General features: G+C 55.6%; 55 protein-coding genes and 1 tRNA gene (2 of these 56 running past the window's edge). 37 read left to right on the top strand and 19 right to left on the bottom strand.

Translation table 11 applies throughout. The annotated features are described in order from the left end of the window. The 14 genes from MWU55_RS11770 to MWU55_RS11705 form a co-directional block, all read left to right on the top strand. A protein-coding gene (locus MWU55_RS11770; RefSeq protein ID WP_246936369.1) for a polysaccharide biosynthesis/export family protein crosses the window boundary here: on the top strand, positions 1 to 834 show its 3' portion. 396 nt of this gene lie to the left of the window's left edge; the window shows 834 of its 1,230 coding nt (coding positions 397–1,230); its start codon lies beyond the left edge, outside the window; it ends in the stop codon at positions 832 to 834. A 17-nt stretch (positions 835 to 851) separates the two neighbouring features. Further along, on the top strand, positions 852 to 2,024 hold the full coding sequence (locus tag MWU55_RS11765) for a glycosyltransferase family 4 protein (protein WP_246936368.1): 1,173 nt from the start codon (positions 852 to 854) through the stop codon (positions 2,022 to 2,024). 4 nt (positions 2,025 to 2,028) lie between these two features. Then, positions 2,029 to 2,877, top strand: a complete 849-nt coding sequence (locus MWU55_RS11760; protein WP_246936367.1) for a sulfotransferase — start codon at positions 2,029 to 2,031, stop codon at positions 2,875 to 2,877. A gap of 743 nt (positions 2,878 to 3,620) precedes the next feature. Further along, positions 3,621 to 5,630, top strand: a complete 2,010-nt coding sequence (locus MWU55_RS16620) for a nucleoside-diphosphate sugar epimerase/dehydratase (RefSeq protein WP_246936366.1) — start codon at positions 3,621 to 3,623, stop codon at positions 5,628 to 5,630. Positions 5,631 to 5,635: 5 nt separating this feature from the next. Next, positions 5,636 to 6,865 carry a glycosyltransferase family 4 protein gene (locus MWU55_RS11750; protein ID WP_246936365.1) on the top strand — a complete coding sequence of 410 codons (1,230 nt, stop codon included), beginning with the start codon at positions 5,636 to 5,638 and terminating at the stop codon, positions 6,863 to 6,865. Continuing rightward, a complete protein-coding gene (locus MWU55_RS11745) occupies positions 6,862 to 7,302 on the top strand; it encodes a GtrA family protein (RefSeq protein WP_246936364.1) in 441 nt (146 codons plus the stop codon). Before MWU55_RS11750 ends, MWU55_RS11745 begins: the two co-directional genes overlap by 4 nt. After that, positions 7,299 to 8,948 (top strand): glycosyltransferase family 39 protein, encoded by a 1,650-nt coding sequence (locus MWU55_RS11740; RefSeq protein ID WP_246936363.1) that lies wholly within the window; start codon positions 7,299 to 7,301, stop codon positions 8,946 to 8,948. The genes MWU55_RS11745 and MWU55_RS11740 overlap by 4 nt, the downstream gene beginning before the upstream one ends. 116 nt (positions 8,949 to 9,064) lie before the next feature. Further along, on the top strand, positions 9,065 to 9,871 hold the full coding sequence (rfbF, locus tag MWU55_RS11735) for a glucose-1-phosphate cytidylyltransferase (RefSeq protein ID WP_246936362.1): 807 nt from the start codon (positions 9,065 to 9,067) through the stop codon (positions 9,869 to 9,871). A gap of 8 nt (positions 9,872 to 9,879) precedes the next feature. Then, positions 9,880 to 11,016, top strand: a complete 1,137-nt coding sequence (gene rfbG, locus MWU55_RS11730) for a CDP-glucose 4,6-dehydratase (RefSeq protein WP_246936361.1) — start codon at positions 9,880 to 9,882, stop codon at positions 11,014 to 11,016. Between the two features lie 22 nt (positions 11,017 to 11,038). Continuing rightward, positions 11,039 to 12,244: a DegT/DnrJ/EryC1/StrS family aminotransferase gene (locus tag MWU55_RS11725; RefSeq protein ID WP_246936360.1), complete on the top strand. Its 1,206-nt coding sequence runs from the start codon at positions 11,039 to 11,041 to the stop codon at positions 12,242 to 12,244. Then, positions 12,241 to 13,344 carry an acyltransferase gene (locus MWU55_RS11720; protein WP_246936359.1) on the top strand — a complete coding sequence of 368 codons (1,104 nt, stop codon included), beginning with the start codon at positions 12,241 to 12,243 and terminating at the stop codon, positions 13,342 to 13,344. Before MWU55_RS11725 ends, MWU55_RS11720 begins: the two co-directional genes overlap by 4 nt. Then, positions 13,341 to 14,309 carry an NAD(P)-dependent oxidoreductase gene (locus tag MWU55_RS11715; protein ID WP_246936358.1) on the top strand — a complete coding sequence of 323 codons (969 nt, stop codon included), beginning with the start codon at positions 13,341 to 13,343 and terminating at the stop codon, positions 14,307 to 14,309. The genes MWU55_RS11720 and MWU55_RS11715 overlap by 4 nt, the downstream gene beginning before the upstream one ends. Then, entirely contained in the window at positions 14,306 to 15,313 is a 1,008-nt protein-coding gene (locus MWU55_RS11710; protein ID WP_246936357.1) for a glycosyltransferase family 2 protein, read from the top strand. Before MWU55_RS11715 ends, MWU55_RS11710 begins: the two co-directional genes overlap by 4 nt. A gap of 3 nt (positions 15,314 to 15,316) precedes the next feature. Beyond that, positions 15,317 to 16,390 carry a glycosyltransferase family 4 protein gene (locus MWU55_RS11705; protein ID WP_246936356.1) on the top strand — a complete coding sequence of 358 codons (1,074 nt, stop codon included), beginning with the start codon at positions 15,317 to 15,319 and terminating at the stop codon, positions 16,388 to 16,390. On the opposite strand, the gene MWU55_RS11700 is transcribed toward MWU55_RS11705, so the two are convergent. The 6 genes from MWU55_RS11700 to MWU55_RS11675 form a co-directional block, all read right to left on the bottom strand. Next, positions 16,387 to 17,475 carry a biotin/lipoyl-containing protein gene (locus MWU55_RS11700; RefSeq protein WP_246936355.1) on the bottom strand — a complete coding sequence of 363 codons (1,089 nt, stop codon included), beginning with the start codon at positions 17,473 to 17,475 and terminating at the stop codon, positions 16,387 to 16,389. The two genes, MWU55_RS11705 and MWU55_RS11700, sit on opposite strands and share 4 nt — an antisense overlap. 10 nt (positions 17,476 to 17,485) lie before the next feature. Further along, positions 17,486 to 18,415: a transketolase C-terminal domain-containing protein gene (locus MWU55_RS11695; RefSeq protein ID WP_246936354.1), complete on the bottom strand. Its 930-nt coding sequence runs from the start codon at positions 18,413 to 18,415 to the stop codon at positions 17,486 to 17,488. Beyond that, positions 18,403 to 19,329: a thiamine pyrophosphate-dependent dehydrogenase E1 component subunit alpha gene (locus tag MWU55_RS11690; RefSeq protein WP_246936353.1), complete on the bottom strand. Its 927-nt coding sequence runs from the start codon at positions 19,327 to 19,329 to the stop codon at positions 18,403 to 18,405. The genes MWU55_RS11695 and MWU55_RS11690 overlap by 13 nt, the downstream gene beginning before the upstream one ends. A gap of 87 nt (positions 19,330 to 19,416) precedes the next feature. After that, complete coding sequence (locus tag MWU55_RS11685; RefSeq protein ID WP_246936352.1) at positions 19,417 to 20,373, bottom strand: sulfotransferase; 957 nt, start codon at positions 20,371 to 20,373, stop codon at positions 19,417 to 19,419. A 309-nt stretch (positions 20,374 to 20,682) separates the two neighbouring features. After that, positions 20,683 to 22,938, bottom strand: coding sequence for an adenosylcobalamin-dependent ribonucleoside-diphosphate reductase (locus tag MWU55_RS11680; protein WP_246936351.1), 2,256 nt, complete (start codon positions 22,936 to 22,938; stop codon positions 20,683 to 20,685). A 45-nt stretch (positions 22,939 to 22,983) separates the two neighbouring features. Continuing rightward, positions 22,984 to 23,083 (bottom strand) — tRNA-OTHER (locus MWU55_RS11675). 153 nt (positions 23,084 to 23,236) lie between these two features. On the opposite strand from MWU55_RS11675, the gene MWU55_RS11670 reads away from it, so the two are divergent. The 14 genes from MWU55_RS11670 (at position 23,237) to MWU55_RS11605 (ending at position 34,761) form a co-directional block, all read left to right on the top strand. Next, the gene (locus MWU55_RS11670) at positions 23,237 to 23,671 is read left to right on the top strand and encodes a DUF1489 domain-containing protein (protein ID WP_246936350.1); all 435 of its coding nucleotides are present in this window, start codon (positions 23,237 to 23,239) and stop codon (positions 23,669 to 23,671) included. Between the two features lie 227 nt (positions 23,672 to 23,898). Then, positions 23,899 to 24,771, top strand: a complete 873-nt coding sequence (locus MWU55_RS11665; RefSeq protein ID WP_246936349.1) for a branched-chain amino acid aminotransferase — start codon at positions 23,899 to 23,901, stop codon at positions 24,769 to 24,771. 67 nt (positions 24,772 to 24,838) lie between these two features. Beyond that, complete coding sequence (locus tag MWU55_RS11660) at positions 24,839 to 25,294, top strand: universal stress protein (protein ID WP_246936348.1); 456 nt, start codon at positions 24,839 to 24,841, stop codon at positions 25,292 to 25,294. After that, on the top strand, positions 25,291 to 25,722 hold the full coding sequence (locus MWU55_RS11655) for a hypothetical protein (protein ID WP_246936347.1): 432 nt from the start codon (positions 25,291 to 25,293) through the stop codon (positions 25,720 to 25,722). Before MWU55_RS11660 ends, MWU55_RS11655 begins: the two co-directional genes overlap by 4 nt. A 50-nt stretch (positions 25,723 to 25,772) precedes the next feature. Beyond that, a complete protein-coding gene (locus MWU55_RS11650) occupies positions 25,773 to 26,336 on the top strand; it encodes a NifU family protein (protein WP_246936346.1) in 564 nt (187 codons plus the stop codon). Continuing rightward, a complete protein-coding gene (gene tsaB / locus MWU55_RS11645) occupies positions 26,326 to 26,934 on the top strand; it encodes a tRNA (adenosine(37)-N6)-threonylcarbamoyltransferase complex dimerization subunit type 1 TsaB (protein ID WP_246936345.1) in 609 nt (202 codons plus the stop codon). Before MWU55_RS11650 ends, tsaB begins: the two co-directional genes overlap by 11 nt. 6 nt (positions 26,935 to 26,940) lie before the next feature. Further along, positions 26,941 to 27,363: a ribosomal protein S18-alanine N-acetyltransferase gene (gene rimI / locus MWU55_RS11640; RefSeq protein ID WP_246936344.1), complete on the top strand. Its 423-nt coding sequence runs from the start codon at positions 26,941 to 26,943 to the stop codon at positions 27,361 to 27,363. A gap of 180 nt (positions 27,364 to 27,543) precedes the next feature. Next, the gene (locus tag MWU55_RS11635; RefSeq protein ID WP_246936343.1) at positions 27,544 to 28,539 is read left to right on the top strand and encodes a BMP family ABC transporter substrate-binding protein; all 996 of its coding nucleotides are present in this window, start codon (positions 27,544 to 27,546) and stop codon (positions 28,537 to 28,539) included. Positions 28,540 to 28,546: 7 nt separating this feature from the next. Then, positions 28,547 to 30,115, top strand: a complete 1,569-nt coding sequence (locus tag MWU55_RS11630) for an ABC transporter ATP-binding protein (protein WP_246936342.1) — start codon at positions 28,547 to 28,549, stop codon at positions 30,113 to 30,115. Next, entirely contained in the window at positions 30,115 to 31,221 is a 1,107-nt protein-coding gene (locus tag MWU55_RS11625) for an ABC transporter permease (RefSeq protein WP_246936341.1), read from the top strand. The genes MWU55_RS11630 and MWU55_RS11625 overlap by 1 nt, the downstream gene beginning before the upstream one ends. A gap of 1 nt (position 31,222) precedes the next feature. Further along, positions 31,223 to 32,230, top strand: a complete 1,008-nt coding sequence (locus MWU55_RS11620; RefSeq protein ID WP_246936340.1) for an ABC transporter permease — start codon at positions 31,223 to 31,225, stop codon at positions 32,228 to 32,230. Next, positions 32,214 to 33,026 (top strand): purine-nucleoside phosphorylase, encoded by an 813-nt coding sequence (locus MWU55_RS11615; protein ID WP_246936339.1) that lies wholly within the window; start codon positions 32,214 to 32,216, stop codon positions 33,024 to 33,026. Before MWU55_RS11620 ends, MWU55_RS11615 begins: the two co-directional genes overlap by 17 nt. Before the next feature lie 53 nt (positions 33,027 to 33,079). Next, a complete protein-coding gene (locus tag MWU55_RS11610; protein ID WP_246936338.1) occupies positions 33,080 to 33,994 on the top strand; it encodes a sulfite exporter TauE/SafE family protein in 915 nt (304 codons plus the stop codon). Next, positions 33,994 to 34,761 (top strand): TIGR02186 family protein, encoded by a 768-nt coding sequence (locus tag MWU55_RS11605; RefSeq protein WP_246936337.1) that lies wholly within the window; start codon positions 33,994 to 33,996, stop codon positions 34,759 to 34,761. Before MWU55_RS11610 ends, MWU55_RS11605 begins: the two co-directional genes overlap by 1 nt. 63 nt (positions 34,762 to 34,824) lie before the next feature. On the opposite strand, the gene MWU55_RS11600 is transcribed toward MWU55_RS11605, so the two are convergent. From MWU55_RS11600 to MWU55_RS11570, 7 genes are all read right to left on the bottom strand, one after another. Beyond that, the gene (locus MWU55_RS11600; protein ID WP_246936336.1) at positions 34,825 to 35,553 is read right to left on the bottom strand and encodes an SDR family oxidoreductase; all 729 of its coding nucleotides are present in this window, start codon (positions 35,551 to 35,553) and stop codon (positions 34,825 to 34,827) included. Next, positions 35,546 to 37,084 (bottom strand): AAA family ATPase, encoded by a 1,539-nt coding sequence (locus MWU55_RS11595; RefSeq protein ID WP_246936335.1) that lies wholly within the window; start codon positions 37,082 to 37,084, stop codon positions 35,546 to 35,548. The genes MWU55_RS11600 and MWU55_RS11595 overlap by 8 nt, the downstream gene beginning before the upstream one ends. Positions 37,085 to 37,162: 78 nt before the next feature. Continuing rightward, positions 37,163 to 37,813 carry an acyl-homoserine-lactone synthase gene (locus MWU55_RS11590; RefSeq protein ID WP_246936334.1) on the bottom strand — a complete coding sequence of 217 codons (651 nt, stop codon included), beginning with the start codon at positions 37,811 to 37,813 and terminating at the stop codon, positions 37,163 to 37,165. 89 nt (positions 37,814 to 37,902) lie between these two features. Continuing rightward, positions 37,903 to 38,616 carry a LuxR family transcriptional regulator gene (locus MWU55_RS11585; RefSeq protein WP_246936333.1) on the bottom strand — a complete coding sequence of 238 codons (714 nt, stop codon included), beginning with the start codon at positions 38,614 to 38,616 and terminating at the stop codon, positions 37,903 to 37,905. Further along, on the bottom strand, positions 38,561 to 38,776 hold the full coding sequence (locus tag MWU55_RS11580; protein WP_246936332.1) for a hypothetical protein: 216 nt from the start codon (positions 38,774 to 38,776) through the stop codon (positions 38,561 to 38,563). The genes MWU55_RS11585 and MWU55_RS11580 overlap by 56 nt, the downstream gene beginning before the upstream one ends. A 233-nt stretch (positions 38,777 to 39,009) precedes the next feature. Further along, positions 39,010 to 40,299 (bottom strand): crotonyl-CoA carboxylase/reductase, encoded by a 1,290-nt coding sequence (ccrA, locus tag MWU55_RS11575; RefSeq protein WP_246936331.1) that lies wholly within the window; start codon positions 40,297 to 40,299, stop codon positions 39,010 to 39,012. A 147-nt stretch (positions 40,300 to 40,446) separates the two neighbouring features. Then, a complete protein-coding gene (locus MWU55_RS11570) occupies positions 40,447 to 41,892 on the bottom strand; it encodes a 1-acyl-sn-glycerol-3-phosphate acyltransferase (protein ID WP_246936330.1) in 1,446 nt (481 codons plus the stop codon). Between the two features lie 214 nt (positions 41,893 to 42,106). Between MWU55_RS11570 and MWU55_RS11565 the strand changes: the two genes are divergently transcribed. Together MWU55_RS11565 and MWU55_RS11560 are read left to right on the top strand one after the other, a co-directional pair. After that, on the top strand, positions 42,107 to 44,071 hold the full coding sequence (locus MWU55_RS11565; RefSeq protein WP_246936329.1) for a protein meaA: 1,965 nt from the start codon (positions 42,107 to 42,109) through the stop codon (positions 44,069 to 44,071). A 130-nt stretch (positions 44,072 to 44,201) separates the two neighbouring features. After that, positions 44,202 to 44,834, top strand: a complete 633-nt coding sequence (locus MWU55_RS11560) for a CAP domain-containing protein (RefSeq protein ID WP_246936328.1) — start codon at positions 44,202 to 44,204, stop codon at positions 44,832 to 44,834. 63 nt (positions 44,835 to 44,897) lie between these two features. Here MWU55_RS11560 and MWU55_RS11555 read toward each other — a convergent pair whose 3' ends face one another. Beyond that, a complete protein-coding gene (locus tag MWU55_RS11555) occupies positions 44,898 to 45,422 on the bottom strand; it encodes a DUF4329 domain-containing protein (protein ID WP_246936327.1) in 525 nt (174 codons plus the stop codon). A 46-nt stretch (positions 45,423 to 45,468) separates the two neighbouring features. Between MWU55_RS11555 and deoD the strand changes: the two genes are divergently transcribed. Further along, a complete protein-coding gene (gene deoD, locus MWU55_RS11550) occupies positions 45,469 to 46,173 on the top strand; it encodes a purine-nucleoside phosphorylase (protein ID WP_246936326.1) in 705 nt (234 codons plus the stop codon). 52 nt (positions 46,174 to 46,225) lie between these two features. On the opposite strand, the gene creD is transcribed toward deoD, so the two are convergent. Next, complete coding sequence (gene creD, locus MWU55_RS11545) at positions 46,226 to 47,659, bottom strand: cell envelope integrity protein CreD (protein ID WP_246936325.1); 1,434 nt, start codon at positions 47,657 to 47,659, stop codon at positions 46,226 to 46,228. Positions 47,660 to 47,728: 69 nt separating this feature from the next. After that, positions 47,729 to 48,592, bottom strand: a complete 864-nt coding sequence (locus MWU55_RS11540; protein WP_246936324.1) for a DUF1989 domain-containing protein — start codon at positions 48,590 to 48,592, stop codon at positions 47,729 to 47,731. A gap of 118 nt (positions 48,593 to 48,710) precedes the next feature. On the opposite strand from MWU55_RS11540, the gene MWU55_RS11535 reads away from it, so the two are divergent. Both MWU55_RS11535 and MWU55_RS11530 read left to right on the top strand, forming a co-directional pair. Next, positions 48,711 to 49,235: a DUF2478 domain-containing protein gene (locus MWU55_RS11535; RefSeq protein ID WP_246936323.1), complete on the top strand. Its 525-nt coding sequence runs from the start codon at positions 48,711 to 48,713 to the stop codon at positions 49,233 to 49,235. A 26-nt stretch (positions 49,236 to 49,261) separates the two neighbouring features. Then, positions 49,262 to 50,479, top strand: a complete 1,218-nt coding sequence (locus MWU55_RS11530; RefSeq protein WP_246936322.1) for an FAD-binding oxidoreductase — start codon at positions 49,262 to 49,264, stop codon at positions 50,477 to 50,479. Here MWU55_RS11530 and trpA read toward each other — a convergent pair whose 3' ends face one another. Beyond that, a complete protein-coding gene (gene trpA / locus MWU55_RS11525; protein WP_246936321.1) occupies positions 50,480 to 51,271 on the bottom strand; it encodes a tryptophan synthase subunit alpha in 792 nt (263 codons plus the stop codon). It abuts the gene before it with no gap. A 59-nt stretch (positions 51,272 to 51,330) separates the two neighbouring features. Continuing rightward, positions 51,331 to 51,747 (bottom strand): VOC family protein, encoded by a 417-nt coding sequence (locus tag MWU55_RS11520; protein ID WP_246936320.1) that lies wholly within the window; start codon positions 51,745 to 51,747, stop codon positions 51,331 to 51,333. A 100-nt stretch (positions 51,748 to 51,847) separates the two neighbouring features. On the opposite strand from MWU55_RS11520, the gene ychF reads away from it, so the two are divergent. The 4 genes from ychF to MWU55_RS11500 all read left to right on the top strand — a co-directional run bounded on the left by ychF (position 51,848) and on the right by MWU55_RS11500 (position 56,673). Further along, complete coding sequence (gene ychF, locus MWU55_RS11515; RefSeq protein WP_246936319.1) at positions 51,848 to 52,945, top strand: redox-regulated ATPase YchF; 1,098 nt, start codon at positions 51,848 to 51,850, stop codon at positions 52,943 to 52,945. A gap of 185 nt (positions 52,946 to 53,130) precedes the next feature. Next, the gene (locus tag MWU55_RS11510; RefSeq protein WP_246936318.1) at positions 53,131 to 54,471 is read left to right on the top strand and encodes an NAD(P)-dependent oxidoreductase; all 1,341 of its coding nucleotides are present in this window, start codon (positions 53,131 to 53,133) and stop codon (positions 54,469 to 54,471) included. Next, entirely contained in the window at positions 54,471 to 55,775 is a 1,305-nt protein-coding gene (gene preA / locus MWU55_RS11505) for an NAD-dependent dihydropyrimidine dehydrogenase subunit PreA (RefSeq protein ID WP_246936317.1), read from the top strand. Before MWU55_RS11510 ends, preA begins: the two co-directional genes overlap by 1 nt. A gap of 43 nt (positions 55,776 to 55,818) precedes the next feature. Then, entirely contained in the window at positions 55,819 to 56,673 is an 855-nt protein-coding gene (locus tag MWU55_RS11500; RefSeq protein ID WP_246936316.1) for a DMT family transporter, read from the top strand. Here MWU55_RS11500 and MWU55_RS11495 read toward each other — a convergent pair. Further along, positions 56,654 to 56,920, bottom strand: the end of a protein-coding gene (locus tag MWU55_RS11495; RefSeq protein WP_246936315.1) for a TetR family transcriptional regulator C-terminal domain-containing protein. It continues 360 nt past the right edge of the window; the window shows 267 of its 627 coding nt (coding positions 361–627); its start codon lies off the right edge, out of view; the stop codon is at positions 56,654 to 56,656. The two genes, MWU55_RS11500 and MWU55_RS11495, sit on opposite strands and share 20 nt — an antisense overlap.

The following is a 56,920-nucleotide window of genomic DNA, read 5'->3' as shown; positions in this document are numbered from 1 at the left end:
CTGACAGCACAGCAGGCTTTGGCACTGGCCGGCGGATTGGTCCGTTTGCAACCTGCCAGTGCCGGCGCATTTGCGCAGGACACAATGCGCCTTGGGGGCGAAGTGCGTAGCCTTGCCGCCGAGATTGATGCGCTTCAAGCAGAACGCACCCGCTTGCTTGCAGACTTACAAGACTTGGAAAACGCCAGCGTTTCATCAAGCAAACCTATTCGCCCGCGCCCCCGTGGAATTGAGGGGGATATACTCGACGCCACCCAAAAGGCTCGCGAAGCCCAAGGGGAACGTTTGCGTGATCTTCAAACCGTTCTGCGCGAACAAATTGACCGCATGAGTGAGCAGATCAAGCTGCGGTCAAAGCAAATTGAACGCACCAGCGCTGAACTGGCGGACGTCAATGCACTGAAAGAACGCGGGCTTACCGTCAATACGCGCGTAAGTGCGCTAACCACCGCGTTGAACGACCTTGAAAGCAAACGTCTTCAGCTTGAGATCGCGCGTCTTACTGCGCGGCAGCAACTGAATCGTGCCGAGCGTGACACTCTTGCGCTTACAGATGACGCGCGCGCTCGTACCTTGGAGCAACTAAATCGCGTGGACAGAGATTTGGCACGGCTGGACATCCGGTTGGCAACCGCGGAAGCATTGCGCGCGCAAGCAGTGGCAAGCGGATTGGCAGTACCTGACCCACTCGCCGAAAGCCTGACCGAATACCGGGTCACCCGCGTGGTCGACGGCACAGCTGTTTCGCTGGAATTTGCCCCAACCGACAATCTGGCCCCTGGTGACACAATCGAAATATCACGCGTCAGTGGGCTGCCGACCAATTCTCAATAGTTCTTTTTAGGTTATTTATGCAGAAGTTACGTATTTTTTATCCCTTTGTAGGTGGGGCCACGATCGGCGGTAGCCACGTTTCGGCGTTGGGTCTGATCCGAAATCTCGATACTGAGCGATACGAGCCGGTCATCGCTCTTCACCGCGAAGCCGGTGCGCTCGGTGCCTATATTTCGGATATGGGGTTGTCCTATGAAGTACTCGAGACACCACGCATCATTGCCCCGAAGCACAGCCGCAGCCCTCAGGATGCGTCGCTGTCTGGATTCCTATTGCGGTCTGTCCCGCAAATGGTTCGCTATTTAAAGCGCAACAAGATCGACATTGTTCACACGAATGACGGACGTATGCACGGATCATGGAGCCTACCTGCAAAGCTGGCTGGCTGCAAATTCATATGGCATCATCGGCAGGGTCCAGATGCAAAGGGGGCAAATTTCATTGCGCCTTTGTTGGCCGACAAAATCTTGTCTGTATCCGAGTTTTCGCGCCCGGAACGCCCAATCCGTGGCATCGACAGCAAGTTTCAGGTCGTTCGAAGCCCGTTTGACCTTGATCCGAACATTCCTGATCGCGCCGCCTGCCACAAGGATTTGTGCTCTGAACTGGGACTGCCAGAGGACGCCGTCTTATTGGCCTATTTCGGAGTGCTGAATGATCGCAAACGCCCGGTGCATTTTGTTGAAGCGCTCCGGGCAGTTCGTGACGTGATGCCAACACGTCCGGTGCACGGGCTGATCTTTGGCAAGGTTGAAACCGAGGGTTCTGGTTTGGATCAAGCCTGTGTTGAACGTGCAGATGCGTTGGGAGTTTCCGCAAATCTACATATGATGGGGTTTCGCGACCCTCCTGCCCCAGCGATGGCAGGTGTGGATGCGCTTTTGATCACCGCACTGGACGAACCGTTCGGAAGAACATTGATTGAAGCGATGCATCTTGGCACACCCGTTGTCGCCACGCGCCATGGGGGCAACCCCGAAGCCATCGTGGATGGCGAAACCGGGTTTTTGGTCGACCCCTATGATGCCAACGCATTTGCAAGTCCTGTCCTCCACCTGACGGAAGATAAAACACTAAGCGATAGAATTGCCCACGCTGCACAAAAGGACGTGCGCGGAAAATACGGGCTGGACATCCATGTCGCCCAAACCACAGCTGTTTATGACACGCTCGCAGGGGGGATGGACTAACCACATGACCAACATCAAACCCCGTCCCATCGACTTTCTGATCATTGGTGCTGCCAAATGCGCAACCACTTGGGTGCAGCAGTCTTTGGCTGCGTCTCCCGGCATTTTTATGCCCGCCCCAGAACTTCATTTCTTTTCACGTGAATACGGGAAAGGGTTTGACTGGTTCAATGCCCAGTTCAATGGCGCACAGGAAGGCGATCTTGTCGGCGAAAAATCGAACTCATATCTCACCCAGCCGGACGCCGCCGACCGGATCCATGAGACTTACCCCAATGTCAAAATGATCGTGCAGATGCGAAATCCCGTTCAGCGCGCTTATTCTGACTATTGTATGCTGCTGCGGCGCGGTGAGGTTACAGAAGATATCCGGCGCCACCTTGATCCTCAGAAAGCTGCCAATGGACGCTTTCTGCATGACGGTCTTTACGGCCAACATCTTCAGAGATTCTACAACATATTCCCGCAGGATCAGATTTTGCTTTTGGCGTTTGAAGATGTTGCGACGCATCCTGAAAGACAACTACAGTGGGTTGACGATCACATTGGCTATAAAGGGCAACTGACGCCCCCTGTGCGCGAGAAGGTGAAAGATAAAAACGCTGCTATTGTTCCCGCGCATTTGCATCGGGTTATCGCGCCTCTACGCCCAATTCTTGACCCGATCCGCAATCGACGACCGATCAGCACATTACGAAACCTCGTCGCAAAACCGGTGGCCTACCCCGCCTTGCCAGAGGATTTGCGTCAAGAAATTGAGAAGTTCTATCAAAACGACACAGCCTTGCTGTCAAAACTGGCACCGTCTTTCAAACCAAAATGGATCTCGAAGAGCGCCCTGTCAGATCAATAGCATAGTTAACATATTCCGATTCTAGAAAAACCTACCATTAGTTGCATTCCGAAAATTCTAACACGCATTGAGTGTTTATTTTCACCGGCACATGCTTCTAAATTAGTTACCCGTAAAGGCTGTGACTTAAGGCGCCGCACGCAAAAAGATGTAAGTTACTGATAAACATGCATGTTTCCAAAAAAGAAACAGTGAATGTCTACAAATTGATAGAATTGAGGCAACTATTGCTGTAAAGATAATGACAAGGAAATGGGTTACGTTTCGATGGCAATCGGAGCTTCCAGGGGTGGGTCTATTTCCGATATCGCAAAGAATTTTGTGTCTGTGCTCTTCACCCCAATTGTGTTGTTCGCGCGTATTTCAAGCGTGAACGTGTAGTTGCCATTTTTTTTGGCATAGTAAGTGGTTTGAGGTGAGAGCGCGTGAGTAGTGAGTGTGAGGGGATGTTGAACAATTCGTTTGAATGACTCAGTGGCTGACATTTTCCAGCCATCCATGCTGAAAAATGTCAGTCGGTTCAACTTCTCAAAAGTATGAATTTCTGTCGTGCGCCCCTGGAGCGTCACGAAATTTGAACAATGTTTTTTATCTCGGAGCCGGGGAAGGTTCTTAAAATGCTAGATGGTATGGAATTCCGATCTTCACAGGAAGACAACACGTCTGCTCGTGGCGGAATGCAAAAAACAGTGAAGCATTGGCTTGCTCAGAAAAAGATTGAGCTATGTGCTAACCATAAACTGGTGATCGGAGACGTATTCACCTCTGCAGCTGCCGTATTCGTCGCGATCAGCTTGTCGCAGGGTGGTGCTGTTACTGCCGAATTCACTGCGATTATGCTGCCTATGATGCTTTTGGCAGCATCCATAAACTTCATCATCTTCACTTTGATGGGTTTCTACAAGCGGCATTCACGCTCCACTTCTCTAGACGACGTGATTGTCATCTCGCGTGGGGCATTGGTTGCCGTCTGTGTACAGATTCTGATTGCTGCACAAATCCCGGCACTGGCGCCGATTACCGTTTCCATCTTCATCATCCAATTCCTAGCGACGATCCCCTTCACGGGTGCCCTGCGCATTATTGCAAGGCATCGTGAACTGGTGCGCCGTACCAAGCACGCAGATCGCATCGCGGCCAAACAAGTACCTGTTGTTTTGATTGGCACCGGCACCAATTGCGATCTGTTTTTGCGTTCGCTAGACCGTTCCAGTTCAACCTATGTGCCTGTCGGGGTGATCGATGACGCCAAAGGCTCGACAGGGCTGCATTTTCATAATGCCCGTATTCTTGGCTCTATCCGGGAGCCTCAAAAAGCAATTGCAGCTCTTGAAGCCCATGATCTGAAAGCGCGTCAGCTTCTGCTGACAGAAGATGTTTCTCACTTTGACCAAAAAGGCATCTTTGAGCTTCTGTCCTGGGCCACGACCAACGGGATTAAGGTTTCGCGCCTTCCCGGGCTTGCTGATCCGGCATTGGACAAAGCTGGTGACGACGAAATCACGCTGCGCCCGATCCAGCCCGAAGATATCTTGAACCGCCCGCAAAAGGCTGTGGAGCGGTCCCTTCTGAGGCAGATGATCGAAGGCCGTCGCGTTCTGATCACCGGCGCTGGGGGATCCATTGGCAGCGAGTTGTCGCGCCAGATCGCATCCTTCAATCCGTCACTTCTGGTCCTGATGGACAACTGTGAATTCAACGCCTACTCGATCGACATGGACCTTGGGAAAAACTATTCTGATGTTCAGCGTCGGGTCCACGTTGGCTGTATCCGTGATGCGCAACGTGTCAATTCAATCTTCCAGCGCTACAAGCCAGAACTTGTGTTCAATGCGGCTGCTTTGAAGCACGTTCCAATGGTAGAACTCAACCCGTGCGAAGGCGTTTTGACCAATGTCGTTGGTACACGCAACGTGGCCGATGCCGCGCGTGAGGTTGGCGCCATCGCAATGGTGCAGATCTCGACCGATAAGGCCGTAAACACAACAAACGTGATGGGCGCCACCAAACGCGTGGCCGAGTTCTATGCACAAGCGCAAGACCGCATCACATATGAGAAACAGGGGCCCAAAGATGACTCGCAAACGCGTTTCTTCTCGGTCCGGTTTGGGAATGTGTTGGGATCGTCGGGGTCGCTTATTCCGCTGTTCCAAAAGCAAATCACCGAAGGTGGTCCGTTGACCGTCACTGATCGTCGGATGGAACGTTTTTTCATGACCATCCGGGAAGCCGTCCAATTGACCGTTGTGGCCGCCGCCAAAGGGTTGGCACGAAACTCGGGTCTGGGCGAGATTTTCGTTCTGGACATGGGGGAACCCGTGAAGATTGTAGATCTGGCCGAACGCATGATCCGTATGGCTGGACTGGAACCTTACCGCGATATCGACATTGATTTTGTCGGTATCCGCCCAGGAGAGAAGCTGTTTGAAGAGCTGTTCGACAAAGCCGAAGAACGGCGCGATAGCGGAATTGAATCCGTCGAAAGCGCGCTGCCTGACGGGCTTCCCATGGCACAGCTTCGCTCTGCGATTATCGCTTTAGAGAAGGCTGCCCGTGAAGGGGATGAAGCTGCTGTACGTCAACAGTTGATCGATCTGGTTCCTGGATATGGGGATCGGGAAGACGCTGGTTCGCAAGAAAACGTGCATAACTTCAATCGCCGTCGTGCGTCTAATCCTGCTCCGATTGCCGGTCCCAAGCGAGGCTCCGAAATTAAGGGCCCTTCCGGCCAACGACTTTGGGCAGGCGAGTAAACAGCATGTCGCGTTCATCGAAATCGAACGAACAGATCAGGGGGGGTGCCCCCAGAAAAGCCGTCGTTCTTGGCAGCTTGGGTTGGTCACTGGTAAACTTTCGGCTCGATCTGATCCGCAGGCTGGCTCAGAACGGTTACGACGTTCTGGCCACGGCTGCGGATATTGACGACGAAACCGCACAAACTTTGCGCGACAATGGTGTGCGGCCCTGCCCGATTCCAATGGATCGCACAGGTACCAATCCAGTTCGCGACCTGAAAACGCTCTGGGCGTTGGTCCATTTCTTCAGAAAAGAAAAACCTGAACTGGTGATTTCCTACACGATGAAACCCAACATCTATGGCAGCCTCGCGGCTCAGATCGCTGGTGTCCCGCATCGCTATGCGCTTTTCACGGGACTTGGATATAGTTTCATGGAAGAGAACCCAACAGGCCGCCGCAAGCGTGTGCGCGACCTGTCGATTCTACTGCACCGTATTGCGCTTCGCCGCATTCATGGCGCGTTTTGCTATAACTCGGCAGATCGCCGCGATATTCGCCGGTTCCACCTGATCCCGGATCATGTCGCATTGCACGACGTGCCCGGGTCGGGGGTCGATACGAAGCGCTATACGGCATCCCCTGTTCCCGAAGGACGCGTAAGATTCCTTTTTGTCGGGCGGCTTTTGCGCAGCAAGGGGCTTTTAACCCTTGGCAAGGCTGCCGAAATTCTTCGTGCCCAAGGGCATGAATGTGACATCGATATTTTGGGACCGGCAGACAGCAACCCTGATGCCATTGACCCCGACCTTTTTGCTGAATGGCAGGCAAGCGGGCTGGTCAATTGGTTGGGCGAGACACGTGACGTACGTCCGTATCTCGCCAAATGCAGTGTGTTTGTCTTGCCGACCGAGCTGCGTGAGGGCGTCCCGCGATCGATCCTTGAGGCCATGTCCAGTGGACGCGCTGTTATCACCACAGACGCCCCCGGTTGTGGCGAAGCCACCCAAGACGGCGTGTCTGGCATGGTATTTCCTCAAGGGGACGCGGACGCCCTTGCGCAGACGATGAAAAAATTCATCGAAGACCCTTCCCTTGCCGTAACCATGGGCAAGGCTGCGCGCGAACATGCGTGCCGGAAATATGATGTACACTTGGTCAACTCGATCCTGATGCAAAACATGGGGGTCGAGCCTCTTGACCCTGACGCGGGTCTTCCAAAAGGTCTTGCCTATTCCGAGTTGGCCTCGTGACCCGTGCCGCCGCATCTCTGACTTCTAGCAATCCTTCAGAGCAAAACAATCGCTTCCTGAGGTTTCTACTGGCAGGTCTGGTGAACACGGCGTTCGGGTATACGATCTATGCGGCATTTGTTTTTATTGGTGCGCATCCGCAGCTGGCGCTGGCCCTGCAATTCGCGATTGGCGTCGTGTTCAATCATATGACACATGGGCGTTTTGTGTTCGGAACGCGGGGCTATAGCCGTTTCCCGTACTATGTTTTGGCTTATGTGGCGGTCTACTTGTTCAATGCCGCGGCTTTGAAAATTCTGATGACATTGGGCGCCGGGGCTTATCTGGCGCAAGCCATTGCGCTTGTTCCTACGGTCCTTCTGTCGTTCAAACTTGTGTCGGCTGCTTTGCGCGGAAGTCCCTCTAATTCGCCTGATGGTGAAAAGGGGGCTTCATGAGCCTAACAGAGCATTACAAATCTGATCCATCTGCATCACAGAGTTCGAACACGATTGACGATCCCGTGGCCCGCCGCATGGGGCAGACCGCCCTGACCATCGGTTTTGTTGTTTTGCTGGCAGCCGTTTATGGGCGGCTGATGGGATATGGGTTGCGTCGGGATGAAATGATGTTCGTCCCACCAGCACGCTTTTTGGGTGATCTTCAGCTTTATCAAGATGTTTTTTACAATCATGTCCCATATTCCGCGTGGTATTTCCGCGGATTTAACCTGATTTTCGGAGCAGGAGGCCTGTTGTTCTCGGCCCGAATGGGGATATTCGCGGCGTGGCTCTTTTTGGCAGGGATTACGAGCTGGATCACATTGCGCCTGTCCGGCTCCACCCGCATGGCTGTCTTCGCAGCCGTTGCGACCCTGACCTGCCACCCCCTGATGAACGAACCGGGCATGGCCGCGTCGAACAACCTTTTGCAACTGCCCTTTGCCCTCGCGGGCTTGGGGTTATTCTTAATTGAGCTGCAAGAGAATAAATTTCGCTGGGCGCGACTGTTTGCATCGGGCCTGTGCCTGTCCATCGCGACTGGAATGAAAGTAAGCGCTGTTGCGTTCATTCCCCCTGTTGCAATCGCCGCATTTCTGCTGCCCGCCGCCCTACCCTTCGCACAGCGTATCCGGCGCGTTGCACTGCCCATCCTGCTAGGTGGAATGCTGGGTGCTGTTCCGCTTTTCATATTGCTGTTCACGGACCCACAGCTTTTCCTGGCCCATATCGTCAAATTCCACACCGGGCCACATGTTGCCTATTGGGAGGCGAACCGCCTAACGGAACCAGATTTGGCCCTGGGATTGGGCAGCAAAGCACAATTGGCTTACGGCATCTGGCTTGAGGGCGTCCCCTTGATCACCGGCTTCGTGATCCTTTGCTTTGGGTGGATGGCGTTTTCAGAGAACGCATTGGAGACACCGGAAAACCAACCATCCCTTGGCCCGGTTGTGGTTGTGCTTGGCACGTTGCTGACAACAGCATTGATGAGTTTTCTACCAACCCCCGGCTTTTCTCAGTACTACGTGGCACCATTGATTTTGCTACCTATTTTGGCAGCCCTGATGCTGAACCGCGTTCCAAAAGCAGTGCAGCAACAGTCGCGCCCGGTGCTTGCAGCGGCCGCCTTGTTATGCGTCTTGACTGCTCTGCCCTGGCTTGGCCCAGATTTGCGTACAACCCTTGGGGCCGGCAGCTCGACCCCGCATCGCATGAACTCGGGTGGTCGCGCTTTGGAAGCGGTCATGTCTGACCGGGGTATCGTAAACGGCAAGGTTGCAACCTTCTTGCCAATCTATCCATTAGAGGCAGGTCTGGATGTTTATCCCGAACTTGCTACGGGTCAATTCGCCTATCGCATTGCCCCATATACCGATCCAGAACTGGCCAAGCATTACGTGATGGCCGGCGCGGATGAGATCACATCAGTCTTTGACAAAGAACCGCCAGCCGCGTTTCTATTGGGGTATGAACCTACCTTAGAGGAACCTTTGCTGCGCTATGCGATCTCAAAGGGATACCGTAAGGTGTCCGTCGATGGCCTGAACAATCGCTATGGCGAAGGCCGTGTTTATCTTCAACCCGGGGAGAGTATTCAATGACCCCCATCACGCAACCATTTCAACCAATACATTTTTCAGTATCACGTCCCAAGGGTGGCTCTTTCTGGGACAGAAAGAACTCGCGTTCACTTCACTTTTAAAGGGGGAAACGAACCATGCAGACAATTCTTTTAGCGGGCGGCCTAGGCTCGCGTTTGGCAGAAGAAACCGTGGCCATTCCAAAACCAATGGTCGAAGTTGGGGGACGCCCGATCATCACGCGCGTCATGGATATTTATAGCCATTTCGGGCACAATGATTTCATCGTGGCTGCGGGATATAAATCCCTGTCCCTGAAGCAATATTTTGCCAACTACCACCTGATTGCCAACAACATCACCGTGGCCGTTGACAGTGGCAAGATGGACCTTGTACCGGCTGCACCCGGCGGTTGGAACGTGTCCGTTGTTGATACGGGGCCCAAGACTATGACCAGCGGCCGTATTCGCCGCCTGAAAGAATGGCTGAAACCCGGTCCATTCATGGTCACCTACTCTGACGGGCTTGGAAATATCGACATAAACGCGCTGATCGAATTTCACAAATCACATGGCAAGCTGGCGACTGTCACGGCTGTTCAGCCCCCTGCCCGCTTTGGCAACATTGAGCTGGCAGGTGATCGCGTCGAAGCCTTCACCGAAAAGGTCCGCCGCCGCGATACGTGGATCAATGGCGGTTACTTTGTGTTTGAGCCTGAAGTCATGGACTATTTCGTTGATGACATGGAGCCCTTGGAACAATCACCTTTGACCCAGATGGCTCAGGACTGTGAACTCATGGCCTACAAGCATGAGGGCTTCTGGCATCCGATGGACACAATCCGCGATCGCAACACGTTGAACGATCTTTGCGAAGAGGAAACACCCCCTTGGATGCGTTTTAACGAAGAGCTGCCGTCTGACGTCACAGCCCTTGCGATTTGAGGCTCCTGATGTCGGGCGCTGTTTCATCTGATTTCGGCGGCGCATTCAAAGACCGCCACGTTCTGGTCACCGGCCATACAGGCTTTAAGGGGGGCTGGATCAGTCATTGGCTGATGCAGCTTGGTGCGCGCGTGACGGGTATTGCCCTTGCGCCGGAACTAGGTCCAAACCTGTATGACGTGACGGGGCTGAAAGGCGACGTAGACAGTCGCCTGATCGACATTCGGGATCGTGGCACCTTGCTCTCTCAGGCTGGCGATATTGATGCGGATGTTGTCATTCATATGGCAGCACAGCCTTTTGTGCGCCGATCCTACGCCAATCCGGCAGAAACATTCGCCACCAACGTTTCCGGCACCGCACATGTGCTGGATTTGGCGCGCGACATGCCCTCGTTAAAAGCCGTGGTCGTAGTGACAAGCGACAAGTGCTATGAGAACAACGAATGGGATTGGGGGTATCGTGAAAATGACCCGATGGGTGGATCGGATCCCTACAGCGCCTCGAAGGGTGCGACCGAGCTGGTCGCACAGTCCTATCGCAGATCGTTCTTTAACGCTCCGGATGGCCCGCAATTGGCCACGGTGCGGGCAGGCAACGTGTTTGGCGGCGGCGATTGGGGTGAAGACCGACTGATCCCTGATATCGTGCGTGCCGTTGCTGCGGATCACCTCGTCAAAATTCGCAACCCGCACAGCATCCGGCCATGGCAACATGTATTAGAGCCGCTGTCGGGATATCTGGCGTTGGCTGCGCGCCTGGTTTCTGATGGTGCCTCCTATGCCGAGCCTTGGAACTTCGGGCCCGATGTCTCGGGCACAGTAAATGTCGGCGCGCTTGCCAAGCTTATGCAAGACTATTGGGGGGTAGGTGGACCTCGCTTCGAATTTCCGGCCTCCTCGACTTCAGGTGCGGGAACGCTCCACGAGGCTGGCATTTTGCGGTTGGACAGCACCAAGGCACAAACCCGGCTGGGTTGGCGACCTCAGCTGAGCCTTGCTCAGGCCGTTCAAATGACAGTCGACTGGTATCGCGCCGACACCGCACAAGAAAACATGAAAGACTTCACCCTGACTCAAATCGCGCAATATGGCGCACTGATGTCTGGGGGAACCCAAAACAACACACCGGTGGCCGCCCAATAACGCGCCCCAGAAGGAGACCAACATGCGAGTGAATTACGGACAAACCGTACACGGTCAGGAAGAGATTGATGCTGTTGTAGAGGTGTTGAAAACCTCGACCCAAATGGGGCCACGCGTGCGCAAGATGCAAGAACGCGTCGCTGGGCTTTTCGCTAAGTCACATGGGATCATGGTGAACTCTGGATCATCGGCCAACTATTTGGCGGTCGAAATCCTTGACCTTCCCAAGGGAAGCGAAGTCATCACCCCCGCCCTAACCTTTGCCACAACCGTTGCGCCACTTGTTCGGCAAGGGCTGATCCCGGCATTTGTCGACGCGGCACCCGGCACGTACAATATCGACGTGGACGCAATCGAGCGGATGATCACGTCAAACACATCGGCCGTGATGATCCCATCTTTGATTGGCAACCTGCCCGACTGGGTGCGTATTCGCGAACTGGCTGATGCACATGGGTTGAAGGTGATCGAAGACAGTGCAGACACATTGGGGGCAACGATCGGCTCGGAAAGCACCGGCAAGTATTCGGATGTCTCCACCACCAGTTTTTATGGGTCACACGTGATCAATGGCGCCGGCAATGGCGGCATGCTGTGTGTGAATGATGACGAACTTGCCCGGAAAGCTTTTCTGCTTCGGTCTTGGGGGCGTACATCGTCACTTTTCGTCGAAAGCGAAACCATCGAGAACCGGTTTGGCGTTCAAGTGGACGGGATCGATTATGACGCGAAGTTTCTGTTCGAAGATCTGGGCTATAACGTTGAACCGTCCGAGATCAGCGCCGCCTTTGGGCTGGTCCAATTGGACAAGCTCGAGCACAATATCCGCGAGCGTGAAAAGAATTTCGACGCGCATAACGCCTTCTTCAAGGACTACGAAGATTGGTTCATCCTGCCCAACCAGTTGCCCAACAGCCGCACCGGCTGGCTGGCCTATCCGCTTACCCTTCGCGAAGACGCGCCTTTTAGCCGGCGCGAGCTACAGATCCATCTGGAAAAGGCAGAAATCCAGACTCGCCCCGTATTTACTGGCAACATCTTGCGGCAGCCTGCCATGAAAGACGTGACCTGCACCACCGACCCAGCGGGCTATCCTGTTTCAGATGATGTTATGAAAGGTGGCATCCTTCTCGCCCTTCATCATGGGCTGACACAGGCCCATGTGGATTACATGCATGAAATCTTCACTGGGTTTGCCCGTTCACATCAGGGGGTTGCTGCCCAATGACCGGTCTGCGCGCCCCTCATCAATTGCCAGCTTGGTTGCCTTACGAAGGCGGTCACAACACAGGCATTCACGGGCTGCGGGGCGTGGCCGCTGCGATGGTGCTGTTTGCGCATATTGTCGGAGGCACGGCGGAACATATCTATGCTGACAATGCTGCCTATCTGGCTGTGTCTGAACCGCTTTGGAACTTCGGGACGTTCTTTGTGTACCTGTTCTTTGCCATTTCTGGTTTCGTCATTTTGCCCAGCGCATTTCGATATGCGCCGAGAGATTTTGCAATCCGTCGGATCTTGCGGATCTACCCGCTTTTTCTGGTCTTTACATTGATTTTTATCGCCGGAAATGCCGCGATGAACCTACAGCCCAAGCTGAACGATCTGCCTACAATCCTGTATGCGTTGACCTTCACGAACCTTTTGGCCGGGACGGAACAGCTGACCCCCAATGCTTGGAGCCTAACCTACGAAATGATGTTCTATTGTCTTGCAGGTCTTGGGGCTTTTGCGATCTCTCAAAAGATGCGTGGACTGCAACTGATCATGGCTCTGGCGTCATTGGCATTCTTGGTTGTCTTTCCGAAATCCCTTTATTTTGTAGCCGGGATACTTGTCTTCATTCTGTATGGACGCCGCTTCGTGCAAAAGCTTCCTATGCGTCCCGTGCTGGAAGTTATTGCCGCGCTGTCGCTGGGTTACGCCGCTTCACGGGCGCATTTCGACTTTCGTGCGGGCGAGCTACGCGAACCAATCACGCTGATTTGCATGGCTCTGACTTTCCTGTACTTCCTTTTCGCCGTTGAAAAAGATAGCGTCACCGCGCGACTTCTATCAGCCCGCTGGGCGCAATACCTGGGTACAATCAGCTATAGCCTGTATCTGGCACATCCCTATATCTACATGCCGATGCGAGTGGTCTTTCAGAAGCTTGGTCTGTTTTCCGAGAATGCATGGCTGAGTGTAACAATCTTTGGCCTGGTGACCTTTGTGGCGGCGATCGCTGCCTCACATGTTTCCTATCTTCTGTTTGAAAAGCTGCCCGTCACAATGTTCCGCAACTGGCGAGGCCGTGACAAAGCTTTGCAAAAGGATCTGAGCGTATGAAACGCCGGGTTTTGATATCCGGCGGCACTGGCTTTATCGGGTCGCATCTTGCCCGCGCTTTACTCGCAAATGGGGACGAGGTCGCGGTTCTGTCGCGACCGGGTTCTTCCACTGCACGCCTGCAGGATATCGCTTCACAGATTGGGGTTTACTGGGTCGATTCACAGGATCTGGTAGGGCTGACCCGGCAGATGCAGCAAATCGTTCCTGATGTGATTTATCACCTTAGCGCGCAGACGCGGTTTACCTCTTCGGACCCACTTCGGGATCTAAAGACCGCACATGAAGCAAATGTCGCGCCGCTTCTTACGATGATCCGGGCCGCTGACGCGTTGCAAACGCCGCCCAAAGCATTCATTCGTGCAGGCACGATTGCCGAATATGGCCGTGCGCCCGCCCCGCATGACGAAGGATCTCACGCCCAGCCGACAAATGCATACGCAGCCTCCATGCTGTCAGGCACCCATTATCTGAATGCAGCCCGTCCTCATTTGCGTTTCGCTACTACCACAGCACGTTTGGCGTTGACCTATGGCCCGGATCAGGGCGGAGATTTCATAGTTCCGTCAATGGTGGAAGCATGCCTTTCCGGAGAGAACTTTGATGTGCGACGCCCCGAAGACCGCCGCGATCTGGTGCATGTTTCAGATATGGTTCAGGCGCTGATCGGGCTTGGCCGGGTTGAAGGGGATTTGCCACCCGTTTTGAACCTTGGGTCAGCCACCGCACCCAGCATGCGCGAACTGGCACAGATGGTTTTAGAACTTACCGGTGCCTCAGAGGATCTTTTGCATCTTCACCCGCAAGACCCGGAAACTGGCCATGAGCTTTGCCTGATCTCGGACAAGGTTTTTGACCTGACTGGCTGGCGTCCATCCCTTGATTTGAACGCTGGTCTGACCCTTATGATCAAAGCGATGGAAGAGCAGGAAGGCTTGTCCCCCTATGGCAGGAGGAGCGCATGACAACGCTAATTTCAATTCTGATCCCAGCCTTGAACGAAGAGGCCAATGTAAGACGCGCCTATGACCGTGTGCTGACCGTATTTGAGGATCTTGACGGATATGAACCGGAAATCATTTTCACCGACAATCATTCAGATGATGACACCTTTCTGATCCTCTCGGAGATCGCCCAGAACGACCCAAACGTCCGGGTGATCCGGTTTTCCAAGAACGTGGGCTATCAAGCGTCTGTGCTAACCGGGTATCGTGCAGCACGGGGGGCTTGTGCGATCCAGCTGGATTGTGACCTGCAAGACCCGCCCGAGCTGATTCCACATATGCTGGACCTATGGAAACAAGGTCATCAAGTCGTCTACGGGGTCCGTCGCAGCTTGCCTGATGGACGTATTACTGCCTTCGCGCGCAGGTTTTTCTATGCTTTGATCGACCGGATCAGCGAAGACAACCTTCCACGCAATGCCGGAGAGTTTCGCCTAACTGACAGGCGCATTCTGGACGAGTTGAAGCGCGTGGATGACCGATCCCCCTATGTTCGTGGGTTGATCAGCGGCATGGGGTTCAGCCAGATCGGATTTGAATATGACCGGCAAGCGCGGCTTGAGGGCGAAACGAAGTTTCCATTTCGCGCCATGCTATCGCTGGCCATTGACGGGTTGATCAACCATTCGCTTTTGCCGCTACGCCTGGCATCCTACATTAGCTTGTTGGTTGGGCTGGGGACTTTCCTTCTGATGATGTTCTACATCATCGCCAAGCTGGTTTTCGGCCAGGATTGGCCCGCAGGTTTTGCGACCACAACAGTATTGCTCTTGCTTTCCATGACTTTGAACGCGATGTTTCTTGGTATTTTGGGGGAATACATTGGACGCATATTCATCCAGTCTAAGAACCTGCACCAACCACTGATCGAAGCCCAATTGAATGCGCCAGACGGTTTATCTGAGACAGAGAACCCCCATAGTGTCGCCGGGGATAAAACAAAGGCGCCCGACGCGGCGGAGTAATACGTGAAAATCCTAATGATACAGGGCGGATTCGGCGCAGGCGGCGCTGAAAAGGTTGTCGCCATGATCGCCGCCTATCGCGCACAACTTGGGAATGATGTGACCGTCATGGGTTTTGACATGCCCGAAAGCGGGTCCTATTTCCCCTACCCCGAAGACGTTCAGCTTCTTGTACCAGATGGGGCGAAAAGCGGATCCCCTTTTGCGCGGTTAAAAATGATCCGGCAAGCTATCCGACGCGAACGCCCTGATGTGGTTCTGTCCTTCTTGACAAAAGTGAATGTCCTCAGCCTTGCCGCTGCCATTGGAACCGGCACCCCGGTTGTGATTTCAGAACGCAACAATCCACGTGCCCAGAATGCCCATCCAGTCTGGCGGCACGCACAGAACCTGTTGGTGCGCCGTGCAGCCTGCGCCGTGATGCAAACGGAACGGGCGCGTGCAGACTTGCCCTCTTCGGTACAGGGCACATCTGTAGTGATTCCGAACCCATGCGCCCCGCACGAGACTCACAAAGCCGCTCCGAATTCTGTGAAGAACCGAATGGTTGCAGTCGGACGTTTGGACAAGCAAAAGGGCTTTGACGTTCTTTTGCACGCAATGGTCCAAATCATCCAAGCGGTTCCAGAGGCAAAACTGACCATCCACGGCGAAGGGCCGGAGCGCGCGCATTTGGAAGAGCTGCGCTCATCTCTTTCCCTGACCGATCACGTCGCCCTGCCAGGGGCGAGCCCGACACCCGGTTCGTGGCTATCCGACGCGGATGTGCTGGTCATGCCCTCGCGGTTTGAGGGCTTCCCCAATGTACTGGCAGAAGCCACCGTCAACGGCCTGCCCGTGGTGTCCACCGATTGTGATTTCGGCCCGCGCGAGATCATCTCCGAAGGCGAAAACGGATTGCTCGTTCCTGTCGATGACAGCGAAGCTTTGGCGGATAACATCATTCGATTGCTGAAGGATCGCGACTTGCGCACGCATATGGCGGACGCGGCCGCGATCAACCGCGACCGGTTGGCCCCTAGCCAAATTCTACAGGACTGGGACCAAGTCATCGCGCGGGCGACAAAGGAAAGCTAGACTTCAAGGTCCCTGCGTTTCGGGGCGTGTTCCAATGACAATTCGGTAAAGTCAGGAACGTCCATCAGGACGGAAACATTGTTGTGGATCAGGCAACCCTGCCCAACGGAAACGCCAAAGAGCACCGATGCCCCCATTCCAACAACACTGCCCTCACCAATGCCAACATTACCAGCAAGGATCGCTGCGGGTGTCAAATGGGCATGATCCCCAACTACGCAATCATGAGCCACCGTGCTGGACGAATTCACAATCACATTTGCCCCAATCCGGCACCGTGGACCAACCATGGCGTTTGGCAACACATAGCTTGCCGGCCCTAGTTTCACATCCGCACCGAAATGAGCCGTCGGGTGGACCAATGGCGGCATGATAAAACCAATGGCGTACAGCTTTTCATAGACCGCCTTGCGCGTCTCGGACGAGGTCGCGCCGCCAATACCCACAAACGCAACGCGCACTCCGCTGTCATAAAGTGACTGCAACGCATCATCGGTATCGATCACCTGAACCCCGGAAATGACCTGTGTTCCTTTTGGCAGTTTACCATCAACTGCGCCAACCAAGTCCCAACCACACGCCACAGCGATTTCACCAATCGTCGCACCATGACCACCGCCGCCGACCAAGACGGCTTGCATCGCAGTGACAGCCGGTCCGTCACCCGAGCCTTTGCGTGCCGCCGCTTCGACTTCGGACACGCCAATACGGCCAGCTTTAGGCTGAACTGTATCCAGATCCACGCCAAGTTCTTCCGCCCGCATGCGTGCTTTGGTGGTCACCTTAACCTCGGCGCTGCCAGCGTCAGCCCCGCCGGCCTCATCACCCGCTGCTGCGTCATCGCCGCAAGTGTCGATCACCAAAATCACACTGCCGCTTGCGATCATCCGGCCTTTTTTGGCGTTGATCTTGGCGACCGTTCCAGCATGCGTGGCTTCAATATCAACCGAGGCTTTCGTCGTCTCGGCCGAGATCAGAAGATCCCCCTCTTCGACCTGATCGCCGACTGCAACGTTCAGCTCGGCAACCAAAACCTCGTCTTCATTTGCATTTACCCGAGGGGTCATGATGTCGATAAGTGCCATGATTTTTCCTTTAGAACGAAGCCAAAACTGCGCGTTCGATTTTGTCGACGCTGGGTAGGATTTCCAATTCCCAATTGCGCGCACTTGGGATTGCGGTCGGATCGGCAGCAATGGATTGGAAATGACGCGGGGCTATACCCGCTGACAGAATTTCCTCGGCCACTGCGGCCCCAAAACCCCAGCTTTCCGATCCTTCCTCGACCGTGAAAACACGATCCGATTTCGAAGCCGCCGCGCGGATAAGATCGCCTGGCATTGGCGACAAGTGTTGCACTGGTACCACTTCGACCGTGATCTCTTCATCCTCCAACAGCCGTTCGGCTGACTGCACGCAAAACTCGGTCACGCCGCCATAGGTCAGAATGACCGCATCAGGCCGGTCGTAGCTGACAAGGCGATCAGGCTCGACCAGTTTCGAATACATGATCTTGTTCTCAATGAACAAAACCGGGCTGCCAAGTCCCGCTGCCTGTTTCAGAAGCTCACCGGGGCTTTGAAATTGGTTTACGGCCATGACGGTCAGCCCCGGCACACCGCAAAAATGCTTTTCGATGCTTTGCGAATGCGTCGGCCCATAACCGCGTCCGCCGCCCATAGGCGTGCGCACCACAAGGCTTGCATCCACAGCGTCGTTGAACATCCATTTTACCTTGGCGGCATGGTTGACCAATTGATCTGTGGTCAGGGTCAGAAAATCGCCAAACATGATCTCAGCCAGAACTGTGCGTCCGCGCAAGGCCATACCAAGTCCGACTCCGACAAGGCCGGCCTCTGAAATCGGAGTCGTGATCACATTGTCTGGATAGGCGTCCGACAATCCCTGCGTGACCTTGAAGGCCCCGCCATACGGATCCAATAGATCTTCCCCCAAGACAATCGTCTTAGGATCACGTTGCATGATTGAAAACAGGCTGTCCCGCAGCTCTTCTACGACGCGCATGCAACTTCATCCTTCAAAGCTACTTCAAGTACCTCGGCGATGTGGTCATCACACCATTGCTCCAACGCGTCCGGGTCAGAAACCCGATCCCGATAAAGCACTAGCGGGTCACGTTTTTGCAATTCGGCAACGTAGGTTTCATCCCGCGTATCATCGCCTTTGGAATGCGGGCCAAGGCGGACCGTTTCCAGATGTAACCACGCGGGCCGCCCGCTTGATCGGATCTGATCTACAATCGGTGCAACACCTTTATAAATGTCATCCGCATCGGTGCTGGCAATATGATGGCAATCGATCCCAAACGCCTTCGCACGATCTGTGATCGACCCGGCCACGCCCAGTTCCTTTGGGGTGGTTTGCGCAATTCCGTTGTCCTCGACCACAAACAAGACAGGTGCTGACAGAAGCGACGCGAAGTTCAACGCCTCGTAGACGGCCCCCTCGCCCATGGTACCGTCGCCCATAAAGATACAGCTGATCGCACCTTTGTCCTTCTCGGCCAATGCGGCACCCACGGCCGCTGCAGCAAAGCCCCCTTGAATGCCCGACGAATAGAAGTTGCGCCAGTGTAGGTGTTGCGAACCACCACGCCCGCCACAAGCGCCCGTGCGGCGCCCCAAGATTTCGGCAAACAGGCGATAGCTTTGTCCACAATAAGACAGGAAATGCCCGTGACAGCGGTGGTTGGACCAAACCATGTCTTTGTCCAGCTCAAGCGCTTCCATAATCGCCACGGCATTCGCTTCTTGTCCCATTGACGTATGCGTTGTTCCGGCGAGCAAATTGTTGGTGAAAAGCTCCAACAGCTTTTGTTCGAACCGACGGATCAGGACAAGCTGTCGGTAAAACCGATCTGTGCGCGGCAATTCCGCGCCCAGTACCTCGGCATCAATATTTTGTAAAATTTCGTTCATCTCAATCTCCGCCCCAAAGGCACGGCCCATCCTTACCCCAATTTACCCCCTCGCGGCCCGAGAAATCATGTGGCCGGAGCTTCGTCTTCAAATGATTGACGTTTCGCCCAGCATCGGGCTGCTGTCCTTTTGCATCTGTGCCTCAATCGTATCAGGGAAATACCCGAACGGCTTCAAATCCATGCCGATCAGAGCTTCCAGATCCCCGTTGCTTTCATCGTAATAGCCTTCAATCTTTTCTTCAATCAGACGATCAAACCGTGTCGAAATTCGTTTGTCCATTGATCGTGCGCCAGGAATTTTGCCCAAAAGCTTGGTGGCCAATTTCAAGTACCCCAGTGGCACAAAGCCTCCGGGTGAAAGCTGTGTATTGCCAATTGTGCCATTCACGAAACGCATAAACAGAAGCGGCATCAACGGACGCGACCGATTTGTCACTTCGTTTTCGAGCTGCAAATCAAATCCAAAGAACGCATTCAACCGCGTTGTAAATGAATCAAAGTCTTGCACCATAAGCTCGTAAGGCAAGGCCAGGACGTTTTCCGCGCCAAAATTGTTGTGATACAAAGAAACAAGCTTGTGATAGTTCAGATAGTCCAGCTCAAACGCGGGCAGTTTATAGATCTGAGGCTGCGGATTGGTCAGAAACTCTTTCAGCGTCAATCCACCTCCATCTGCCACATATTGTTGATAAAAGCTTTTGATCCACCGGGACTGCTCTCGGAACAAGACAAGTATCTTCGCATCCGGAAAAGCTTTGGCCAAACGGGCCGCGATGATTTCTCGATCAAACCCGCCGGATGCGGGATAGCCTGTCAGGCGCTCGTGCGACATGACCAAAGCCTTACCTTGCTCAGTTGCGCGTTCGGTTTCGGCCTGAAATGGTGCTTCGTTAAAATCCAGCAAGTGGCCAATGAAAGCATTGCGTACGTCTGCCCGCTCGACATAGTACATCGACGGGTGCGTACGGAATTTTTGCTGCAGAGTGGATGAGCCGGTCTTGTGTATCCCGATATGGATGAAAGTCGGCGTGGATTGGGTCATAAACTAAAACTGCTTCTCATCGTTATTAAAATAATTTGCGGCGTTGAGTCCGCTCAACATCCACCAACAACAGCGTAAAACAAAACGTAAAATCAGATTCCGGTCAAAAATATGACAGCTGACGATATTTGCTGGGGATTCACCACATTCCGACAGCAAAAAGCAATCTAAACCAGTTCGCCGAAGGTGGAATAAACTGTTTCTCTGACCGTGCGAACCCACAAAGCAAGAATCACTTGCGTTTGCAGCCTCTTGCGGCTCCCGCCTAACGTGCGACAGGAGCCGTTTGATCAACTCAAAAAGCTTTATTCAACCGCACTTTGAATGGCCACATGACGCGCAGGTCATGCACCCTTCGATCATGCGCATGTCGAACTGTCCGCAGCTTGGGCACGCTTTGCCACGGGGCGGTTCGCCCAGGTTGACAACCTCGGCCTGTGGGTCAGACTTCAGGCCCATGCCCTCGCCTTCAAGGAACCCTGTTGCGATCATGTGGCGTTCGATGACAGAGCCGATCGCGGCCAAGATCGAGGGGATGTATTTCCCATCCATCCAAGCACCACCGCGCGGGTCGAACACGGCTTTCAGTTCTTCCACAACAAAGCTCACATCGCCCCCGCGCCGGAACACGGCCGAAATCATACGGGTGAGCGCAACGGTCCAGGCGAAATGCTCCATGTTCTTGGAGTTGATGAAAACCTCAAACGGGCGGCGATGGCCGTTCATGATCAAGTCGTTCACGGTGATGTAAATCGCGTGCTCGCTGTCAGGCCATTTCACCTTGTAGGTATGTCCCTCCAAAGACTGCGGGCGGTCCAATGGCTCTGAGATATAGACTACATCCGCACCGCTATCAGCCTCGGGGGCTTTCTCGCTTTCCTCGGACACAGACAGAACCGATCCGGTCACGTCATTGGGGCGATACGTGGTGCAGCCTTTGCAGCCGGTTTCCCATGCTTCCATGTAGACGTCCTTGAAGTCATCAAAGCTGATGTCTTCGGGGCAGTTGATGGTTTTCGAAATCGAGCTGTCGATCCATTTCTGGGCCGCTGCCTGCATCTTCACGTGCTCCAGCGGGGCCAATGTTTGTGCGTTGACGAAATAGTCCGGCAGCTCTTTGTCGCCGAATTTGTCACGCCATAGCTGCACGGCGTAATCCACAACCTCTTCTTCAGTGCGTGTGCCGTCTTTTTGCAGAACTTTGCGCGTGTACGCATAGGCGAAGACCGGCTCGATGCCCGAGGACACGTTGCCCGCATAGAGGCTGATGGTGCCTGTTGGCGCGATCGAGGTCAGAAGCGCATTCCGGATGCCATGTTCGCGGATCGCCTCGCGCACGTCATCATCCATGTGCTGAAGCGAGCCCGAAGCGAGGAATTTTTCGGCGTCAAACAGCGGGAACGGACCCTTTTCCTTGGCCAGCTCGACCGACGCCAAATAAGACGCGCGTGCGATCTGCTTCATCCACGCCTCGGTCTGGGCCGCGGCCTCGTCCGATCCGTACCGCAGACCCAACATCAAAAGCGCGTCCGCCAGTCCGGTGACACCAAGACCGATGCGGCGTTTGGCTTGGGCTTCCTGCGCCTGAGCTTCCAGCGGGAAACGGCTTTCATCGACCACGTTGTCCATCATGCGCACGGCAGTGGCGACCAATTCGGTCAGAGCATCGCCATCAAGCTTGGCCGCATCCTCAAACGGGTCGGTGACCAGTTTGGCAAGGTTGATCGACCCCAGCAGACAGGCGCCATAGGGCGGCAAGGGCTGTTCGCCGCACGGGTTTGTTGCCGCGATGGTTTCGCAGTAGTTCAGATTGTTCATCTGATTGATGCGATCAATGAAAATCACGCCCGGCTCTGCGTAATCATAGGTCGCCTTCATGATCTTATTCCAAAGATCACGGGCCTCGACCGTATGATAGATCGTGTCGCCAAACTTCAGATCCCAGCTGCCGTCTTCCTTTACAGCGGACATGAAATCATCGGTGACAAGTACCGACATGTTGAACATGCGCAGTCGGGCGGCATCAGATTTCGCGGTGATGAAGTCCTGAATGTCCGGGTGGTCGCAACGCATGGTCGCCATCATCGCCCCGCGGCGCGAGCCTGCGGACATGATGGTGCGGCACATTGCGTCCCAGACATCCATGAAAGACAGCGGGCCAGATGCATCTGCCGCAACGCCCATCACATCCGCACCACGCGGGCGAATAGTTGAGAAGTCATAGCCGATCCCACCACCTTGCTGCATGGTTAACGCGGCTTCTTTCAGCATGTCGAAAATGCCGCCCATGCTGTCCGGGATGGTGCCCATTACAAAACAGTTGAACAAGGTGACCGAGCGCCCTGTGCCCGCGCCTGCGGTGATGCGGCCTGCGGGCAGATATTTGAAATCTTCAAGGGCTTCGTAGAATCGCTGCTCTTGCTCGGTCTCTGACGCCGAAAGGGCACGCGCGACACGTCGCCACGTATCCTCGACCGTTTGATCTTCGGGGGTCCCATCCGCTTGTTTCAAACGGTATTTCATATCCCAGATCTGTTCGGCGATGGGGGCAGCAAAGCGGCTCATGCAAGCAATTCCTATGTGTCATTTGTTCAGGCGACGATAAATTGAGTGCGACGACGGGACTTGAACCCGCAACCTCCCCGCTTTAGACAGTTAGTGTCGCCAGACCTAACGCGCGGGGTGCTCTATCCAGTTGAGCTACGTCGCAATGATTTCCCATCAGATGAGCAAAGAACAACTTGCCATCTGATGGGAGTTACAAACTAAGCCCCGATAGATGCACGGTCAATTGCCAAATCAGCCAACTCGTACCAAAACGCACTAAAATCGACACTTGCACCACAACATTTAGTAGACCCCAATGACCACACACGTAAATCTGGTAAAACTCTGCGTTGGCGCCGAAAAGGTCGAAGATCTTACGGCGTGGCAAAATATGCGCATGGGGCAGACCGGTTTGCCCAACCCGCGCCATGTAACGCGGATGTGGCCAAAACGCGAATCCGAGCTGCTGGCAGGTGGATCACTTTATTGGGTCTTCAAAGGCCTGATCCTTGCCCGTCAACGTATTTTGCGTCTTGAAGAAGTGATCGGAGACGACGGGATCCGGCGTTGTGGCTTGGTGCTGGATCACACGGTTATACGCACAGAAAGCCAACCAAGGCGTGCATTCCAAGGCTGGCGATATCTGTCCGCAGATGACGCTCCACGCGATCTGATTGGTGCGGACACCTCTGACAAGGACCCCTTGCCCGCTGAATTGGCATCAGCACTGGCCGATATCGGTATTCGCTAGATCTGTCATAGAACTTTTTCATCCAACCGTCAGACTGTGACCGTGCCTGATTCACGCATCCCGGATGCCCGCCCGGACATGCATCAAGGCACAGTCGCGTGCCCGTCTGATCCTATTGCACGCATTTGCGCTCTGACAGCTTCCCCAGCCGTCAGGGCGCTTTCTTTTGTCGCCCTTGGAACCACCTGACTTCGCTGGTAACTTCCAATCAAATTTGGGAGATCATCATGGTACTTGGCACAAATATCCGCACCTATTTCAATGGCAGCTGGCACAATGAAGATGTGGCTGTGATGAAAGCGGCCGATCATGGATCATGGCTGGGCACCAATGTCTTTGACGGTGCGCGTTTCTTTGAAGGCGTACACCCGGATCTAGATTCTCACTGCGCCCGAACCAATCGATCCGCCGAAGCGCTGATGATTACGCCAACCGTTTCAACACAGAAGATGGTCGAGATCGTCAAAGAAGGGCTGGCAATGTTCCCCAAGGACGCAGCCGTTTATATTCGCCCAATGTACTGGGCCTTGGATGGGGGCCATATGGGGGTTGCCCCAAAAGAGGGCGCGACAGGTTTCGCGGTCTGCTTGGAAGAAATCCCAATGACACCCGCGGCGGCTTCGACCACCCTGACGACCACACGCTTCCGCCGTCCGACCCTCGACAGTGCTGTGGTGAACGCCAAAGCTGGCTGCCTTTATCCTAACAATGCGCGCATTCTTCTTGAGGCTCACTCCAAGGGCTTTGACAATGCTTTGGTCACGGATGCGCTTGGCAATGTCGCTGAAACGGCCACCACAAACGTCTTCACGGTTCGGGATGGAGAGGTCTTCACCCCGATCGCAAATGGATGCTTCCTGGCTGGCATCACCCGCGCGCGCCATATCAAGAACATGCGTGCCAATGGGTACACCGTGCACGAAACCGTCATGGGTTATGACGATTTTCGTCAGGCCGACGAGGTGTTCGTGACCGGCAATATGTCCAAGATCACCGCGGTCAGCGCGTTTGAGGACACACGTTATAACGCTGGGCCAATCACCCGGAACGTGCGCGAGATGTATTGGGATTGGGCGCTTTCCGACGCCGCGCAGAACTGACCATGATCGAAAACGATAGACACTCACCTGCCCCTCGGGCAGAGTGGTCGCGTTTCGGAGGACACGTATGCGCAAGTTTCTCGTAATTTTGGATGACAGCCGCGAATGCCTGAACGCCATGCGTTTCGCGGCCATGCGCGCGGCCCATACCGGCGGCGGTGTAACCGTTTTGTCGATCATTCCCCCCGAGGAATTCAACCACTGGATTGGCGTCGGCGAATTGATGCGCGAAGAAGAGCGTGAGCGGATCACCGTGCACTACGAGGTATTCGCCAAGTGGATGCGCGATCGTCAGGATGTTGAGCCTGAGTTGGTTATTCGTGAAGGCGAGGCCGTGCCGGAAATTCTGGCCCATGTCCGCGAGAACCCCGATGTGGGTGTGCTGGTACTGGGCGCAGGCGAAGGAAAATCCGGGCCAGGTCCGCTGGTAACGCAAATGACGCGCGCGGCCGCCGATCTGCCGATCCCGATCACCATTGTGCCGGGCACAATGACCAAGGAACGTCTTGAAGCGATCACGTGAAGACGGTTTTAAACCTGCTTTATCTATCTTCGCTTGCGACCATTTCGGTTGTCGGCCTGTTGTTTGATACGCTTTCTCATGGGTTTCACGCCACCGGTGGGGAATTCCTTTGCCGTGATTTGAAAAGCAGTGGTGGCGACGATGACGCGGTGGTGGTGATGTTCATCACGCTAATTATCCCCATAGTCATCCGCCTCATGCGCATGAAAAAGTCATATACTCGTATGGAACTACTTGTACTTTTAGTCTGCCTAGGGCTTTCCGTCTTCGGCTTATGGCTCGCCGCGCTTGATTGTGCCGATATCTGGGACACCGCTTTCGCGATACCAGACTATGCTCTTCAAGCAGGCCTTTTGGGGATGGTGTTGGCGCTGGCGTGCGGATTTGCGCTCTGGCGTATCAATGTGAAGGTAGCCCGAGATGGTTGACACCTGACCGCGCGAGGCCCATATCAAACCTGACAAAAAAGGTGTGCCCCATGTTCATTCAGACCGAATCCACTCCGAACCCCGCGACATTGAAGTTCCTGCCTGGTCAGGACGTTCTTGGCGCAGGGACTGCTGATTTCCCAACTGCCGATGCCGCAGCTGCATCGCCTTTGGCCGAACGCGTGTTCAAAGTGAACGGCGTAACGGGTGTATTCTTTGGTGCTGACTTCGTGACGGTCACCAAAGATGACGCTGTTGACTGGGACCATATCAAACCAGCCATTCTGGGCGCGATCATGGAGCATTTCCAATCCGGTCAGCCGATCATGGCAGGTGAAGCCACTGCGGCCTCAGGTCATGCGGAACATGACGGTGAGGATGGCGAGATCGTTGAACAGATCAAAGAGCTGCTGGATACGCGTGTCCGTCCGGCCGTTGCACAAGATGGTGGCGACATCACCTTCCACGGCTTTGATCGCGGCATCGTTTATCTGCACATGCAAGGCGCCTGCGCGGGCTGCCCGTCGTCGACCCTGACCTTGAAAATGGGGATCGAGAACTTGCTGAAGCACTACATTCCCGAAGTGGTCGAGGTACGCCCTGTTGCAGCCTGATCCACTTATTCTGGCATTTGACACATCGGCCGCGCACTGCGCGGCCGCTTTGCTATGTGGCGACAAGATTGTGGTGGAGCGCATAGAAAACATGGCCAAAGGACAGGCTGAACGCCTGTTTCCCTTGTTGGAAGAGGTTCTTGCCGAAGCTGGAGTGAGCTGGGCTGACCTTTCAGCCATTGGCGTTGGCATTGGCCCCGGCAACTTCACGGGCATTCGTATTTCGGTTTCTGCCGCACGCGGACTTGCCTTATCGCTCGGCATCCCCGCGATTGGCGTGTCGTCGCTTGAGGCGCAAGTGGACAACGCCCCGCGCCCGGTTTGGTCTTTGGTCGATGCGCGGCGCGATCATCTGTATGCACAACTGTTCGAAATGGGTCCGGCATCAGCGCCCGAGCTGATTTCGGCCGAATATGCGCAGTCATTAGAAGGGGAACGTGTTGGACCTGTTTCGGATCAGAACCCTGCCCTTGCGATCGCCCGGATCGCAGCAGAGCGGCTAAGTTCTGAAGCGCCAATTGAGCGCCCTGCCCCGCTTTATATCCGCGCTGCCGATGCTGCGCCTCCACGCGATCCCGCCCCGGTTATCTTGCCCTGATCCGCTATGTCCAACACATCTGCCCAAAAGCTGTCTGCCATCCATAACGCCGCGTTTGAAACATCTCGCGGCTGGAACGCCGAGGAAATCGCGCAGCTGCTGGACTCCCCTCACGTATACGTAACTGTACGCCCTGATGGGTTTGCGATGGGGCGGGTGGTTGTTGATGAAGCAGAGCTTTTGACGATTGCAGTTCTGCCCAGCGCCCAAGGACACGGGCAAGGAACCGCCCTGTTGCTGGAATTCGAGCGGACTGCCGCCGAACGTGGTGCCACACGCGCCTTCCTTGAGGTGGCGACAGACAATCACGCGGCAATAGCGCTTTATAAGAACTCTGGCTGGGCGATATGCGGCAAACGCCCTAATTATTACGCGCGCGATGATGGGTCATCTTGCGATGCCATCTTGATGGAAAAGCACATTACCTAGCGTGAACCACCTGAAATTCCCCAGAAATTGCGGCACTGCGGCGAACAAAAGTTGTGATCACCTCTTGCCCTTGTTGTAAAATCCCGGATGATCCTTTGCAGCGATCTGCTCGCAGACTTTGGGGGAATCGGCGGACATTCGGTCTGTGCGGACCCCACAACAATAACCGGGAGTATTGAAATGACCCTGATGAAAAGCTTTCTTGGCGCAGCCGCGTCGCTGGCCCTGACCGCAGGTGCCGCGTTGGCCGAGCCCGCAATCATTTTCGACTTGGGCGGAAAATTTGACAAATCCTTTAACGAAGCTGGCTTCAATGGCGCCGAGAAATGGGCCAAAGAAACCGGTGGTTCGTACCTTGAAGTTGAGCTGCAATCCGAAGCTCAGCGCGAGCAGGCCCTGCGCCGCTTTGCTGAAACAGGTGCCAACCCTGTGATCACCATGGGTTTCGCCATGTCGACCCCGATCTCGGATGTTGCCCCAGATTATCCTGATACTACCTTCGTCACCATTGACGGTTGGTCGGATGCACCGAACGTTCTGAACGTCGCATTTTCCGAGCATGAAGGCTCGTACCTGGTCGGTATGATGGCCGCCACCGCGTCCAAATCGGGCACCGTTGGCTTCATCGGTGGCATGGACATTCCGCTGATCCGTAAGTTTGCTTGTGGCTATGCAGAAGGCGTTCTGGCCGTGAACCCTGACGCGAAAGTCATCGCCAACATGACCGGCACCACGCCTGCGGCTTGGAACGACCCGGTAAAGGGTGGCGAGCTGACCAAAGCACAGATCAGCCAAGGCGCTGACATTGTGTACGCTGCTGCTGGCGGCACCGGTCTGGGTGTTCTGCAAACTGCTGCTGACGAAGGCATCCTGTCGATCGGCGTGGATTCCAACCAAAACCACCTGCAGCCAGGCAAAGTTCTGACCTCGATGCTGAAGCGTGTTGACGTTGCCGTGTATGAAGCCATGAAAATGGGTGCGGACATCAAACCGGGCGTACAGGTCATGAACCTGGCAGCCGAAGGTGTTGGCTATTCGCTGGACGAACACAACGCCGCTCTGGTTTCAGACGAGATGAAAGCTGCTGTTGACGCAGCCGCTGCCAAGATCATCTCGGGTGAACTGGTGGTTCACGACTATATGTCCGACGACAGCTGCCCAGTTCTGGACTTCTGATCCGACCATGGTGGACATGAAAAACGAGGAGCAACAGGTAACTGTTGCTCCTGCTATTGAGCTTCGCGGTATCTCTAAGGCCTTTGGGCCGGTGCAGGCGAACAAGGACATCTCGATTTCCGTACAGCCGGGGACGATCCACGGGATCATCGGCGAAAACGGTGCGGGCAAATCCACGCTGATGTCCATCCTCTATGGGTTTTACAAAGCCGATGAAGGTCAGATCTTCATCCATGGCAAGGAAACCCAGATCCCTGACAGCCAAGCCGCTATTCGCGCGGGCATCGGGATGGTGTTCCAGCACTTTAAACTGGTTGAGAATTTTTCCGTGCTTGAAAACGTGATCCTCGGGGTCGAAGAAGGTGCAATGCTACGGCCATCTTTGGCGAAGGCGCGTAAGTCTCTGAAAGCATTGGCGGATGAGTACGAGCTCCACGTTGACCCCGAAGCCCTGATCGAAAATCTGGGCGTCGGAACACAGCAACGTGTTGAGATCCTCAAGGCGCTCTATCGTGAAGCCGACATCCTGATTTTGGACGAACCCACGGGTGTTTTGACCCCTGCGGAAGCCGACCACCTGTTCCGCATCCTGAACGGGCTGCGTGATCAGGGCAAAACCATCATCCTGATCACCCACAAGCTGCGTGAGATTATGGAGATCACCGACACTGTGTCCGTGATGCGCCGTGGCCAGATGACTGCAACCGTCAAGACCAAGGATACCAACCCTGAAGAGCTGGCCGAGCTGATGGTTGGCCGTAAAGTGTTGCTTCGTGTCGACAAGGTGCCCGCTCAACCGGGTGAAAAGGTTCTAGAAGTCACGGACCTGCACATGGTCGACGATCATGGGGTCGAACGCTTGAAGGGCATATCTTTGGATGTCCGCGCGGGCGAGATCTTGGGGATTGCAGGTGTATCCGGCAACGGCCAAACGCAACTTTTGGAGGTTTTGGGCGGGTATGCCACAGCCACAGGCGAAATCAAGGTTAACGGGGATCCCATTGACCTGACAGGGAAATATTCTGACGGCCGGTCCCGCCGTGAACGCGGCATTGCACATGTGCCCGAAGATCGGCAGGAACACGGGCTGATCATGAACTTCCCGGCCTGGCAAAATATTGTGTTCGGATATCACCACGAGCCCGAATATCAGAAGAACACGCTCTTGATGGACAATGCCAAGATGGTCGACGTCGCTCAGGACAAGATGGACCGCTTCGATGTGCGCCCCCCGCTTCCCAATCTGGCCGCGAAGAGCTTTTCTGGCGGGAACCAGCAGAAAATCGTTGTGGCCCGTGAAATCGAACGCAATCCCGACCTCCTTTTGGTTGGCCAACCCACACGCGGCGTCGATATCGGTGCGATTGAGTTCATCCACAAACAGATCATTGGCCTGCGCGACCAAGGCAAAGCAGTGCTACTTGTTTCCGTTGAGCTTGAGGAAATCCTGTCACTTTCAGACCGGATTGCCGTGATGTTCGACGGCCATATCATGGGCGAGCGCTTGCCATCAGAAACCGACGAACGTGAGCTGGGCCTTCTTATGGCGGGTGTAACCGGCGAGGGAGACAACTGATGGATAAGATTCCTAAATGGGCCGACGTCGCCCTGATCCCCTTTCTGAACTTGCTGATTGCCTTTGTCCTATCGGGATTGGTGATTTTTGCCATTGGCGAAAACCCGTTCAAAGCGTTGATGACCATGATCGACGGGGCCTTTGGGTCCACCTATGGCTGGGGCTACACGCTTTATTACACCACCAACTTCATCTTCACCGGCCTTGCCGTGTCCATCGCGTTCAAAGCCGCGATGTTCAACATTGGTGGTGAAGGCCAAGCGATGATCGGGGGGCTGGGCGTGGGTCTGGCTTGTCTGTTTATCCCCACGGCATTGATGCCTCATTGGACCATTGCACTGGTCTTTGCGGTGATTGCCGGTGGACTATTTGGTGCAGGTTGGGCGCTGATCCCGGCATACCTGCAAGCCAAACGCGGCAGCCACGTCGTGATCACCACGATCATGTTCAACTTCATTGCGACCGCTTTGATGGGCTATCTGCTGATCAAACCGCTGAAGCTGAAAGGCGCGCAGGAAAGTGCTTCTGCCAGCTTTCCGGATGTGACCAACCTTCCGACCCTGCACGAGCTTTTGGCCCCGCTGGGCATCAGTTTCTCAAAATCGGCTCCGGCCAACGTGTCGCTGTTCCTGGCGCTTGCCATGTGTGTCGTTGTCTATCTGCTTATGAACCGCTCGCGTCTGGGGTATGAAATCCGCGCCTTCGGGGAAAGCCCAACGGCCTCGGTCTATGCGGGCATCTCACCCACCAAGATCATCATTGTCGCTATGATGCTGTCCGGTGCGATCTCGGGCCTGATGGCAATCAACGCCACGATGGGCCAGCACGAACGCCTGATCCTGAACGCGGTTGAAGGCGCAGGCTTCATCGGCATCGCGGTTGCCCTGATGGGCCGCAACCACCCGTTCGGAGTTCTTCTGGCGGCGCTTTTGTTCGGCTTCCTTTATCAAGGTGGCAGCGAGCTGTCGCTTTGGACGAAAATCCCGCGTGAGCTGATCGTGGTTATTCAAGGTTTGGTGATCCTGTTCACAGGCGCACTGGACAACATGGTGCGTATGCCGGTCGAACGCATGTTCATTGCTGCTGCCAAACGAAAGGACGCGTAAGATGGATTTCCTGACGATCATCCAGATTGCCGACTCGGCCCTGCGCCTTGCGACGCCGCTTTTGTTTGCCTGTCTCGCAGGCCTGTTTTCCGAACGTGCGGGCATCTTTGACATCGGGCTTGAAGGCAAGATCCTCGCATCAGCCTTCTTGTCGGCTGCCGTTGCCTTCGTCACAGGTTCGGTCTGGCTGGGCCTTCTCAGCGGGATCTTTGCCTCGATCTGCTTTTCCGCGGTGCATGGCATGGCTTCAATCACCTTCCGGGGCAATCAGCTGATTTCTGGTGTTGCGCTGAACTTCCTGGCCTCTGGCATTACAGTGCTCGCTGCCCAAGCTTGGTTTGGCCAAGGTGGGCGTACCCCGCCCTTGACCGGCAATGGACGCTTTCCCCCGATCGAGCTGCCCTTCGCAATTGGTAGGTCAGATGCTGAAGCTGCAGGCGTTCCCCTGCGCATTTTGATCGAACAAGCCAACCCAATCCAACAGGTCTATTCCGAGTTCATCTCGGGTCACACGATCCTTGTCTATGTAGCGCTTTTGATGGTGCCGCTGTCGTGGTTTGTTTTGTTCCGCACACGGTTCGGCCTGCGCCTTCGTGCAGTGGGCGAAAACCCGGCAGCCGTAGATACTGCAGGTATTTCTGTCGTACGACTGCGCTATGCCTCAATGGCCATCGCAGGCACATTGTGCGGGTTGTCCGGCGTGTATCTAGCAACGGGATTGGGCGCGGGATTCATCAAAGAAATGTCTGCGGGGCGCGGATATATCGCGCTGGCCGCTCTGATCTTTGCCAAATGGAAACCGGTGCCCGCTTTGGGCGCGACCTTCCTGTTTGGATTGTTGGAAGCCATCGCCAACCGCTATCAGAACATCGACCTTGGCGGCATCGTGATCCCCGTTCAGTTCATGCAGGCCCTGCCCTATATCCTGACCGTCGTAATCCTTGCCGGCTTTGTTGGCTCGGCCATTGCGCCAAAGGCAGGCGGACAGCCCTATGTCAAAGAACGCTAAGGCGGTCGCCGATCAGGTCCGCGCGATTGCGGGTACTGATCCGGTCTCAGTCGGATTGGTTCTTGGGTCGGGGCTGGGGCATTTGGCCGACGCCGTGGACGGCATTGCGATCCCCTATGATCAGCTAGAGGGGTTTCCCCATGCGGGTGTTTCGGGGCACAATCCGAACCTGGCAATCGGGATGCTTGGCAACACACGCGTCGCTGTGTTCGGCGGGCGCGAGCATTACTATGAAAATGGCCGTTCCGACGCGATGCGCCTGCCGCTTGAGGTCTTGCGCGAACTTGGAGCCGATCGCCTGATCCTGACCAATGCCGCCGGGTCCATGCGTCCTGACATTCCACCGGGCGAGCTGATGCAGATCACGGATCACATCAACTTCTCGGGCCTGAACCCACTTATTGGCGAGAAAACAGATGCGCGTTTTGTCCCCATGGGCGGCGCCTATGACCCCGACATGACCGCCGATTTCCAGCGCATTGCGCAAGCAGAAGGGGTCGCGCTGCAACAAGGTGTCTATGCGTGGTATTCAGGGCCATCCTTTGAAACGCCCGCCGAAATCAAAGCGATCCGCACCTTGGGTGCCGATGCCGTAGGCATGTCCACAGTGCCCGAAGTGATTCTGGCGCGCTTTCTTGGGCTGCGAGTTGCGGGCTTCTCGACCATCACAAATATGGCTCAAGGCATGTCCGACGAGGCCATAAGCCATGAGCACACCAAGAAAATGGCACCACTTGGAGCCGAAAAGCTGGAAAAACTGGTTTGGCGCTACTTAACAGGTGACGAACGGGCGTAGTTTGAGCCATTAATGGTCGCACCCCAAGACCACTAATTCAGAGTTTTTGCCCCATGCAGATTTACCTGCCGATCGCCGAAGTGTCCGTGAACGCGTTCCTTCTGCTAGGCCTTGGTGGCATCGTCGGCATCCTGTCTGGCATGTTCGGTGTGGGCGGCGGCTTTTTGATGACGCCGCTTCTGTTCTTCATCGGCATCCCGCCAGCCGTGGCAGTTGCCACAGAAGCCAACCAAATCGTTGCCAGTTCGTTTTCCGGCGTCCTCGCCCATCTAAAGCGAAAGACGGTGGATCTTCGAATGGGGGGCGTGCTGCTTGTTGGTGGCTTGATCGGTGCCGCGCTGGGTGTGCAACTCTTCAACGCGCTGAAAGCCATTGGGCAGGTCGACCTGTTGGTCAAGCTGTCCTACGTTCTATTCTTGGGCATCATTGGATCTCTGATGTTTGTCGAAAGCCTGCGTGCGCTTATGAAGTCGCGTGGCGGCAGCGTTCCCAAGCGACGCAAACACACCTGGGTCCACAACCTGCCCTTCAAAATGAAGTTCCGCACATCAGGCCTTTATATCTCGGTCATTCCGCCGATTTTGGTGGGTGTCCTTGTGGGCATTTTGGCTGCGATCATGGGCGTGGGTGGCGGTTTCATCATGGTGCCTGCCATGATCTACCTGCTTGGAATGCCTACGAAAGTTGTAGTCGGTACATCGCTGTTCCAGATTATCTTCGTAACGGCCTTCACTACGCTTTTGCATGCCACCACCAACTTCACCGTGGATATGGGCCTTGCAGTGCTTCTTTTGATCGGTGGTGTTATCGGCGCTCAGATCGGGGCACGGATCGGCGTCAAGCTTAAGGCTGAACAGCTGCGTGTCCTTCTGGCGATCATGGTTCTTGCCGTCTGCGGGAAACTGGGTCTGGATCTTCTGATTATGCCAGCCGAGCTGTACGAGCTTGGCGCAGCGGGAGGCCACTGATGCTGCGCCTTCTTACCGTTCTTTCATTTCTGCTGCTGTCCGCCCTACCCGTTCGCGCGGAAGAGGTTGTCGCGGGACTTAGCCAGAACCGCGTGTCCATCACCGCGACATTTGTCGGGTCCGAGATCCTGATCTTCGGGGCTGTGAAGCGCGACAGCCCTCCTCCCGAGGATAACCCTTTGGAAGTTGTTGTGGTGGTTGAGGGCCCCAGCGCGCCTATCACAGTTCGCAAGAAAGACAAACGTTTCGGGATCTGGGTGAACACAGAAGCCATGGAACTTGCGGCCGCGCCAAGCTTCTATGCCGTTGCGTCTTCGGCACCACTTGAGCAAAGTGTCTCGACCCTGGACGATTTGCGGCATCTGATTTCTGTCGAACGGTCGATCAAGATATCGGAAAATCCTTTTAACATTGATGACCCGCGAGAATTTGTGGATGCCCTGATCCGCATCCGTCAGAAGTCCGGCTTGTATAAGCTTCTGGAAAGCTCGGTAACGCTTCAAAAAGACACGCTTTTTGAAACGCGCGTCGCCCTACCAGCCAACCTAACTGAAGGCGAATATCGCACACGTATCCTGCTGACCCGCGGCGGAGAGGTTACGTCTGAATACGAGACCGTGATTAACGTTCAGAAGGTTGGACTCGAGCGGTGGATCTTCAATCTGGCCCACGAGAAACCACTGATCTATGGCTTGCTGTCTTTGGTCATTGCCATCGCAGCTGGCTGGGGTGCATCAGCCGCCTTCCGTATGATCCTGAGAAACTGATCTCGAATGAATCGGGCAACTTTGTGCGGCATGTAAGCATGCCGCGAACAGATTCCGTGTGGATTACCCCCGCCCGATGTAAGGCATCTTGGTGGCCATAACGGTCATGAATTGCACATTCGCTTCGGGCGGCAAGTTGGCCATATGAAGGACCGACCTGGCCACTTCACACACATCCATAGAGGGCGGCGGGGCCTCTCCTTTCGCAACGGCAGCGTCGATGATGCCCTGCAACAAATCCGTCCGCGCATTTCCGATGTCGATCTGACCACATGCAATATCATAGGGTCGACCATCCAGACTAAGCTGGCGTGTAAGGCCGGTGATCCCATGTTTCGTTACCGTATAGGTCACGGCCCCTTCGCGTGGGACATGTGCGCTGATTGACCCATTGTTGATGATCCGCCCGCCTTGTGGCGATTGAGAGCGCATCAGACGAAACGCAGCCCGCGCGCATAAGAACATGCCCGTCAGGTTGACCGAAACCGCTTGGTTCCAATCCTCAATTGAAACCTCGTCAATTTGGGCGGCGGGGGTGAACAGCCCGGCATTGTTAAACAACACATCCAAGCGGCCTGTTTTGGCAGCGAACTGATCAAACGCACCACTGACCGCATCTGGATCGGCAACATCCGCGACTAAGACATGCGCGTTCGGGTGATCTGCTGCAATCTCCTCCAACACCTCAGCCCGGCGAGCCATAAGCCCTGCGGTCCACCCTTCGGACAAAAACAGTTCTGCCACTGCGCGACCGATGCCAGCACTGGCACCTGTGATCAGAATACTAGGCATCCGAAGCTCCTTGGGTTTCTAACGTCAGTGCGGCGGGTTTCGCTGGCAAGTCGGCCGTCGAAAGCTCCGCCGATGGGCGTGCCATGGCATAGCGCGTCACCCAATGCAGGCGCGTTTCCGCCCTTGTGATTGCCACATAGGCCAAGCGCTTCCAAAGCGGCAGGCCAGCCTCGCTCCGCCCGGCCCAGGCGGCGGCTGCGATGTCCGGGGCAAACACCTGAACTTCCGGCCACTGGGAACCCTGCGCTTTGTGGATCGTTACCGCTGCGCCGTGCAGAAAGGTTGCCCCCATGCGGGCCGCGAAGGGAATGAACGGCTCTTCCTCATCAGGCTTTTCGATCTTTACAATCGATGCCGCCGAGACCTGTGGATCCTCAGCCCCAAGCACATGCAACCGCGAAAAGCCGGGCCGTTTCCCAGGTCCCAGATAGACGCATTGCGCCCCTTTGATAAGGCCGCGCGCTTCCAGATCAATCCGCTTCTTGCGGTGTTTCAAAGGCAGCTCGATCCCGTCGCAAATCAGCGGTTCCCCGGGCAACAGCTCAATCTCTGGCGCTTGGAAGGCGGATCTGAAGGCTTGGATAAGACGCACGCGCGTCTTGTTGCGCCAGACCAGAACTGGCGATCGCGCCATGAGGTCGGCATTGGCGCGCGGTGACACCACAACCCGGTCATCACGCCTAGCAGCATCGTGGATCATCTTTTCGAACCCATCGAAGTCCAGCGCATCATCCGCTAGGGCGTGCGCAAGGTCCAGAATTGGGTTGTCGTCTTCCTGCCGGTGAATTCGGTGCAAAACCTGTTTTCGAGGCCCCTTAATGCCATCAAACACCATCTTCCCGGACTGCCCGACCGGGGCAAGCTGTGCCGGATCACCGAACAAAACCAACGTTGGGAAAATCTCGCGCAGATCTTCAAACTGCTTTTCATCCAGCATCGAGCTTTCGTCGACAAATCCAATATCCAACGGATCGTCGCGCCGTTTCCACCCGGTAATGAAGTCTGATCCCCTTAGCCCGGCTGCAGCCAAGGCACCCGGAATGGATTTCTGCGCCTGATAAAAGCTGTAGGCACGATCCAGGGCTTCATCCGTCAGCCCTTCGATCTCGGGCCGTTCGCCATTTCCGGCCAGCCATTCAGCGATCTTTTCGTATTCGGGGTCGTAGACGGGCGTATAGAGAATGCGATGGATGGTCGTGGCGGGCACCCCCCGGTTGCGCAACACACTTGCGGCTTTGTTCGTCGGCGCAAGAATGGCCAGGGTGCGGCGGTCCTTTCGACGTTTCCCTTCCCAGTCACCCGAAATCACATCGACGCCAGCTTCATCCAAAGCGCGGTATAGTTCTGCCAACAGAAGAGTTTTACCCGACCCCGCTTTGCCGATCACCGCCATCAACTGGGACTTCCCATCAGAAACCGGCGTCAGCAGTGCATCATCAAGGTTCACGCCTGATAGGCGCAGCATCTCGGACACGCGGTCATGTGCCTCGGCCTGATCGTCAGAGAAAGTTACGGGGGAACGTTCGGTCATGGCGCGACCCTATCGCGCGTATGGGGGCAGCACCAGCACCCGTAGGCGCTGGTAGCCGTATTTCTCAGGTATATTTTCTTAAGCTGTACGTGGCAGTGCCTCTGGTGCTGGGGCGCGGTTGCCTGTCGACAGCGAATAGCGCAACCAGCCTTGGCTGATCTCGCGTGTGACACCGACCCGTTTCAAGGTGGGTTCAAACGCAGCCTCATCCATCGACCACAGGCCAACGCCGATACGGTCACGGCCTTCGCCGGCCATACCGATCACCTCAGGTACAAGACCCATCAAGCGATAGATCCGTTCCATACGTGGATCGAAGACACCAACATAGTGCTCTAGCTTGAAAGAGGCCATAAGTTCACCAGCGCCGAGGGCAAGCGCGGCAGATGCACGACGGTCTGCATCCGGGGAGAGACAGAAACGGGTGCATTCCCAGATCAACGGGCTTTCAATATGAACACCGTCGGTCAGATGGCTAAAGTGGTCATTCACCATCGTTTGACCGACCGTAGGTAGAAAGCGCATGGATCCGCCGTGACGACCATCCGCTTGTTCCCAGATAACGTATAGCGGGTTCATATCGTCGTATTCGTCCCGTTCGTGACCTTTGTCGTCCACCGAAACATCCCAGCCAAGACGGCGCGAAAACTGTTCAGCGCGGTCCTTGAACATGGTGTCAGCCAGAAGGGGAAATTTTGCAAGATCATTGCCATAGAGATAACGCAGCATGAGTGGAGCTCCTTTGTCCGAGTGTTTAACAAGAACATGCTCGCTTCTTAGTTAACGTATGGCAAATACATCGTGAGGTAGAACGTAGATTAAATTATAATGATTCCCGTCGACAGTGCCCTCGCGACCGCATGGGTTGTGTTCATCGCACCCAATTTGTGACGGGCACTTTCGATGTAAACTCGCAGGGTATGCTCTGAGATATTCAGCTCTGCAGCGGCCTGTGCGCGGCTCATTCCCTTCGCCAAACAGCTCATCGACGCAAGCTCTCTGGGGGACAATGCGGGCACGTTTCCGTCTTCGCCCCACTGCTCAAACTCCAACGCTTTTTTGTTGAACTCATGTGCAATGATCATCAAATCGCGGGTGTTTTCGTCTATGAAATGATCCCAGTCTTCATCCGCCGCAGTCGCATTCATGGTGAAAAGCGCAAACTGTCCATTCGGACCGCGAATGGGAATTGTGAACCCCTGATTGCCCAGTCCATGGTCAATTGCATCCTGCCACATTTCGCGTGCTGGCTTTGAAGACCAGTCTAGAGACTTCCAGGAAACAGGTGTAAATCTTTGAAAACAGCCAAAAATAACCGGGTCTAATCGCAGATAGTCTTTTTCAAGATAGCGATCCACCCATTCCGCAGAATAGGTGCCCGCGCCATAGCGCTCACCGACTGAGTTTACCCAGTGATATACGGTATGTTCGACTTTGTAGTAATCGCGCAGTTCTTCCAGAACCGTTTGAAGATCCTCAAGCGTGGCCGCCGCTTGCAAGGTAGAGAGCAGGTCTTCGAGCCGGTTCTTCATAGGTGCGCGGGATCTCCCTCTTCTCGCGAGACTTGTCTGCAATCTCAGTCAAAGCGATGAGGCGCGCATCATCGAGCCATTCTGCCGTCACACTCAGACCGTTTTGCTCAGCATAGGCCATGAGGTCGCTAAGTACATCCACAATCCATTTATCTGACATGACAAAACCTCATTAAGTGCGTCTACCAACAACTTTAGCATGTAAACTGAGGCCTTCTAACTCGCTGAATGCAACTCCCCATAAATAGCGAGGTAGAGATACGGATGCAAATCACCTTCCGTAACGTAAATTTGCCAGAATCGAATGAAAATAGAAGGTGATTCGTTTTCAAAACGCGACTGCCCGCCATCTTTGGTAAGATGACGGGCAGTATTGTAAGCAGATTTTGTGGCTTATTTAGGGCCGGCTTCCAGTGCGTCTTCGAAGGTCCGCAATCCGGTCTTTGGAGCCTGCACCAGCACCGACATGTTACCGGGCTTATGCTCATTGCGGTACATCTTCATGTGGGCCGCTGGAATCTCGTCCCAGGGGAACACTTCCGACATGTAGGGATCGATGCGACGCTCGATCATAAGCTTGTTGGCGGCTGCAGCTTGTTTCAGGTGCGCAAAGTGCGAGCCCTGCAGACGTTTCTGGTGCATCCAAGTGTAACGCACGTCGAATGTGCAGTTAAACCCGGTGGTACCGGCGCAGATCACAACCATACCGCCCTTCTTACAAACCAGGTTGGACACGGGGAAGGTCGATTCACCGGGGTGTTCGAACACGATGTCCACGTTGTTGCCTTTGCCGGTGATATCCCAGATCGCCTTGCCAAAGCGGCGGGCTTCTTTGAACCAGGTGTCATATTCAGGGGTGTTCACGGTGGGCAACTGACCCCAGCACGAGAAATCCTTGCGGTTGATCACGCCTTTCGCGCCCAGACCCATTACAAAGTCACGTTTGCTTTCGTCCGAGATCACGCCGATTGCGTTTGCACCAGCTGCGTTGGCCAGCTGAATAGCGTAAGAGCCCAGACCGCCCGAAGCACCCCAAACCAGCACGTTCTGGCCGGGCTTCAGTTCATGCGGGTGGTGACCGAACAGCATCCGATACGCGGTTGCCAGTGTCAGCGTGTAACAGGCGCTTTCTTCCCAAGTCAGGTGTCTGGGGCGCGGCAGAAGCTGCTGAGCTTGAACGCGAGTGAACTGGGCGAAAGAGCCGTCCGGGGTTTCGTAGCCCCAGATGCGCTGGCTGGGTGAATACATCGGGTCGCCGCCGTTGCATTCTTCGTCATCACCATCGTCTTGGTTACAGTGGATGACAACTTCGTCGCCTACTTTCCAGCTTTTGACCTTGTCACCCACCGCCCAAACGATGCCCGACGCGTCGGACCCTGCGATGTGGTAATCTTGCTTGTGCACGTCGAACATGCTGACCGGAACGCCGAGACCGGCCCAGATACCGTTGTAGTTCACACCTGCAGCCATCACCAGAACCAGCACTTCGTGGCTGTCTAGTGTGGGGGTATCAACCACTTCTACCTGCATGGCTTGGTCGGGCTCACCCTGACGTTCGCGGCGGATGGCCCACGAATACATCTGCTTTGGGACATGGCCCATTGGGGGCATCTCGCCAATTTCATAAAGGTCTTTTTTGGGGGCATCATATTCGGCGATGCCGGGTTGTGTGTCCAAAGCCATGGTGGCCTCCTGATCTAGCGCGTTATCTGATTCTATCGCCGCAGTGCAGAAATGCGGCTGCTACCGCAGCATTACGGATCAGAAGGTAAGATTGCAACCTCAATCAGGAAGTTTTTGTAATTTTATGTCGCGACGGATTTTACCCGTTTAAGGCAAGATCGCAGCATCTGCGACCTCGGCTGGGGTCAGATCCGAGATGTGGATCGGTTCAATTTCCGCACTAAGATGCGCAATCGAGTTGGAATAATAGGCCAGCACAAGCCTGTCCGGTCCGTGAATATGATAGGCTGCTTCTGCACCTTCACCGGATTTCGTGATCAGCTTGCGCAACAACAATTCTCGCAGGCCCACTTCGGCGGCATAGTTCATGTCGCTGCGTGGAATATGAACATGCGCTCCTTGAGCCTCCATATTCTGAACCAGCGCTTCAAAGCGATCGGTGATCTCGGCATGGCTGGACCCGTCATGTTGCAGCAGGATTGCAGACACCACCGGCACAGGAAGCACAGGAACCACATCGCGAATGCGCGACATAAGTTCATGTCCCAACGGTTCCATGATGTCGTTGGGATCTCGCCCATCCAAGTAATCTACCAACGATACCGGATCCCCGAACGAGACGCTGGCATAGCCGAACCTGTGAAACCGACCAGTCAATCTCTGCCAAAGATGCCGCCCTACGTGGCGGGCAACATATTTAAAGCGAAGGCCAAACCGGCGGCTGCCCTTTATGTCGGCAGATACCAAAACCCTGTCTTCCAGCACGCGGTCATAGTTCATAGCGACCGGAATAAAGACCACATTTCGGCTTTCGCCCGGCACGAAGTCCTGAACGATGTAGCTGAGCAAACCAAGCTTCGGCTCGCCCACCTCGCCGTTCAGGCTCAACCCGCCTTCGGGGAACATGGCTTGTGTCACACCTCCGTCCGTCGCCAATCGCACATAGCGCGACAGAACTTTTCGATAGAGGTTGTTGCGGCTTTTCCGCCTAATGAAATACGCGCCCATAGACCGGATCAGCGTACGAAGCGGCCAAACCCGTGCCCATTCCCCCACCGCATAAGACAGATGTGATCGTTCGGCGGCCAACCAAGTGACCAGCACGTAATCCATATTGGATCGGTGATTCATTACGAAAATCACCGTCGCGTCTGGATCAATCTCGCTTAAACGTGCCTCATCAAAGGCGCCCAAGCGCACACGATAGAAGGCGCGGCTGAGCAGTTTCGCCAGCCAAATGCCGAAACCGAAATACGCTGTCGCCGAGAAACGCGGCACAATCTCGCGCGCATATCGCTGGGCTTTCTCAAAGGCGACCTGTTCAGGAATTCCGGCTTTGCGCGCATGTTCAACAATCGCTTTGGCAACCTCGGGGTCATAAGACAGTCGCTGCACCATGTCATAGCGCCGCGCCAGCTTGAACGGCTCGATCGGGCGCTCAAGCTTTTCGTTTAGACGGGCCACCGCCCGTTCAAGGCGTTTGCGGAAAAACCAGCGGACGGATGGAAACAGAAAATGCGAGGCAAAAGTCACCGTGGCGAAGGCCAGGATCAACACAAGCAACCAAAGAGGAAGTTCCACCGCGCGCGTCATGTCCAAGCATTTTCACCATTTGGCTAAAAGGTAAAGCATCGTGACACTGGTCTTCGCGGTGCGTTGCATCTTGAATGCGGTTCAGAGTTTGGCGACCGCAGCCAAACGGATCGAAACGCCACGCCGCGTAACTTTGTTCTATTGATTTTACCCCTTGCGTAATTTTCTTGCGCCACTAAAAATGCTGCAGCGCAACATAAGGTGAGTCTCTGCCATGTCTTCGAATACCATCCGCCCCTGGCTTTTCCGCACCTATGCTGGTCACTCGACCGCAAAAGCATCGAACGAGCTGTACCGCACCAATCTGGCCAAGGGTCAGACCGGTCTGTCGGTGGCCTTCGATCTGCCTACTCAGACGGGATATGACAGCGACCACAAGCTGTCGCGCGGCGAAGTGGGCAAGGTTGGCGTACCGCTGAGCCATCTGGGCGACATGCGCGCGCTGTTCAAAGATATCCCGCTTGAGCAAATGAACACCTCGATGACGATCAACGCTACTGCGCCGTGGCTGTTGTCGCTCTATATTGCCGTCGCCGAGGAACAGGGCGCTGATATCTCGAAGCTGCAGGGCACTGTTCAGAACGACATCATCAAAGAGTATCTGTCGCGCGGAACCTATGTTTGCCCGCCCAAGCCCAGCTTGCGCATGATCACCGATGTGGCCGCCTATACGCGCGAACACCTGCCGAAATGGAACCCGATGAACGTCTGTTCCTATCACCTGCAGGAAGCTGGCGCGACGCCCGAGGAAGAGCTGGCCTTCGCGCTGGCCACCGCGATCGCAGTTCTGGACGACCTGAAGAACAAAGTCCCTGCCGAGGCCTTCCCGGCCATGGTCGGCCGCATCTCGTTCTTCGTGAACGCCGGCATCCGTTTCGTGACTGAAATGTGCAAAATGCGCGCCTTCGTCGAGCTGTGGGACGAAATCACCCGCGAACGTTACGGCGTTGAAGACCCGAAATTCCGCCGCTTCCGCTATGGCGTTCAGGTGAACTCACTTGGTCTGACCGAGCAGCAGCCTGAAAACAACGTCTATCGTATCTTGATCGAGATGCTGGCTGTGACGCTGTCGAAGAATGCCCGCGCCCGCGCGGTGCAGTTGCCCGCTTGGAATGAAGCGCTTGGCCTACCCCGTCCGTGGGATCAGCAGTGGTCGCTCCGCATGCAGCAAATTCTAGCATACGAAACTGACCTGTTGGAGTTCGACGACCTCTTTGATGAAAACCCCGCCGTGGAACGCAAAGTGGCCGAGCTGAAAGACGGCGCACGAGCCGAACTGGCCCAGATTGACGGTATGGGTGGCGCAGTTGCTGCCATCGAATACATGAAGTCGCGACTGGTGGAATCCAACGCTGCCCGCATCGGCAAGATCGAAGTCGGCGACACCACTGTGGTTGGCGTGAACAAATGGCTTGAAACCACTGAAAGCCCGCTGACGGCTGGAGACGGAGCCATCATGGTGGCTGACAAAGAAGCCGAAGCCGACCAAATCGCACGTTTGGAACAATGGCGTGCGGATCGTGATGACGTTGCAGTTAAGGAAGCCCTGAACGCCCTTCGCGCCGCCGCCAAGTCGGGCGAAAACATCATGCCGTCGTCGATTGCCGCTGCCAAAGCGGGCGTAACGACCGGGGAATGGGGCGAGGTAATGCGTCAGACCTTTGGCCAGTATCGCGCACCGACCGGCGTGTCGAAGAACCCGTCAAACCGCACCGAAGGTCTGGACGAAATCCGCAATCGTGTGGACGCTGTATCGGACGCTCTAGGCCGCCGCCTGACCTTCTTGGTCGGCAAACCGGGACTGGACGGACACTCGAACGGTGCCGAGCAGATCGCTGCCCGCGCCCGCGATTGCGGCATGGACATCACCTATGAAGGCATCCGCCTGACTCCTGAGGAACTCGTCGCTTCGGCCATTGAAACCAAAGCCCATGTGGTTGGCCTGTCGATCCTATCCGGCAGCCACATCCCGTTGCTAGAAGAGCTGATGGAGCGCATGAAAGACGCCGGGTTGGGCGACATTCCGGTCGTGGCCGGTGGCATCATTCCCGACGAAGACGCCGAGCGTCTGCGCGCAATGGGTGTTGCCAAGGTCTATACGCCGAAGGATTTCGAGCTGAACACAATCATGGAAGACATCGTGACGCTGGTTGCCCCCAAGGACATCGCAGCTGAATAGAGCAGCAACTCGTTAAAACTGGAAACAATTGACGCGATATTGCACCATTCCGTGCAGATTCCGGCCTCATTTCACGTGTAAATCTCGTGAAAGTAGTGATCCGTTTCCAGCCAAAGGCGTGTGTGTCCATATGAAAATGCTTCTTCTGACAGCAGCTCTGGGGCTGTTTGCCTCTCAGTCGCCCGCGTTGGCGAATGAGATCATCAAGGTCAGCTCGAAAGGTGCGGCTTTCAACTACTATAAGCCGACCGCCAATGATCACCTCAGTGGCATTGAAAAACAGGCCTATGACATCCTTATGCGCGAGCGCGCAAAGCGCGGATTAAAACCGATCCCGCTCTCGTCCAGCTTGACCCTTGTCGCCGGACGCCATGTCGAGGATTTCACTCGCAACATCGCCCCACGAGGCGGCCCAATCCGCGGCACGAATACGCACAGCTGGAGCGATGCGCCCTACTACGCCAACCATCGGGCCCCGAAAGCCATGTGGGACGCCCCCAAGCGTTTGAGAACAAAGTACCGCAAAAACGCCTATGAAATCACCGCGTGGGGGTATAGCGATCCGGAAGTTGTGATCAAAGGCTTCCTGAATTCGCCCAATCACCGCAAGGTCATTTTGAACGAAGGCATGTGGCGGCGGAAAAACTGGAAATCCGTTGGCATTGGCTTTGGTCGCGCAAAGGTTAAGGGACAATACCGGACATTCTGGTCGATTTGGTTCGGGGATTCCAAAGATCCGGCGGGCAAGCCAAAGCGCAACTAAAGTTGGGCGCTGTTATCTGGCATCGTGACTGCTTCAGGTCCGGTGCCGATTACAGACCACAGATTACCCGTCACCTTCCTCAAGCTTTTGCACCAGCTCGTTATAGCTATAGCTTTCGGCGATATGTCCCATGTCGCCGGGCTCAAATTCTTTGTCCATCGGCAGGCACCCGATCCCGCAAATCTGCGTGGTGATCAAATCTTCTGTGTCGATATACCATAGCCGCCCACCGGGCGTGGCGACCCAGCCATCGATCCCCTCTTCCTCATCCCCTTCCATGTCATCCCCGGATGGAACTTCATTGGCATAATCATACGAAAACGCCCCATGCGTATGATATGAAGACAGAATTGTTTCGATGTTTTCGGGTTCATCTGCCAGACAGCTCGCGCGTTTTCCCGGCGTGGGACGTGATGCAATCAGCTGGCCGCTTTGGTCATAGCCAATGTACCCACAATACTCGCGATTCCATCGGATCGACTTGGGCTGAAGCTCGGTAAAGACCTGTTTCACCAGCGTTAACTCTGCTGCCTCTTGCGCATGGGTCAAACTTGGCACGATAAAGAATGGTAATATGATCCAGCGCACGGGGTTCTCCTTTGCCTGCGAAACACAATGACTATAGGAGCCGACCATGACCGTCCATATCGGGGCCGAAAAGGGCCAAATCGCAGAAACTGTACTGATGCCCGGTGACCCCTATCGGGCGCGTTGGGCCGCTGAAAACTTCCTAGAAGGGGCCGAGTTGGTCAACGAAGTGCGTGGCATGTTGGGCTTTACCGGCACCTATAAGGGCGACCGCGTGACCATTCAGGGGTCGGGCATGGGGATGCCGTCGATCTCGATCTATGCGAATGAGCTGATCCGTGACTATGGCGCGAAAACGCTGATCCGCATCGGGTCCTGCGGCGGAATGCAGCCACATGTGAAGGTGCGTGACGTGGTGATCGCAATGACCTGCACAACAGTCGCGACCCCATCCAGCACCATTTTTCGCGAGCTGAACTACTCCCCTTGCGCCGATTACGGCTTGTTGGAGGCCGCAGTTGCGGCGTCTCGCGGGCGTGATGTAGGTGTGCATGTGGGCGGGATTTATTCGTCCGATACGTTCTATGACGAACGCCCAGATCTGAACAAAGAAATGACCCGCCACGGCATTCTGGGGGTCGAGATGGAAGCGGCCGAGCTTTACACTCTGGCCGCCCGACATGGCGTGCGCGCCTTGGGGATCATGACTGTGTCTGACCATCTGCAAACTGGCGAGGCCCTGCCATCGGATCAGCGCGAGAAGACCTTTGGCGATATGGTTGAAATCGCGCTAGAAGCTGCGTTCGCTTAATCAAACCGTTCATCTAAAATGAAAGAGGCGCCATGCGGCGCCTCTTTTCGTTTCAGCTTTCTGCTTTGGGTCCCGCAGTAGGGGGCACCACCTGCTTTTCGGCCTTCCGTGCCGCACGGCGCGCAAACAGGCCCGTTCCAGGTCCATCCTCGCCATACCATTCCTCGTTCCGGGTGGCGTACATGGTTGCGCCAATCGCCACGAAGGCCAGCGTCGCGCCTGCAAGCAGCGCGTAATCGGTGGAATAGAGGATCAGATAGAGAACCGCATAAAGCAGCACCAACATGCCCCCAAGCACCCACGTGCGGGATCCCATTTTAAGGGCAAACCTGCCAAACAGAACCAAAAGCAATATCAGCGCAGCGGCAGACCCAAGATACGCCATCGAGAAACCGATCTGTTCGGCATAGGCCAGCATGAGCAGCGTAAAGACAGCTTGCGACAGGCCAATCAATAGGTATTGCACCGGATGCACAGGCCGTTTGCTTTGCATGTCCATCAGCAGAACGGTTAGGAAGGTCAGCGACACGAAAAGAATGCCATAGCGCGCCGCGCGCCATGCCTTTTGATAGAAATCATTGGGTTGATAGAAGCGTACGCCGAAGGATGTATCCCGACGAGAGATCGGTTCATGATCTATGCGCGAGATTTGCGGCAGGCTGCGCGCCAGATGTGGGATCGACCAGTTGGCGGTAAATCCAGTGTCCGAGATTTCTGACCCATCAGGCAAGAACGCCCCGCTGAAGCTGGGATCTGGCCAGTCGCTTTTCATCTGGATCGTGCTGGATCGCCCGACGGGTGAGACGCGCAACTCTGCCGCGCCGTTGAAGCCCAGGATTAGATCAAAGCTGGACTGATCTTTGCCCCCCGGCAGTGCCGCAGAAAGGCCAGCCGTTCCGCCAAGCGGTTCAAGGAGTATTTCCTGCCCCTCAGACATCAGGCTGGCTTCGCCGCGCAACGCCCGATTTGAACTGACGGTCAGGCGCAACGTTGCCTCATCCCAAACGGCAAACTCACCCTCGCCCAGCGTGGCCTCAACCCGGTCAAACGGGAACTCGGTCACGATCTTGGCTTTGGCCTGATACACCGGCACCTGAAAAATCCCGCGGTGACGCATTTGCGTTTCCGAGGACAGTTGGACGTCAAAAAGATCGGGATACACATAAAGCGGTTCGCGGTTCTCAATCCGCTCTTCTTCCACCAGTTTTTGCAGGTTCTTGCCTGTCTCAGTATCGCGCATGACCAAGCCGGTGGCCTCGTCGATCACATTGCGCAGCTCGGTCACTTTGACCCGCGCATTGACTGGAATAATAACCTGCGGGCCAGAGATCGTTTGCTCGCCGCCCCATTCCTGCCCAACGGACCGGATGGTGTCTTCAGAATAGTGCCGTCGTGAATTCACGATATCCGACACCATCATCAGGGGAATAAACATAACAAGGCACAAAACACCGACGATAATAAAACGCCAACCAAGGGACCGCATGGGAACCTCCTTCAACTATGTTGAACACAGGTTAGTGCGGTCACTCGAAGGTGCAAGGGACGGAATACCTTAGCGCCCGTGGCTGCCCTCATATCCATTGCGCATCGGCGGTTCCCAGCCGATCAAGGCGTCTTTTTCGGGCGCAAATACCTCGACCAGCAAAGGGTAGCATGCGGCCTCGTCCGAGCTGTGCTCAGAAGAACAATCCCCGCCCGGACACGCACTTAGCGCGCCGAGAAGGTCAATTTCGGCAAAGAACTCAAGGTAGTCGCCCGGACGCACAGGGCTGGCTTTCATAAAGTATTGGCCGGTGTCGCGCGTGAAGCCTGTACACATGAAAACGTTTAACACGTCATGCACATGGGTTTCCGCTTCAGCCAAAGAACAGCCAAGGTGATCGGCCAAGGCGCGCGTCAGGTTTGAATGGCAGCAATGATGATACTGACCGCCTGACAAAAGGTTGTGTGTGTAGGGATCGCAGCGTGTACCAATCACGTCATGCACGGACCCGCCAAAGTCGTCGAACCCGTACCAATCCAGCGTATCATCGGTGATGGTAGCCATCGGGCGCAGGTTGGGATGACTTGTCCACATCCGATCTGAAGTGCTTAAATGTGTGCCATGAAGGGCGCGAGTCTTGCCTGAATAGAACCTTTCGCCCAAATCATCGACGTTCCACAGGTTCAGGTCGCCAACCTGCGGACCGTCAACGGAAGAGATGCGGAAGAACTGCCCTGCATGCACCTGAAAGGTCTTTGCATCCCGTGCTGGAACCAAAACTTCGTCCACCTTTCGCGCAGTTTCGCGAGCATTGCGGTAAAGCGCCATGGGCGGTGGCGTAAGGCTGTCCACTGGATAGCAGATCACGGGTTTAACAGCGCGGCGTTGTTCCGCATCTGCAGGGGCTTCATGCTGTGAAATCTTTGGTTTCATTTTCCCACTCCCGTTGACTGGAGGCATCAAGACACGGGGATGTTTCCAGAGCAATAGCGCAGGCGACAATTGACAAGCACGCAGCGGCTTGCAAATTGGGAAACAGAAGGAACATCAGATGAAACTTGCCTATGTGATCGCGCCCGGACGGGGCACAACCAATTTGCTTTTAGCCGGCGTTGCCGAAGCCCTTTCCGAGAAGGGTTTGAAGCTTTGCGGCACGGTTCAGCTGGATACCGAACGGGCCGAAGAGCATCATTGCGATATGGATGTGCTGGTCCTGCCGGACGGCCCCAAAATCCGCATCAGTCAGTATCTCGGCGCGAATGCACGGGGGTGTAAGCTGAACCCGGAGGCACTGGAAACGGCCGTCGCAACGACCGAAGCGCGTCTTAAGGAGGGTGCTGATCTTCTGTTGGTCAACAAGTTCGGCAAGCAAGAGGCCGAAGGCCGTGGCTTTCGTGAGGCGGTCGGACTGGCGTTGGCAGACGATATCCCTGCGATCATCGGGCTAAGCGAAGGGTCTCGCGATGCGTTTATGGAGTTCGTTGGCGAGGCGGTGGCGTTGGAGCCGCAGCATGACGCCATATTGCACTGGGTCATGAATGCCGTTGACGCGGCAGATGGCCAAAAAACTTCCTAAAACCAATAACAAAGATGGATTGACCTATGACCCGACAGGTGTTTGCCGGTGCACCCAAGCATTCAACTTATGATGTTGTCATTGTGGGTGGGGCCATCATGGGATCGTCGGTGGCTTGGTGGCTTTCGCGGGACCCGGATTTTAATGGGCGCATTCTGGTGATCGAACGTGACCCAAGCTTTGCACAGTGTTCCACCGCGCATACAAATTCCTGTATCCGCCAGCAATTCTCGGAACCTCTGAATGTTCAGATTTCTCAGTTCACGCTGGAGTTCATCAAGGACCTGCGCGCGCAGATGGGCGGAGATGAGCGGGTTGAGAACCTTAGGGTTCAAGATTTCGGATATCTCTATCTGGCGGACACCGAACAGCGTGCGGAGACGTTAAAAACGACGCAGGCCATGCAATGCAAGCTTGGTGCCTCAACCCGTATTATGACGCGCAACGACCTTGCGGATGCGTATCCGTTTTACAATCTGGATGACATCATTTTGGGCAGCCATGGTGCCAAAGATGAAGGCTATTGGGACGGTGGCGCACTGTTCGACTGGTTCCGGCGCAAGGCGATTGAGGCTGGTGTTGAATACCTCTCGGGCGAGGTCGTCGGGGTCCAGACCTCAGGCGCGCGCGCGACATCCGTGACCCTTGCTGATGGCACAAACATCGGTTGCGGTCAGTTGGTGAACGCGGCTGGCCCTCGCGCTGCAGTGTTCTCAAAGATGGCTGGATTGGACGTTCCGATTGAACCCCGCAAACGGTTCACATGGGTGGTCAGTGCCGCTGATCCACTGGATCGCCCCCTGCCCCTGACCGTTGATCCAAGCGGTATCCATTTCCGTCAAGACGGGCCGGAAACCTACATGATTGGAGCCGCCTCGGAAGATGATGTCGCCGTCACGCCGGACGATTTCCACATGGATCACAGCATCTGGGAAACCCATGTCTGGCCCCATGTGGCGACGCGGATCCCGCAGTTTGAGGCGCTAAAGATCGTCACCGAATGGGCCGGGCATTATGCCTATAACACGCTGGATCAGAACGCTGTTCTTGGACCCCATCCCGAGCTAGAAAACTTCTTTTTTATCAATGGATTCTCAGGCCACGGGCTGCAACAGGCTCCGGCCATGGGGCGCGGATTGACCGAACTGATCACCCATGGCGGTTATCGCAGCATGGACCTGTCACCGTTTGGGTATGAGCGGATCGTCACCGGCACCCCGTTTGGCGAGCGCGCCGTGATCTAATCAGCCGCGATGCGCACCGTCGGCCAGTGATTTGACGAATGCCAGAATGTCAGCAACGGGCTCGCCCGCGCCGATTTTCGACACGATGGCCGATCCAACCACGGTGCCGTCGGCCACGCTTGCAATCGCTTCGGCCTTTTCGGGTGTGTTCACGCCGAAGCCGACAATCACTGGAATATCCGTGGCTGATTTGATGCGTGCCACTTCAGGGCCAACATTGCCGGCCTGTGCCTCGGCGGACCCAGTCACGCCGGTGACAGACACGTAATACACAAAGCCCGAGGTGTTCTGTAGCACCTTCGGCAAACGCTTGTCATCGGTAGTCGGGGTCGCCAGACGGATGAAATTCAGGCCCGCTTTCTGCGCAGGGATGCACAGCTCGTCATCTTCTTCGGGCGGCAGGTCCACCACGATCAGGCCGTCAACGCCGGCGGCGTTTGCATCGACCAGAAACTTATCTACGCCGCGATTGTAGATCGGATTGTAATAGCCCATCAAAACAATTGGCGTCGTGTCATCTTTCTTGCGAAACTCAGCAGCCATATCCAGCGTCTTTTGCAGCGTCATACCTGCACCAAGCGCGCGCTGACCGGCCAGCTGAATGGTCGGACCATCCGCCATCGGGTCGGTGAAGGGCACACCCAACTCAATCACGTCCACACCGGCTGCGGGCAGACCTTTCATCACTTCAAGCGAAGTTTCCACATCAGGATCACCGCCCATGATGTAGGCAACAAAGGCTTTCTGGCCCTTTTCCTTAAGCGCGGCAAACTTGGCGTCAATGCGAGTCATGCGTGATCCCCTTCTTGGTCCAGCCCGGTTTGCCCAAGCGCGACGGGAAAATCAATGGCTCACTGATAATCGCTGTCCGCCATAATCATCCAACGTACGCCAAACTTGTCGGTCAACGTTCCGAACAAAGAAGTCCAGAACATGGGCGACAAAGGCATGCGGACTTCACCGCCCTCAGCCAAAGCGTCAAAGACGCGGCGCGTTTCGTCGTCGCCCGCGAGTGAGACACATACATTGCACCCCGCCATTTCGGGTGTTTCACCGCTCGGGTCATCGCTTGCAAACAGCCAGCCGTCTCCGATGGCCAATCCGGCATGCATCACCGCATCGTCGGCGACACCCGGCATTTGGGCACGATCTTCTTCGGGCATGTCCTTGAACGACATGATCTCGGGCGCGTTGCCGAAAATCTCGCCATAGCGGGTCATTGCCGCTCGTGCTTGGTCTTTGAAAAACATATAGGGAATAGGTTGCATCAGTCATCCTCCTCCATTTCATACCTTCCCACTCCACCACGCTTGCGCCCAGCCTGTCAAAGCCCTAGAACGCGCGAGTGTTTCAACGACGGAGGCCGTGATGGGTTTCAAGATGGGTATCGTGGGTCTGCCAAATGTGGGCAAATCGACGCTTTTCAATGCGCTGACCAAAACGGCTGCTGCGCAAGCCGCCAACTTCCCCTTCTGTACCATCGAACCCAATGTGGGCGAAGTAAACGTGCCCGATCCGCGCCTTTATAAACTGGCCGAGATCGCGTCGTCGAAAGAAATCATCCCCGCACGCATGACCTTTGTGGACATTGCCGGTCTGGTGAAAGGTGCATCCAAAGGCGAAGGGCTAGGCAACCAGTTCCTGGCCAATATCCGCGAAGTGGATGCCATCGCTCACGTGCTGCGCTGCTTTGATGATGGAGACGTGACCCATGTCGAAGGTCGTGTAAACCCGGTCGAAGACGCCGAAGTGATCGAAACCGAGCTGATGCTCGCCGATCTTGAAAGCATCGAAAAGCGCCTGCAGAACATCGTGCGCAAGGTGCGCGGTGGCGACAAAGAGGCCGTTCAGCAGGAACGCCTAATGCAAGCCGCCAAAGCCGCATTGGAAGAAGGTCGCCCGGCCCGTACTGTCGACGTCGACGACGAGGACCGCAAGCAGTGGAACATGCTTCAGCTTCTGACCTCGAAAAAGATCCTATATGTTTGCAACGTGGACGAAGGCGACGCGGCCACTGGCAACGCCTACTCTGAAGCGGTCGAGAAGATGGCTGCTGAACAGGGTGCGGCCTCGGTCGTGATCTCGGCCAAGATCGAGGAAGAGATCAGCCAGCTTGATGCAGACGATATGGAGATGTTCCTGGAAGAGCTTGGCCTGAAAGAGGCTGGCCTCGATCGCCTGATCCGCGCCGGCTATGAGCTTTTGCATCTGGAAACCTACTTCACTGTCGGCCCGAAAGAGGCCCGCGCCTGGACGATCAAAGAAGGCACCATGGCCCCACAAGCTGCCGGGGTGATTCACGGTGATTTCGAACGCGGATTCATCCGGGCCGAGACCATTGCCTATGACGATTATGTCGAACTGGGCGGCGAAGGACCCGCGAAAGAAGCGGGAAAAATGCGCGCCGAAGGTAAGGGTTACACCGTGAAAGATGGCGACGTTCTGCACTTCCTGTTCAACGCCTAACCCCTTTTAAACACGGAATTTCAGAAGCCGTAGCGAAAACGCTGCGGCTTTTTCTGTTGTGTGAACCCCAAACTCACACTCGGCAAACGCAGCCATCCACTTTCAACTCAACTATTTTACCATCTGGTAAAATTTTTAAATCTATGCCTTACTGAAGTGACCAAAGCCAACAACAGGAAGTAGCTATGGCACATATCAACAGGGAAAACGGCGTTGCAGCCGGGCGGCTAGACCCGACGCAAGTTGCCGACAACTTTACGGACCTTCACCCGGAATATGACGAACACGAAGCACTGGTTGCCGCGGATCGATGCTATTTCTGCCACGATGCGCCGTGCATGACCGCCTGCCCGACCTCGATCGATATTCCATTGTTCATCCGACAGATCGCCACGGGTACGCCCGAGGCGGCTGCGAAGACCATTCTGGAGCAAAATATCCTCGGCGGCATGTGCGCCCGCGTCTGCCCGACCGAGACACTCTGCGAAGAGGTTTGCGTACGCGAAACCGCAGAAGGCAAGCCAGTCGAGATCGGCCGTCTTCAGCGCTATGCAACCGACACCGTTATGGCGGCAAACACGCACCCATTCACCCGCGCCGACAAAACCGGAAAATCAGTTGCTGTCGTTGGTGCTGGTCCCGCAGGTCTGTCCTGCGCGCATCGTCTGGCCATGCTCGGCCATGACGTCGTAGTGTTTGAAGCGCGCGCCAAAGGGGGCGGCCTGAACGAATTCGGCATCGCCGCCTATAAATCCACCGACGACTTCGCCCAGCGCGAGTTGGATTGGCTTCTGTCCATTGGTGGGATCGACATCCGATATAGCCAAGGCCTTGGCAATGGGGTCACGCTGGACGCGCTGCAAAGCGACTTCGACGCGGTTTTCCTTGGCATGGGGCTTTCTGCTGTGAATGCCTTGGGGATGGAAGGCGAGGACAAAGACAACGTCTCGGACGCGGTTGAGTTCATTGCAGACCTGCGACAGGCCAGCGACCTGACCACCCTGCCCGTTGGGCGCCGCGTGGTTGTCATCGGTGGCGGCATGACCGCGATTGATGCGGGCGTTCAAGCCAAGCTGTTGGGCGCGGAAGACGTCACAATCGTTTACCGTCGTGGGCAAGAGGCGATGGCAGCCTCGGAATTCGAACAGGATCTGGCGCAGCAAAAAGGTGTCACGCTTATCTGCAATGCCACCCCCGTTGGGATCGAGGGCAACGGATCGCTGACCGGCGTCACCTTTGCCTACACCGAAACCCAAAACGGCAAGCTGGTCACATTGGACGAGACCTTCACCCTGCCGGCTGATCAGCTGTTTAAAGCCATCGGTCAGAAACTGGGCGACACACCTGATGCGCTTGCGTTGGACGGGGGCAAAATTGCCGTCGACGACACCCAACGCACCAGCGCCAAAGGCGTCTGGGCTGGGGGCGATTGCGCCACGGGTGGGGATGACCTGACCGTCACCGCTGTTGCCGAGGGTCGCGATGCGGCCATGGATATTCACGCTACATTGATGGGAGCAAGCTAATGGCCGATCTGACATCAAACTTTCTTGGAATTTCTTCTCCCAACCCGTTCTGGCTGGCTTCGGCCCCGCCGACAGACAAAGAATATAACGTCCGTCGCGCGTTTGAGGCTGGCTGGGGCGGCGTGGTTTGGAAGACCCTTGGGTCGGAAGGCCCGCCCGTCGTCAATGTGAACGGCCCGCGCTACGGTGCCATACACGGGGCCGATCGGCGCCTTTTGGGTCTTAACAATATCGAACTGATCACCGATCGCCCGCTTGAGGTGAACCTTGAGGAAATGACCCGCGTGAAAAAGGACTATCCTGATCACGCGCTGATCGCCTCGGTCATGGTGCCGTGCGAGGAAGCCGCGTGGAAAGAGATCATCCCACGCATCGCAGAGACCGGCTGTGACGGGTTCGAACTCAATTTCGGGTGCCCGCATGGTATGGCCGAACGCGGCATGGGATCCGCTGTGGGTCAGGTGCCCGAGTATATCGAGATGGTGACCCGCTGGTGTAAAGCCGCGACCGACCTGCCGGTGATCGTGAAGCTGACACCGAACATCACCAACATTCTGATGCCCGCTCAAGCGGCGAAGGATGGCGGGGCGGATGCAGTCAGCCTGATCAACACGATCAACTCGATCACCTCCGTGAACCTAGACGCTATGTCGCCCGAGCCAATGATCGACGGCAAAGGCACGCATGGCGGTTATTGCGGCCCGGCGGTGAAACCCATCGCCCTGAACATGGTGGCCGAGATCGCCCGCAACCCCGGCACGCATGGCCTGCCCATTTCAGGCATTGGCGGCGTGACCACATGGCGTGACGCGGCGGAGTTCATGGCGCTTGGTGCGGGCAACGTGCAGGTCTGCACCGCCGCGATGACCTATGGCTTCAAAGTGGTGCAAGAGATGATCTCGGGCCTCAGCCAATGGATGGACGAACAGGGCTACAGCTCGATTGACGAAGTCATCGGGCGCGCTGTTCCGAATGTCACTGACTGGCAGTATCTAAACCTGAACCACGTCACCAAAGCGCGGATCAGCCAAGAGGATTGCATCAAATGTGGTCGGTGTTATGCCGCTTGCGAAGACACCTCGCATCAGGCAATCAGCATGTCAGAAGATCGGGTTTTTGACGTGAAAGACGACGAATGCGTTGCTTGCAACCTGTGCGTCAATGTCTGCCCCGTTGAAGGCTGTATCACGATGGAAACCATCGCGCCCGGCGCAATGGATGAACGGACCGGAAAGCCTGTTGCGGATGAGTATGCGAACTGGACAACCCACCCCAACAACCCCAGCTCAGCCGCTGCGGAGTAAAAACCCTTCGGCCCTGCCGCCCGCGTGGCAGGGCCATTTGGCGATGCTCAGCTTTTCGATGCTGGTATCGCTGTCCTTCACCTTTGGACATATCGTAGCGCGCGACATGGCCCCTGCGGCACTGAGCACCGTACGCTTTGCCTTGGCCGCGTTGCTGCTGATGGCCGTCGCAAAGGCGATGCGCGTGCCAATTACCCCGGTGTTCCACCGCTTCTGGCGCTTCGGGCTGATGGGCGGGTTGATGGCCGTCTATTTCATCACGATGTTCGAGGCCCTGCGTGTAACTTCTGCCGTATCAACTGCCGCCGTATTCACCCTGACCCCGCTGATGGCGGCTGGGTTCGGCTATGTCATCGCCCGCCAATATGCCAGTCGCTGGACCCTGATTGCCCTGACCATCGGAGCTATAGGTGCCATCTGGGTGATCTTCCGTGCCGACTTGAACGCACTTTTGCGGTTCGAAATCGGCTTTGGTGAAGCCCTTTTCACGCTTGGAGCCTTCGCACACGCCATGGTCCCAGCGCTCGCCCGCAAGCTGGCCCATGATGTGAAACCTGTGCAGACCTCGATCGGGACCATTCTGGGGGCGCTGGTCGTCACGGCAATCTACGGCGCGCCCGACCTGATTGCGACGGACTATGCCGCCCTGCGCCCTGCGGTTTGGCTGGTGATCATCTATCTGGCCGTTGCCGCCACCGCCGGGTCATTCTTCCTGCTGCAATACGCCGCCCAACGCCTGCCCGCGGGCAAAGTCATGGCCTACACCTATCTGGTGCCCAGCTGGGTGGTGCTGTGGGATCTGCTGCTGCATGGCAAGACCCAGCCGCTGATGCTGCTTTTGGGGGTCGGCGCAACACTACTGGCGTTGCTTATGCTGCTTAAGGCCGAAGCGTCCTAATCAACATATCCTTGATGAAAGCTTCTGCATCCTCGAACCGGGTGGCCGAGCGATCTGGCCCCAGAACCGAGCGTACCTGCACATCGAAATCTGCATAGTGCTGCGTCATCGCCCAGATCGAAAAGATCAGGTGATGCGGGTCGAGCGGCGCCAGTTTTCCTGCATCCATCCAACCCTGAATTATGGCGGATTTTTCATCAACCAGTGCCTTCAGCTCTGAGGGCAGCACGTCCCCCAATCGCGGAGC

This window comes from Aliiroseovarius sp. F20344, assembly GCF_023016155.1.
Lineage (GTDB): Bacteria > Pseudomonadota > Alphaproteobacteria > Rhodobacterales > Rhodobacteraceae > Aliiroseovarius.
Note: the sequence above shows the minus strand (reverse complement) of the source record. Positions and strands in the feature narration are given on the sequence as shown.

What these genes read in the sequence shown, in the direction of transcription:
- MWU55_RS11765 (WP_246936368.1), top strand. Translation starts at nt 852, where the DNA reads ATGCAGAAGTTACGTATTTTTTATCCCTTTGTAGGTGGGGCCACGATC.
- MWU55_RS11670 (WP_246936350.1), top strand. Translation starts at nt 23,237, where the DNA reads ATGACCACACACGTAAATCTGGTAAAACTCTGCGTTGGCGCCGAAAAG.
- MWU55_RS11610 (WP_246936338.1), top strand. Translation starts at nt 33,080, where the DNA reads ATGCAGATTTACCTGCCGATCGCCGAAGTGTCCGTGAACGCGTTCCTT.
- MWU55_RS11585 (WP_246936333.1), bottom strand. Translation starts at nt 38,616, where the DNA reads ATGAAGAACCGGCTCGAAGACCTGCTCTCTACCTTGCAAGCGGCGGCC.
- MWU55_RS11530 (WP_246936322.1), top strand. Translation starts at nt 49,262, where the DNA reads ATGACCCGACAGGTGTTTGCCGGTGCACCCAAGCATTCAACTTATGAT.
- MWU55_RS11570 (WP_246936330.1), bottom strand. Translation starts at nt 41,892, where the DNA reads ATGACGCGCGCGGTGGAACTTCCTCTTTGGTTGCTTGTGTTGATCCTG.
- MWU55_RS11625 (WP_246936341.1), top strand. Translation starts at nt 30,115, where the DNA reads ATGGATAAGATTCCTAAATGGGCCGACGTCGCCCTGATCCCCTTTCTG.
- MWU55_RS11690 (WP_246936353.1), bottom strand. Translation starts at nt 19,329, where the DNA reads ATGAACGAAATTTTACAAAATATTGATGCCGAGGTACTGGGCGCGGAA.
- MWU55_RS11510 (WP_246936318.1), top strand. Translation starts at nt 53,131, where the DNA reads ATGGCACATATCAACAGGGAAAACGGCGTTGCAGCCGGGCGGCTAGAC.
- creD (WP_246936325.1), bottom strand. Translation starts at nt 47,659, where the DNA reads ATGCGGTCCCTTGGTTGGCGTTTTATTATCGTCGGTGTTTTGTGCCTT.
- MWU55_RS11565 (WP_246936329.1), top strand. Translation starts at nt 42,107, where the DNA reads ATGTCTTCGAATACCATCCGCCCCTGGCTTTTCCGCACCTATGCTGGT.
- MWU55_RS11560 (WP_246936328.1), top strand. Translation starts at nt 44,202, where the DNA reads ATGAAAATGCTTCTTCTGACAGCAGCTCTGGGGCTGTTTGCCTCTCAG.
- MWU55_RS11615 (WP_246936339.1), top strand. Translation starts at nt 32,214, where the DNA reads ATGTCAAAGAACGCTAAGGCGGTCGCCGATCAGGTCCGCGCGATTGCG.
- MWU55_RS11660 (WP_246936348.1), top strand. Translation starts at nt 24,839, where the DNA reads ATGCGCAAGTTTCTCGTAATTTTGGATGACAGCCGCGAATGCCTGAAC.
- MWU55_RS11680 (WP_246936351.1), bottom strand. Translation starts at nt 22,938, where the DNA reads ATGAGCCGCTTTGCTGCCCCCATCGCCGAACAGATCTGGGATATGAAA.
- MWU55_RS11760 (WP_246936367.1), top strand. Translation starts at nt 2,029, where the DNA reads ATGACCAACATCAAACCCCGTCCCATCGACTTTCTGATCATTGGTGCT.
- preA (WP_246936317.1), top strand. Translation starts at nt 54,471, where the DNA reads ATGGCCGATCTGACATCAAACTTTCTTGGAATTTCTTCTCCCAACCCG.
- MWU55_RS11665 (WP_246936349.1), top strand. Translation starts at nt 23,899, where the DNA reads ATGGTACTTGGCACAAATATCCGCACCTATTTCAATGGCAGCTGGCAC.
- rfbF (WP_246936362.1), top strand. Translation starts at nt 9,065, where the DNA reads ATGCAGACAATTCTTTTAGCGGGCGGCCTAGGCTCGCGTTTGGCAGAA.
- rimI (WP_246936344.1), top strand. Translation starts at nt 26,941, where the DNA reads ATGTCCAACACATCTGCCCAAAAGCTGTCTGCCATCCATAACGCCGCG.
- MWU55_RS11605 (WP_246936337.1), top strand. Translation starts at nt 33,994, where the DNA reads ATGCTGCGCCTTCTTACCGTTCTTTCATTTCTGCTGCTGTCCGCCCTA.
- MWU55_RS11590 (WP_246936334.1), bottom strand. Translation starts at nt 37,813, where the DNA reads ATGCTGCGTTATCTCTATGGCAATGATCTTGCAAAATTTCCCCTTCTG.
- ccrA (WP_246936331.1), bottom strand. Translation starts at nt 40,299, where the DNA reads ATGGCTTTGGACACACAACCCGGCATCGCCGAATATGATGCCCCCAAA.
- MWU55_RS11630 (WP_246936342.1), top strand. Translation starts at nt 28,547, where the DNA reads ATGGTGGACATGAAAAACGAGGAGCAACAGGTAACTGTTGCTCCTGCT.
- MWU55_RS11600 (WP_246936336.1), bottom strand. Translation starts at nt 35,553, where the DNA reads ATGCCTAGTATTCTGATCACAGGTGCCAGTGCTGGCATCGGTCGCGCA.
- MWU55_RS11650 (WP_246936346.1), top strand. Translation starts at nt 25,773, where the DNA reads ATGTTCATTCAGACCGAATCCACTCCGAACCCCGCGACATTGAAGTTC.
- MWU55_RS11685 (WP_246936352.1), bottom strand. Translation starts at nt 20,373, where the DNA reads ATGACCCAATCCACGCCGACTTTCATCCATATCGGGATACACAAGACC.
- MWU55_RS11740 (WP_246936363.1), top strand. Translation starts at nt 7,299, where the DNA reads ATGAGCCTAACAGAGCATTACAAATCTGATCCATCTGCATCACAGAGT.
- MWU55_RS11750 (WP_246936365.1), top strand. Translation starts at nt 5,636, where the DNA reads ATGTCGCGTTCATCGAAATCGAACGAACAGATCAGGGGGGGTGCCCCC.
- MWU55_RS11715 (WP_246936358.1), top strand. Translation starts at nt 13,341, where the DNA reads ATGAAACGCCGGGTTTTGATATCCGGCGGCACTGGCTTTATCGGGTCG.
- trpA (WP_246936321.1), bottom strand. Translation starts at nt 51,271, where the DNA reads ATGACTCGCATTGACGCCAAGTTTGCCGCGCTTAAGGAAAAGGGCCAG.
- MWU55_RS11595 (WP_246936335.1), bottom strand. Translation starts at nt 37,084, where the DNA reads ATGACCGAACGTTCCCCCGTAACTTTCTCTGACGATCAGGCCGAGGCA.
- MWU55_RS11725 (WP_246936360.1), top strand. Translation starts at nt 11,039, where the DNA reads ATGCGAGTGAATTACGGACAAACCGTACACGGTCAGGAAGAGATTGAT.
- MWU55_RS11635 (WP_246936343.1), top strand. Translation starts at nt 27,544, where the DNA reads ATGACCCTGATGAAAAGCTTTCTTGGCGCAGCCGCGTCGCTGGCCCTG.
- MWU55_RS11520 (WP_246936320.1), bottom strand. Translation starts at nt 51,747, where the DNA reads ATGCAACCTATTCCCTATATGTTTTTCAAAGACCAAGCACGAGCGGCA.
- MWU55_RS11710 (WP_246936357.1), top strand. Translation starts at nt 14,306, where the DNA reads ATGACAACGCTAATTTCAATTCTGATCCCAGCCTTGAACGAAGAGGCC.
- MWU55_RS11720 (WP_246936359.1), top strand. Translation starts at nt 12,241, where the DNA reads ATGACCGGTCTGCGCGCCCCTCATCAATTGCCAGCTTGGTTGCCTTAC.
- MWU55_RS11695 (WP_246936354.1), bottom strand. Translation starts at nt 18,415, where the DNA reads ATGCGCGTCGTAGAAGAGCTGCGGGACAGCCTGTTTTCAATCATGCAA.
- deoD (WP_246936326.1), top strand. Translation starts at nt 45,469, where the DNA reads ATGACCGTCCATATCGGGGCCGAAAAGGGCCAAATCGCAGAAACTGTA.
- ychF (WP_246936319.1), top strand. Translation starts at nt 51,848, where the DNA reads ATGGGTTTCAAGATGGGTATCGTGGGTCTGCCAAATGTGGGCAAATCG.
- MWU55_RS11700 (WP_246936355.1), bottom strand. Translation starts at nt 17,475, where the DNA reads ATGGCACTTATCGACATCATGACCCCTCGGGTAAATGCAAATGAAGAC.
- rfbG (WP_246936361.1), top strand. Translation starts at nt 9,880, where the DNA reads ATGTCGGGCGCTGTTTCATCTGATTTCGGCGGCGCATTCAAAGACCGC.
- MWU55_RS11540 (WP_246936324.1), bottom strand. Translation starts at nt 48,592, where the DNA reads ATGAAACCAAAGATTTCACAGCATGAAGCCCCTGCAGATGCGGAACAA.
- MWU55_RS11500 (WP_246936316.1), top strand. Translation starts at nt 55,819, where the DNA reads ATGCTCAGCTTTTCGATGCTGGTATCGCTGTCCTTCACCTTTGGACAT.
- MWU55_RS11580 (WP_246936332.1), bottom strand. Translation starts at nt 38,776, where the DNA reads ATGTCAGATAAATGGATTGTGGATGTACTTAGCGACCTCATGGCCTAT.
- MWU55_RS11620 (WP_246936340.1), top strand. Translation starts at nt 31,223, where the DNA reads ATGGATTTCCTGACGATCATCCAGATTGCCGACTCGGCCCTGCGCCTT.
- MWU55_RS11535 (WP_246936323.1), top strand. Translation starts at nt 48,711, where the DNA reads ATGAAACTTGCCTATGTGATCGCGCCCGGACGGGGCACAACCAATTTG.